General features: G+C 32.2%; 53 protein-coding genes and 5 pseudogenes (2 of these 58 only partly in view). 40 read left to right on the forward strand and 18 right to left on the reverse strand.

From position 1 onward, the window contains the following. Positions 1-6 carry the beginning of a group II intron reverse transcriptase/maturase gene (ltrA, locus tag DK405_RS08165; RefSeq protein WP_197709772.1) on the reverse strand. 1,218 nt of this gene lie to the left of the window's left edge, so 6 of the gene's 1,224 nt are visible here — the first part of the coding sequence; its start codon is at positions 4-6; its stop codon lies off the left edge, out of view. A 681-nt stretch (positions 7-687) separates the two neighbouring features. On the opposite strand from ltrA (DK405_RS08165), the gene DK405_RS14325 reads away from it, so the two are divergent. The 5 genes and pseudogenes from DK405_RS14325 to DK405_RS08185 all read left to right on the forward strand — a co-directional run bounded on the left by DK405_RS14325 (position 688) and on the right by DK405_RS08185 (position 5,208). Continuing rightward, positions 688-2,049 carry an ATP-dependent DNA helicase gene (locus DK405_RS14325; RefSeq protein ID WP_231967735.1) on the forward strand — a complete coding sequence of 454 codons (1,362 nt, stop codon included), beginning with the start codon at positions 688-690 and terminating at the stop codon, positions 2,047-2,049. 14 nt (positions 2,050-2,063) lie between these two features. Continuing rightward, the gene (locus DK405_RS14330) at positions 2,064-2,900 is read left to right on the forward strand and encodes a conjugal transfer protein TraA (protein ID WP_162562993.1); all 837 of its coding nucleotides are present in this window, start codon (positions 2,064-2,066) and stop codon (positions 2,898-2,900) included. A 136-nt stretch (positions 2,901-3,036) separates the two neighbouring features. Then, a complete protein-coding gene (locus DK405_RS08175) occupies positions 3,037-3,606 on the forward strand; it encodes a hypothetical protein (RefSeq protein WP_045913065.1) in 570 nt (189 codons plus the stop codon). A gap of 460 nt (positions 3,607-4,066) precedes the next feature. Further along, the gene (locus DK405_RS14335; RefSeq protein WP_231967736.1) at positions 4,067-4,234 is read left to right on the forward strand and encodes a hypothetical protein; all 168 of its coding nucleotides are present in this window, start codon (positions 4,067-4,069) and stop codon (positions 4,232-4,234) included. Positions 4,235-4,384: 150 nt separating this feature from the next. Further along, positions 4,385-5,208 (forward strand): annotated as a pseudogene (locus DK405_RS08185) (IS5 family transposase). 18 nt (positions 5,209-5,226) lie between these two features. Here DK405_RS08185 and DK405_RS08190 read toward each other — a convergent pair. After that, positions 5,227-5,457, reverse strand: a pseudogene (locus DK405_RS08190) (transposase); the annotation flags it as partial. Positions 5,458-5,632: 175 nt separating this feature from the next. On the opposite strand from DK405_RS08190, the gene DK405_RS14340 reads away from it, so the two are divergent. From DK405_RS14340 to DK405_RS08285, 19 genes are all read left to right on the forward strand, one after another. Further along, a complete protein-coding gene (locus DK405_RS14340; RefSeq protein WP_231967737.1) occupies positions 5,633-7,072 on the forward strand; it encodes a hypothetical protein in 1,440 nt (479 codons plus the stop codon). A gap of 418 nt (positions 7,073-7,490) precedes the next feature. Beyond that, positions 7,491-8,720, forward strand: a complete 1,230-nt coding sequence (locus DK405_RS08205) for a tyrosine-type recombinase/integrase (protein ID WP_064612755.1) — start codon at positions 7,491-7,493, stop codon at positions 8,718-8,720. Between the two features lie 129 nt (positions 8,721-8,849). After that, entirely contained in the window at positions 8,850-9,185 is a 336-nt protein-coding gene (locus DK405_RS08210) for a hypothetical protein (protein WP_045918854.1), read from the forward strand. Beyond that, complete coding sequence (locus DK405_RS08215; protein ID WP_045912835.1) at positions 9,185-9,736, forward strand: TraE/TraK family type IV conjugative transfer system protein; 552 nt, start codon at positions 9,185-9,187, stop codon at positions 9,734-9,736. The genes DK405_RS08210 and DK405_RS08215 overlap by 1 nt, the downstream gene beginning before the upstream one ends. Continuing rightward, positions 9,733-10,221, forward strand: a complete 489-nt coding sequence (locus DK405_RS08220; protein ID WP_064613303.1) for a hypothetical protein — start codon at positions 9,733-9,735, stop codon at positions 10,219-10,221. The genes DK405_RS08215 and DK405_RS08220 overlap by 4 nt, the downstream gene beginning before the upstream one ends. A 406-nt stretch (positions 10,222-10,627) precedes the next feature. Then, entirely contained in the window at positions 10,628-10,963 is a 336-nt protein-coding gene (locus DK405_RS08225) for a hypothetical protein (protein WP_081420583.1), read from the forward strand. 38 nt (positions 10,964-11,001) lie between these two features. Beyond that, positions 11,002-12,321, forward strand: coding sequence for a TraB/VirB10 family protein (locus DK405_RS08230; RefSeq protein WP_109510580.1), 1,320 nt, complete (start codon positions 11,002-11,004; stop codon positions 12,319-12,321). Further along, on the forward strand, positions 12,321-12,650 hold the full coding sequence (locus tag DK405_RS08235) for a hypothetical protein (RefSeq protein ID WP_064612735.1): 330 nt from the start codon (positions 12,321-12,323) through the stop codon (positions 12,648-12,650). The genes DK405_RS08230 and DK405_RS08235 overlap by 1 nt, the downstream gene beginning before the upstream one ends. Beyond that, complete coding sequence (locus DK405_RS08240; RefSeq protein ID WP_410522058.1) at positions 12,562-15,123, forward strand: TraC family protein; 2,562 nt, start codon at positions 12,562-12,564, stop codon at positions 15,121-15,123. Before DK405_RS08235 ends, DK405_RS08240 begins: the two co-directional genes overlap by 89 nt. Then, positions 15,120-15,779, forward strand: a complete 660-nt coding sequence (locus DK405_RS08245; RefSeq protein ID WP_109510660.1) for a conjugal transfer protein — start codon at positions 15,120-15,122, stop codon at positions 15,777-15,779. The genes DK405_RS08240 and DK405_RS08245 overlap by 4 nt, the downstream gene beginning before the upstream one ends. A 90-nt stretch (positions 15,780-15,869) precedes the next feature. Then, positions 15,870-16,043: a hypothetical protein gene (locus DK405_RS13110; protein ID WP_174190469.1), complete on the forward strand. Its 174-nt coding sequence runs from the start codon at positions 15,870-15,872 to the stop codon at positions 16,041-16,043. Then, the gene (traU, locus tag DK405_RS08250; RefSeq protein ID WP_174197563.1) at positions 16,044-17,021 is read left to right on the forward strand and encodes a conjugal transfer pilus assembly protein TraU; all 978 of its coding nucleotides are present in this window, start codon (positions 16,044-16,046) and stop codon (positions 17,019-17,021) included. It abuts the gene before it with no gap. Positions 17,022-17,043: 22 nt separating this feature from the next. Beyond that, positions 17,044-17,427 (forward strand): type-F conjugative transfer system pilin assembly protein TrbC, encoded by a 384-nt coding sequence (gene trbC, locus DK405_RS08255; protein ID WP_045912829.1) that lies wholly within the window; start codon positions 17,044-17,046, stop codon positions 17,425-17,427. Then, positions 17,424-19,115: a conjugal transfer protein TraN gene (traN, locus tag DK405_RS08260; RefSeq protein WP_109510661.1), complete on the forward strand. Its 1,692-nt coding sequence runs from the start codon at positions 17,424-17,426 to the stop codon at positions 19,113-19,115. Before trbC ends, traN begins: the two co-directional genes overlap by 4 nt. Further along, positions 19,112-19,810 carry a conjugal transfer protein TraF gene (locus tag DK405_RS08265; RefSeq protein ID WP_064613397.1) on the forward strand — a complete coding sequence of 233 codons (699 nt, stop codon included), beginning with the start codon at positions 19,112-19,114 and terminating at the stop codon, positions 19,808-19,810. Before traN ends, DK405_RS08265 begins: the two co-directional genes overlap by 4 nt. Next, entirely contained in the window at positions 19,807-21,108 is a 1,302-nt protein-coding gene (locus tag DK405_RS08270; RefSeq protein WP_064613395.1) for a conjugal transfer protein TraH, read from the forward strand. The genes DK405_RS08265 and DK405_RS08270 overlap by 4 nt, the downstream gene beginning before the upstream one ends. Beyond that, the gene (locus DK405_RS08275; protein ID WP_081420700.1) at positions 21,108-23,744 is read left to right on the forward strand and encodes a conjugal transfer protein TraG; all 2,637 of its coding nucleotides are present in this window, start codon (positions 21,108-21,110) and stop codon (positions 23,742-23,744) included. The genes DK405_RS08270 and DK405_RS08275 overlap by 1 nt, the downstream gene beginning before the upstream one ends. 12 nt (positions 23,745-23,756) lie before the next feature. Then, a complete protein-coding gene (locus tag DK405_RS08280; RefSeq protein ID WP_064613393.1) occupies positions 23,757-24,896 on the forward strand; it encodes a tetratricopeptide repeat protein in 1,140 nt (379 codons plus the stop codon). A gap of 5 nt (positions 24,897-24,901) precedes the next feature. Further along, positions 24,902-26,656 carry a type IV secretion system DNA-binding domain-containing protein gene (locus tag DK405_RS08285; RefSeq protein WP_064613391.1) on the forward strand — a complete coding sequence of 585 codons (1,755 nt, stop codon included), beginning with the start codon at positions 24,902-24,904 and terminating at the stop codon, positions 26,654-26,656. A 9-nt stretch (positions 26,657-26,665) separates the two neighbouring features. On the opposite strand, the gene DK405_RS08290 is transcribed toward DK405_RS08285, so the two are convergent. The 5 genes and pseudogenes from DK405_RS08290 to DK405_RS16225 all read right to left on the reverse strand — a co-directional run. Next, entirely contained in the window at positions 26,666-27,637 is a 972-nt protein-coding gene (locus tag DK405_RS08290; protein WP_064613389.1) for an Rpn family recombination-promoting nuclease/putative transposase, read from the reverse strand. 51 nt (positions 27,638-27,688) lie between these two features. Further along, a complete protein-coding gene (locus DK405_RS15835; RefSeq protein WP_064613387.1) occupies positions 27,689-28,240 on the reverse strand; it encodes a hypothetical protein in 552 nt (183 codons plus the stop codon). Positions 28,241-28,253: 13 nt separating this feature from the next. Next, on the reverse strand, positions 28,254-30,359 hold the full coding sequence (locus tag DK405_RS15840; RefSeq protein ID WP_410522041.1) for a toprim domain-containing protein: 2,106 nt from the start codon (positions 30,357-30,359) through the stop codon (positions 28,254-28,256). Positions 30,360-30,622: 263 nt separating this feature from the next. Further along, entirely contained in the window at positions 30,623-31,420 is a 798-nt protein-coding gene (locus tag DK405_RS16220; RefSeq protein WP_458693004.1) for a conjugal transfer protein TraA, read from the reverse strand. A 483-nt stretch (positions 31,421-31,903) separates the two neighbouring features. Further along, positions 31,904-33,424 (reverse strand): annotated as a pseudogene (locus DK405_RS16225) (AAA family ATPase); the annotation flags it as partial. 339 nt (positions 33,425-33,763) lie between these two features. On the opposite strand from DK405_RS16225, the gene DK405_RS15100 reads away from it, so the two are divergent. The 6 genes and pseudogenes from DK405_RS15100 to DK405_RS08325 form a co-directional block, all read left to right on the forward strand. Beyond that, on the forward strand, positions 33,764-33,889 hold the full coding sequence (locus DK405_RS15100) for a hypothetical protein (protein ID WP_269459331.1): 126 nt from the start codon (positions 33,764-33,766) through the stop codon (positions 33,887-33,889). Between the two features lie 235 nt (positions 33,890-34,124). Then, positions 34,125-35,840, forward strand: a complete 1,716-nt coding sequence (ltrA, locus tag DK405_RS08310; RefSeq protein ID WP_109510571.1) for a group II intron reverse transcriptase/maturase — start codon at positions 34,125-34,127, stop codon at positions 35,838-35,840. Positions 35,841-36,050: 210 nt separating this feature from the next. Beyond that, positions 36,051-36,506 carry a conjugal transfer protein TraD gene (locus DK405_RS08315; protein ID WP_064613088.1) on the forward strand — a complete coding sequence of 152 codons (456 nt, stop codon included), beginning with the start codon at positions 36,051-36,053 and terminating at the stop codon, positions 36,504-36,506. 83 nt (positions 36,507-36,589) lie between these two features. Further along, the gene (locus tag DK405_RS12855) at positions 36,590-36,733 is read left to right on the forward strand and encodes a hypothetical protein (RefSeq protein ID WP_162562879.1); all 144 of its coding nucleotides are present in this window, start codon (positions 36,590-36,592) and stop codon (positions 36,731-36,733) included. A 96-nt stretch (positions 36,734-36,829) separates the two neighbouring features. Further along, entirely contained in the window at positions 36,830-38,032 is a 1,203-nt protein-coding gene (locus DK405_RS08320) for a tetratricopeptide repeat protein (protein ID WP_064613090.1), read from the forward strand. 38 nt (positions 38,033-38,070) lie between these two features. Next, positions 38,071-38,157 (forward strand): annotated as a pseudogene (locus DK405_RS08325) (conjugal transfer protein TraD); the annotation flags it as partial. Between the two features lie 67 nt (positions 38,158-38,224). Here the strand turns inward: DK405_RS08325 and DK405_RS08330 are convergent. From DK405_RS08330 to DK405_RS14350, 4 genes are all read right to left on the reverse strand, one after another. After that, on the reverse strand, positions 38,225-39,199 hold the full coding sequence (locus DK405_RS08330) for an Rpn family recombination-promoting nuclease/putative transposase (protein ID WP_109510663.1): 975 nt from the start codon (positions 39,197-39,199) through the stop codon (positions 38,225-38,227). Positions 39,200-39,317: 118 nt separating this feature from the next. After that, positions 39,318-39,896 carry an HD domain-containing protein gene (locus DK405_RS08335; protein ID WP_045915533.1) on the reverse strand — a complete coding sequence of 193 codons (579 nt, stop codon included), beginning with the start codon at positions 39,894-39,896 and terminating at the stop codon, positions 39,318-39,320. A gap of 100 nt (positions 39,897-39,996) precedes the next feature. Then, on the reverse strand, positions 39,997-40,854 hold the full coding sequence (locus tag DK405_RS14345) for a sensor histidine kinase (protein WP_064613094.1): 858 nt from the start codon (positions 40,852-40,854) through the stop codon (positions 39,997-39,999). Between the two features lie 21 nt (positions 40,855-40,875). After that, on the reverse strand, positions 40,876-41,604 hold the full coding sequence (locus tag DK405_RS14350; protein WP_109510664.1) for a sensor histidine kinase: 729 nt from the start codon (positions 41,602-41,604) through the stop codon (positions 40,876-40,878). A 366-nt stretch (positions 41,605-41,970) separates the two neighbouring features. Between DK405_RS14350 and DK405_RS08350 the strand changes: the two genes are divergently transcribed. After that, positions 41,971-42,780, forward strand: a complete 810-nt coding sequence (locus DK405_RS08350) for a DNA adenine methylase (protein ID WP_109510665.1) — start codon at positions 41,971-41,973, stop codon at positions 42,778-42,780. A gap of 3 nt (positions 42,781-42,783) precedes the next feature. Here the strand turns inward: DK405_RS08350 and DK405_RS08355 are convergent, their stop codons facing one another. From DK405_RS08355 to DK405_RS08375, 5 genes are all read right to left on the reverse strand, one after another. Next, a complete protein-coding gene (locus DK405_RS08355; protein WP_064613122.1) occupies positions 42,784-43,290 on the reverse strand; it encodes a hypothetical protein in 507 nt (168 codons plus the stop codon). 46 nt (positions 43,291-43,336) lie between these two features. Further along, positions 43,337-43,981 (reverse strand): ankyrin repeat domain-containing protein, encoded by a 645-nt coding sequence (locus DK405_RS08360; protein WP_064613120.1) that lies wholly within the window; start codon positions 43,979-43,981, stop codon positions 43,337-43,339. 34 nt (positions 43,982-44,015) lie between these two features. Then, positions 44,016-44,588 (reverse strand): HD domain-containing protein, encoded by a 573-nt coding sequence (locus DK405_RS08365; RefSeq protein WP_064613118.1) that lies wholly within the window; start codon positions 44,586-44,588, stop codon positions 44,016-44,018. 233 nt (positions 44,589-44,821) lie between these two features. Then, positions 44,822-46,264 carry a replicative DNA helicase gene (locus tag DK405_RS08370; RefSeq protein WP_064613116.1) on the reverse strand — a complete coding sequence of 481 codons (1,443 nt, stop codon included), beginning with the start codon at positions 46,262-46,264 and terminating at the stop codon, positions 44,822-44,824. A gap of 8 nt (positions 46,265-46,272) precedes the next feature. Continuing rightward, positions 46,273-47,013 (reverse strand): DnaA N-terminal domain-containing protein, encoded by a 741-nt coding sequence (locus DK405_RS08375; RefSeq protein WP_231967738.1) that lies wholly within the window; start codon positions 47,011-47,013, stop codon positions 46,273-46,275. Positions 47,014-47,489: 476 nt separating this feature from the next. Here DK405_RS08375 and DK405_RS08380 point away from each other — a divergent pair, with 476 nt between their 5' ends. The 5 genes from DK405_RS08380 to DK405_RS08400 all read left to right on the forward strand — a co-directional run bounded on the left by DK405_RS08380 (position 47,490) and on the right by DK405_RS08400 (position 52,722). Next, a complete protein-coding gene (locus tag DK405_RS08380; protein WP_064613114.1) occupies positions 47,490-49,190 on the forward strand; it encodes a DnaA N-terminal domain-containing protein in 1,701 nt (566 codons plus the stop codon). 8 nt (positions 49,191-49,198) lie between these two features. Then, complete coding sequence (locus DK405_RS08385) at positions 49,199-50,635, forward strand: replicative DNA helicase (protein ID WP_064613112.1); 1,437 nt, start codon at positions 49,199-49,201, stop codon at positions 50,633-50,635. Positions 50,636-50,868: 233 nt separating this feature from the next. After that, positions 50,869-51,444 (forward strand): HD domain-containing protein, encoded by a 576-nt coding sequence (locus tag DK405_RS08390; RefSeq protein WP_064613111.1) that lies wholly within the window; start codon positions 50,869-50,871, stop codon positions 51,442-51,444. Between the two features lie 37 nt (positions 51,445-51,481). Beyond that, complete coding sequence (locus tag DK405_RS08395; protein WP_064613109.1) at positions 51,482-52,126, forward strand: ankyrin repeat domain-containing protein; 645 nt, start codon at positions 51,482-51,484, stop codon at positions 52,124-52,126. Positions 52,127-52,173: 47 nt separating this feature from the next. Beyond that, entirely contained in the window at positions 52,174-52,722 is a 549-nt protein-coding gene (locus DK405_RS08400) for a hypothetical protein (protein ID WP_064613107.1), read from the forward strand. 3 nt (positions 52,723-52,725) lie between these two features. Here DK405_RS08400 and DK405_RS08405 read toward each other — a convergent pair whose 3' ends face one another. Continuing rightward, on the reverse strand, positions 52,726-53,535 hold the full coding sequence (locus tag DK405_RS08405; RefSeq protein ID WP_045917205.1) for a DNA adenine methylase: 810 nt from the start codon (positions 53,533-53,535) through the stop codon (positions 52,726-52,728). 373 nt (positions 53,536-53,908) lie between these two features. Between DK405_RS08405 and DK405_RS08410 the strand changes: the two genes are divergently transcribed. From DK405_RS08410 to DK405_RS08425, 4 genes are all read left to right on the forward strand, one after another. Next, positions 53,909-54,637, forward strand: coding sequence for a sensor histidine kinase (locus DK405_RS08410; RefSeq protein WP_109510667.1), 729 nt, complete (start codon positions 53,909-53,911; stop codon positions 54,635-54,637). 21 nt (positions 54,638-54,658) lie between these two features. After that, entirely contained in the window at positions 54,659-55,516 is an 858-nt protein-coding gene (locus tag DK405_RS08415) for a sensor histidine kinase (protein ID WP_064613094.1), read from the forward strand. 100 nt (positions 55,517-55,616) lie between these two features. Further along, positions 55,617-56,201, forward strand: a complete 585-nt coding sequence (locus tag DK405_RS08420; protein WP_064612908.1) for an HD domain-containing protein — start codon at positions 55,617-55,619, stop codon at positions 56,199-56,201. Between the two features lie 105 nt (positions 56,202-56,306). Then, on the forward strand, positions 56,307-57,389 hold the full coding sequence (locus DK405_RS08425; protein WP_109510668.1) for an Rpn family recombination-promoting nuclease/putative transposase: 1,083 nt from the start codon (positions 56,307-56,309) through the stop codon (positions 57,387-57,389). Between the two features lie 67 nt (positions 57,390-57,456). Here DK405_RS08425 and DK405_RS08430 read toward each other — a convergent pair. Next, a pseudogene (locus DK405_RS08430) lies at positions 57,457-57,671 on the reverse strand (conjugal transfer protein TraD) (it continues 241 nt past the right edge of the window).

A 57,671-nucleotide genomic window follows, 5' to 3' on the forward strand; every position in this document is an offset into this window, starting at 1 on the left:
TTGCATTCACTTTTCCAATTAATTCATAATCTTGTTTACCTATTTAGGGTAAATCACCAGTCTTAAGTTAGCATCATTTCTGATTAGCATATAAATGCCTATACACTCAGTTATTGATTCCTGTAGTCTTTCGACTTAGTGTCATTTGCTTTCTAAGACCTCTCTTACCTACTATCAGTTGCCTAATAATAGGCTTACCATGTTTCACTCATCAGAGATACGTTAAGTTGGCTATCTTCTTTATACCGAGGAGCTGGCATTTTTAAAAAAAAAGGCTGCGTATTCCTTCTTACAGCTAAGCTTTTCAGCTTTATCCCTATAACAGATTTTATCTTGAGTATCTGCTTTCACATTTACGATATTTCCATACGAAGATTCACTTTCGTTTAACCAATTTTAACTTTACCTTACCCCTATTTCCCATCCAGATTAGTACTTTAGTTAGGCTTTCTATCGCGCTTAGTACAAGACCGTTGCCAATCTCGCACTGCAATAGCGGTAACTAAGGTTTAAATGCAACCTTGCTACATCTGTAGTCTCTGTTTGAGCGACCTCATGTCGCACTACGCAATACGTAAACTTGAAAGTTTACTGCTAAAAAATGAGTACTCATTAACCGATTGAATGTTAAAAAAAAAGAAGTTTGTGCTAGCAAAATCAAAAAAACCATGCTAACTTAAAACTCAGGTGAGAATTGGTATTGAGATGGCGATACAGTTTGCAAGGATTGAATTTTTACGTAGAAGTGAAGGAGGTGATAGTTGTCGTAAGGCAGCGTATAATGCAAGAACTATTGTTAAAAATGAGCAGACAAAAATAAGGTATAACTTCTTTACTAAGCAGGATGTTGAAAAAGCAGTAAAAGATATACCAGATCTAATAGCAAGAGAGCAGTTAGTTCAGAAAGTGCTTAGTTCAAATAGAATACTAGAATTATATCATGATGATGGTGAAAGTAGCAAATATTTTACGACAATTGAGGTTCGAAATGAGGAGACGAGAATAATCAGAATAGCTAATAAAATCAATAATCAGGTTTATTACAACGATATTTACAATCTTAAAAGTGATATCGAAGGTCTAGCAAATGTTAGTGAGGAACAGAAACAAGCGCTAAGGCATATTTTGCTTAGCACTAGTGGAGTTAGAGTCTTAAGAGGAAGAGCTGGTACAGGAAAATCTTATGTTTTAATAAAAGCGCATAAGCTCGCAACAAATCGCGGACAAAAAGTTATTGGTCTTGCTCCTACTCATAAGGCAGTATCAGAGCTGAAGAGCAAAGGTTATACTGAGGTCTATACAGTAAAGGGATTTTTGTATAATCGAAAAAAAATTTTTATGAAAGGCAGCTTAATAGTAGTAGATGAAGCTGGAATGGTAGGTACTAAAGCTTATGCAGAGCTGTTTAGAGTAGTTAGAAACAATAATTGTCAACTGATACTTGCTGGAGATGAAAAGCAGTTAGCTTCAATAGAAAGAGGCGGAATGTTTGAGATGCTGAGTAATAATTTCGGTTCACATGTTTTAATAGATATTCGCAGACAAAGTGAAAACTGGAGCAGAGAAGCAGCAACAAAGTTTGCTGAGAGTAATATTTTAAGCGGTATAACCTTACTGAGACAAAATAAATGTGTTAAGTTTGATAATACATTACAGGATTCAATTAGTAAGTTGATTTATGATTGGAGTCTAAGCAAGTTTAAGCTACATGAAAAATTGGTAATTACAGTACGTAATAAAGATGTCGACATTCTTAATTCAAGTATTAGATCTTTGTTAAAAGCAAATGGTACGCTACAAGGCACAGAATATAGGCGTTCAATAGCTGGAAGGAAAGAGTCCTATATGGCAGGAGATAGAATCGTATTTCAAAAAAGCGATAAGGATTTACAAATACAAAACAGTGAATTTGCAACTTTAACTTCTGTTAATAAAAATGAATTTGTAGCTAAGACAGATGCAGGAAAAGAGGTGAGTTTTGATTCGGTAAAATACAATTTAAACATGGCTATGCAAGTACTGTTTATAAGGCTCAGGGAGCTTCTATAAAAGATGTATACGTTTTGCATAATGGAATAAGTAATATAAGCAGCTCATACGTAGCTATGACAAGGCATATAGAGAAGTTGCAGCTATATTGCAATAAGAAAGCTACTGTAAGCATTAACAGTTTAATAAATCAGCTCAGCAGACCAAATGATAAATCAGCTAGCATAACTCTAAAAACTGCTCATGATTTGGAGAAAGAACGGACAAAGACAACTGTTTTTAGTAAAGTTTTTAGTAAAGTTGAAAACTGGTTTAAGTCTATAATCAATGATATCAATGATAGATCTCATGTGAATGAAGAATATTATCATTTTACCGCTAAACCAGAGCAAGAAGCTAAAGTAGAAAAAGTCCAGCAAGAGAATAGCATAAAGCAATGCACCACCAAAGATATTTCTACTCCATTGTTTATGCAAATCAAAGAACAAAGACAATATGATTATGATGTAACCATTCTGTCAGCAGAAGGAAAAACGATATCAAGTTTTCAGGAAGCTGGCATTGATAGCAGAATGGTATATAGCTCAAATGTAAATAATTTGAAGTACTATCAACCATTTCAAGGAGAAAAGATTCTTATAGCTGCAAATAATTATAAACAGAATAAAGAATATGTAAGCACTATAAACGAGGCTGCAAAAGTACTGACAAGCAAAGGAGCAATCACTAGCATCGTAGTTCCTTCAGAAGGTGAAGATTTTAACGAAATGCTAAAAAATAAAGGAGCCACAGCTGTTAAGGAGCTTATGATACCTGAAATCATGAAGTTAATTAATACTCAGAACGTAAAAACAGAGTCTGAACAAGTGGTGAAAACTGATATAGCTCCAAAAATTGACCTTAGACGGTAGTGCTGAAGATTAAAAATTTACTACCATATTACCTTTTTGGTATTGTAATGCAATTTAAGTTCACTGAATTTATTTCTCATATTATGAGTTATAATATGTATTGACAGTTGCAATAAATCAATATATTAACTTTAAGATGGAAACAATAAATGTAACGGAGTTATTTATGGAAAATTCAGATATTATAAGTAGTACTGTAGCAGACATGACTAGCACTGTCACAGATATGACTAGCGCTGTCACAGACATGACTAGCACTGTCACAGATATGACTAGCGCTGTCACAGACATAAGTAGTACTATAAGTAGTACTATAAGTAGTATTATAAGTAGTACTATCAATAGTATTATAAGTAGTACTATAAGTGATGAAATGATTGGTAATAATAGCCAATCTCAAGAAAGCGAAGGTTATTATTCACAGTTAGGAACATGTCTAGCTGTTGGATTTACAATATGCACGTTGGGTGCCGTGTGTGGATTAGCATACTTATACAAGAAAAGAACTAAACCATTAGAAGATAAATCAAGTAAAAATTATGAGCCTTCAGATCTAAATTGCGTTAAGGTAGACATTCCACTTCAAGAAAATGAGATTAAAGTGGATGTTAGCTATGAGGATAATGGTAACAATGAGTCTCATATTCCTTCTAATGATCTAGATAATAATTTACTTGGAGTTAATGTAACCGAACACTTATCTTAATAATATACCCTCTGCGAAACAAAGAAATAACCATCAAATTTGTTTCGCACGGTTGGGGTCTATGTATGTTTTTGCTTCTATGTGATGCTCTAAACAAGGAAAATTTTCTAAAATACAGTATAAAGATTTCAACAGCTAAGTTTCACCTTTCGCATTTAGCAATAAAATTGTAATCCAAACTGTAAAAAGCGATGCGAAGATATAGGCAAAACGATTATTATTCAAACAGCCAAGAAGAACTATGAGAATTAAAGGATCAAATAGCTAGTAGAAAGGTAGTAATTTATTATCTCTGCTTCAAAGAGAAAGAGGATACAGCTTTTTTGAGGCAAAGGAATATTTGAAAAGCATCGTTGGAATGTCTAACGTTAGACAACAGTATCAGAGACATGCTAGCACTAACGATTCACAGCAATACACTCAACAACCTGAAAGTGTTAAAATTGCAAATGTTTAAAACTTGTATGAACTATCAAGCAAAATACATGGTTATGAGGTAGATACAAGCCCAAGCGCAGAAGTTGAAATAGTAAAAAAGTATCTTGAAAATCGTGGTATTACTTTTGACAAAAGCACTGCAAGTTCAGACTTAAAAGAAAGTATACTGTTTGATGCTGATGATGTATAGTCATTTACAATGAAGTTTGCGTATAAAATATCATGTTGGTAAATCTTATGATGCTATTATCGCTTTTTCTATACTCAAACTTCATTAGACTTCTTTCGAAACTAGAGAATGATGTAGAATGGTGTTATAAAAATCTAATTTGAAGTAATAATGAAATTAGATCAGATTAAAGAGTTAAAGGATGAAAAATTTCGTTGATTAACAGGAGTAAGGAAGAGGACATTTTCAAAGATGGTGGATATTTTGAGGAAAGCTGATGGTCTTAAGAAATCAAAAGGTGGACGTAAAAATAAGCTCAATTTGGAGGAACAGTTGCTGATGGTGTTAGAATACCTTAGAGAATACCGTACTTATTTCCATATAGGTCAGAACTATGGAATTAGTGAAAGTTCAGCATATAAAGCTGTAAAATGGGTAGAAGACAGCCTAGTTAAACACCAAAACTTTGCTCTTCCAGGCCGTAAAGCTTTAATGAAGAGTGATATGAATTATGAAGTAGTCTTGATTGATGATACTGAGAGTCCTATAGAAAGACCTAAAAAAAACAAAAATTCTATTATTCAGGAAAGAAGAAAAGGCATACACTAAAAACTCAAATAGTGGTAGATAAGAAAACGCGCCAAGTAATATGTACAGATTTTTCTAACGGTAAAAAACATGACTTTAGATTATTTAAGAAATCCAAAATTCTTATCCATCCTAAGGTAAAAGTGATTACTGATACAGGATATCAAGGCATACAAAAAATTCACAATAATTCTGAATTACCAAAGAAAAAAAGCAAGAAAAATCCTTTAACTAAAAATGATAAAAAGAATAATCATAGGTTAGCAGTAGCAAGAGTTGTGAATGAAAACGTTATTGGTATGCTAAAACGCTCCAAAATTATTGCTGACAAATATCGAAATAGAAGTAAAAGATTCTCTCTTAGATTTAATTTGATCTCTGGCATTTATAATTTTGAACTACCTTAACCAGTTTCGAAAGAGGCCTAATAACTTCTTATCTTGTATGTCCAATAAATATGTTTTCATATCTTTACGAAGATTAGTAAATAAACGTAGACCATTGGAGAAGAGTTGATGAAATAACTCTTCAGATATGTAAGCTTTATCACCAAACAATTTACCAGATAAGCCTTTAGAAAAAAACGAAGATACAGATAGGTCGCTTTTATTGCTTTTAGTAATTTTAACTGACATTATTTCGCCTTTATTATTGATTTAAAGATGTTCTATAGGAAAAATTAGTCTTCTAAGGCAGATAGTATAAGTATGAAGATTTATATAGGTTTGGCATAATGATTTTTGTCAACCTTTTGAACAAAAATTTGATGGTAATTTGTAAAAAAATTATTTTCTAAAACACCTACTATAGCTGTATTTTTGGAGATGAAAAATGCGACCTGTAGTATTCGATTTTTTAACTAATAGTTGTAATATTATTAAAAAAAATAGTAACAATAATGACACAATATTTTATAACTTTATTGGAAATATCATTCCACCAGAATGGAGAAAGCTAACTGGAGATAATGGAAAAGCATTAAGTAAAACATCTAAACAGCTTTTATCATTCATAGTATTTAGACTACATATCTATTACAACAAAGATATAGATGAATTACAGGAAAGTTATCAGCTTTATGAAGATAAGCTGAATGTTGGTCAAAGAAGAGTTAGGCAATGCTTAGTAGAATTAAGAGATGCAGGTTTTATTGAAATTGAAAATAGGACAATCATTAAAGACAATCTTAAGTTACGTAATGTCCCTTGCATAAAAATTCTGAAAAATTTTCAGCACTATAGCGAAAAAGGAAAAGAAGAAAATATAGCCTTACCAGAAAAAAAATTTCGTCCCAACCTGAAAGAAATTTCAGGTCAACCTGAAACTTTTTTCAGGGACATATATAGATATATAAAAAAATCTAAAATATCTAGATCTACTGAAGGTGAGTTAGTAGAGAATAAAAAAAATGAAAATGAAGAACAAAATTTTCAAAATGTTGATGATTTTGAAAATGATATACGAACTTCAACTAAAAATTGTAATCAAGACATTGAATCACTAATAACAAAAATTCTCAAGTCTTCGAATGGTAAAAAAGAATGGTTCAAAAGGTACAGGCTAGAAGAGTTTTACCCACTAACACCAGAAGATGCAGTTGCACTGCAACACAAGTCTGATAGAGGTTTCAACATATACTTTATCAACAAATTGCTATTAAAGCTAGCAGATCAATATTCGAATTATCATTTTGGCTGTAAGGCATCAGTTCTAAACTATATGGCAAAAGCGTTAGCGAATGAATTACGAACTACTGATCAGGCAAATAGAGACAACTGTGGATTTGATAACGAATTTAATAAGGAAAAATATCTTACTCAAATTGAAACAAGCGCAAATCTTAGTAAGGAAAGTCAGTTGAAGCATAAAATTGCTGGTTCTTTTGAAGCAGCTATGGCTTATCAAATTTTGACTTCTTGTAGTTTTGGGCCAGCGGTTCGAACTAGGTTTTTTGTTAAGTTGCTTAAAAATATCACACTAACAGAATGTGATGAATCAAAGATATTACAAGCTGTACAAGATGTATATGGATACGAAATTCAAGAATTGCAAGTTACACCATTTGAGCAACCTACAACTGTTTCACAGAAACAAATCAATGAAGAAGAGTATCTCTTGAATCTCAGTAAACAACTGGGCTCTAACTCGACTTGGTACAAAGTACGAGAATCTTTAGTTACATGTTATGGTCAAGCTATCGATAAATCATGGTTTAGCAAATTAGAAGTTATAAATGAAGATAGTGTTAACAATAAGATATTCTATAGGTAAAGGTGCAAAGACATATCAAATATAAGGAAGAAGAAAAGTTAATTTTTATTAACTTCTACACTTTATAGAACCTACTATTAACTTGTGTTAATTTTTATTAATATTTTTAATCAAGCTTCAACCTTAACTATAAACATATTTGCAATATTTGTCAATATAACAAAAAAATTAAAGCAAAAGGTTGACAAAAGGTTGACAGAAAATTTAGGAAATTGGTGATCAGTTTTCAATCTAGAGGTTAATCTAATGATCAAAAAATATATACAACCTGGGATTGATAAGTGATTTTCAAGTTATATGTATTATGAACAAATTAGTATAAAAAATTTGATATCAAAAAAAGCATAATTTATATCAGATGTTCAATAAAACGTAATATATATTAATAATATCAACATTAATATTATGTGGGGTAATTATGCCTTCAATATCATCATCATCAAAGTTTACAAAGCGGTCATTAAATAAAATTAAAATTCCTAAGGGAGAAACATTATTAATTATCCACCATCCATATATAAGAGGACTTAAACTGAAAATCTCATGTACAGTCTGTGGAGGAAAAGTAAGAAAAACATGGATTTTAGAACAAAAATATAAAAACCAGAGTTTAAAAATAAGGATAGGAGAATTTCCATATGTATCTATTAAAGAAGCTATAAAAAAAGCAATAGAATTAAAGACATTAATGGCGAACGGAATAGATCCGAGAGAAGTAAAACGTCAACAACAGATAGAAGAAAATGAGAATCGTATAAAAGAAAGACAAGAGATTACATTCAAAGAGCTGTGTTATAAGTATATTGAAGAGTATAGCAAAATATATACTACAAACTGGAAAGAGTATGCTGACAGAGTACATACTCATGCACAAGCATTATATGAAAAAAAGATAAGTAAGATTCGAATGAGTGATATTCAACAAATATTCAATGATATCAGCAAAAAGGGAAAATATGCCACAGCAAATCTAATACTACTAACCTTACGCACTATATTTAATAAGGCAATAAAATGGGGATTAATAGAAAACAATCCTACTCTAGGGATAGAGAAGCATAAAATGCAAGCAAGAGAGAGACGTCTAAGTTACGATGAAATGAGTAGACTTTTACCCGTATTATGCGGAAAAGCAACTCCATTGATAAGAGATTTTGCATTACTAGCGTTATATACTGGAGCTAGAAAAACTAATGTATTAGAGATGGAATGGGACAATATAGATTTTGAAAGAAAAATATGGCATATACCAAAAACTAAGAACGGAAAGGCGCAAAATATACCATTAACAGATGAGGCAATGGAAATATTGCAAGCAAGGAAATTCACATCTGAAAGTAAATGGGTACTACCAAGTGCTAGCGCAAGCGGACACTTAGAGCGGCCAAATAACTCATGGCATAGGGTTTGTAAAAAGGCAGGCATAAAAAATTTAAGGATACACGATCTAAGAAGGACGTTGGCAAGTTGTATGTCAGATGCAGGTGCAAGTCAGAAAACAATTAGCACAGCATTGAATCATATGAATTCAAACTCAACAATGCATTATACTATAGCTTGTATGGAGTTAGTGCGACAGTATATGTCTAAGGCTACAAAAATAATTAGGGAATGTGCTGAAAATTATAATATTTATAATACTATCTGACTGATATAAACGTTGTGGTAAGAATAGTGCGACTTCATGTCGCACATGCATGCATGTATGTAAACTAATTATTGCAGGTAAAATCTATGTTTGAAGATATTTAGCTAATTTAAACATTATAGTAGTAGAATGAGAAATCTCATGCTACAATTGGGGCTAAAGGTGATTATGCAAAATCAAAAATTATGTTGGGCATTATCGAGGCCATTGAAGTATATGGGTTTGAGCATTGATGAATGGGGAGTAGTGCTAGCTGGAGTAGCTCCAGGAATTGTACTACTAAACAGCAGGCATGCTAAATTAGGCCTAGCATTTATGGTTGGAGGAATTGCTCTATGTTATTGCTTTAAGAAATTTAAGAAGGTATCGGAGAATTTTTTGCTAAAAAGTTTTTTAGTAGCTAAAGGTTTATTGCCAGCTCCATTAGGATATTCAAGATTGCTGGGCAAAAAAGTTGGCAAATAATGAATCATCTCTTTAAGCAAAATGCTATACAAGAGCTGGTTAAATATAATAAATGCTTACTTTCAGTAACTATATTGCTAGCTGCAGCTAATATAATTGCGATAATGGCTGCAATTACCAAAGAAGAAAAGTGGTTATTAATTCCAGCAATGGAGCCTGATCGTAAAATGATGGTTTCATCAAAAAATTACCATGAAACCTATTTAAAGGAATGGGCAATTTATGTGACGAAACTCTTATTTACTACTTCTCCAAATGAGGTAGAAAGACAAATAGCAGACATGAAAGTGGCATCTAGTAATACTGAATCTTTAAATAAATTTTTTCATGATCATTTGCAATTTGTTAAAGGCTCAAATGTATCTTCAGTCTTTTTTCCAAAAAAGATTGAAGTGATAAAGGATGGAGTATTAATTAGTGGAACGCTTCGTTATTGGTTTAGCGATAGTAAAGATATAGCTGTCGATAAGACTTACCTTTTGACTTACAAGCAAACTCCTAATTACCTTTTATTGTTGACTGGTGTTAAAGAGAATGGAATAAAAAAATGAGTATTAGATTTTTGAGATTTATCATATGGTTTATTGCTTTGGTAAACGTTAATAATATATATGCAGTAGAATATGAGTTAGAAGCTGACAATTTACTAAAGCTTGAGATTTCTGATAGTGGGCCAACAAGAATTAATCTTAAAGATGAAAAAATTAATGATATTTTTATGTATCCTCAAAATGCAGCTGAAGTTGTAGTTCATGAGTCTGGATTTTTGTTTATTGTTCCACGAGAAGAAGGAAACAAGGTTTATTTAACAGTAATAGGAGAATACAAAACAATTCAGGATTTAATGTTAACTTTTACTCCAAAAACTCCAAGCCCTATAATGCTTGTTAATGCTGCTACAAAAATAGAGGAAAAGGATAATTCAAAACAAAACAATAACAATTTGTTCAGTAATGACCTTAATACAAAAGAATTAACAGCGAAACCTTCTAAAAAACAAAGTAGAAATACTAAGAAAAAAATAAAACTGGCTTAAAGTGCTAGTTTTTACTTCAAAGACTTAAAGTTCTACAAAGATTATTAATTAAAACCGCTTCAAAGTAAAATTTCACTGGTATGGAATTAACTAGCATTAGGAGAATAATGCAAAATTTACTAATAAGCAATAACAATGTTCATATGCAATTTGTTAAAGGCTCAAATGTGTCTTCACCAATTTGTTCAGTAATGATGTTAATACAAAAGAATTAACAGCAAAACCTTCTAAAAAACAAAGTAGAAATACTAAGGAAAAATAAAACTGGCTTAAAATGCTAGTTTTTACTTCAAAGCCTTAAAGTTCTGGTAGGGTATCTGAAACTCTCTTCAAAGTAAAATTTCATTCAACGTGGAATTCACTAGCACTAGGAGAATAATGCAAAATTTACTAATAAGCAATAAAAATGTTCATATATCAAAAATCTCGACTAAATATGCTAAACCCTACATTTGGAATACAGTGGAATAATGTAGTTGTAGGGCTGTTAATTATTATAATTACTGCTTGTGTTTTTTCTTTTGAGCCAGCATTAGCTGATACTCTTGAAGGGCAGCTTAATAAAATAGACGGACTTTTTAGTGGAAAACTAAAAACAATAGGTATATCAAGTGCAACTATTCTATCATCGATTTGGGCTGTAGCAAGAGGCAATATAAAGCTTGCCGGAGTAATGGTAGCAATTGGTGTTATTTTAGGCTTTTACCTAGATTGGATTGCCGGTGGTATGAAAATTAATTGATAAGGTAGAAACATTAACATTCAAAAAGCGGAGGAATAGTGGAACAGGACAATTCAGACAATAATAATACAAAAGAAGAAGATTTAGAGCTAAATGATAAACCAAAGGCTGAATCTGTTAGGCCTAATAGCAAGTTATCAGAATTAACAAATATCATTCGTAGAAAGCCAGTAATTGCCTTAACTTTTATAAGCATCACAATAATGGTTGTTTCATATTTTTTATCTGAAAGTGGTAAAACGAAAGAATCTATAATTTTTATTGAAAATCGTGAGTCAAGAGAAGCGATTTCTGGAATAGAACAAGCTGTAGATTTGAGAGCAAAATGGACAGAAGAAATACTTAATGAAGTCAAAACATTAAAAGATAGATTTGAAAGTGTAATAGACAGCAGATATTTAGAAATTACAGCCCAAATTAATAATTTTAACCAAAAACTTGAGATATTGGAGAATCAGCCTAAGCAGAGTCTATATAATAATGATAGTGATGAATTTAGTTCTGATCTTAATCATCATATTTCAAATTCACCACATGATAACAAAACAGAGCAAGCTCCTGTACAATCATTTGTCAATCTTAGGAGAGCTGAATCTGAGCAAAAAAAAAATGTTGAGAACTATGTTACTAGCGGTAGTTCTGCTAGAGCTGTGCTACTTACTGGAGTCGTTGTAGGTACTGGAACAAACAGCTCTTCATCACCAGAACCAATTGTTCTGCAGTTGCTTGATACAGCAATTCTTTATAATAAATATAAAACTGATCAAATCAAAAATGCAATTTTAATTGGATCCTGTAACGGAGAGATGTCCTCAGAGAGAGCTAAATGTCGCATCGAAACTCTTTCAGTAGTCAATAACCAAGGAGATATTATCGAAAAAAAGGTGGAAGGCTGGTTGATAGGCGAAGACGGACGTTCTGGAATTAAAGGAATCGTGGTAGATAAATCGTCTAACATAGCAAGCATGGCTGCATTAAATGGAGTATTTAGCAGTATAGCTAAGTTTCTGCAATCTAAGGCTATTAAACCTGATATGCTACCAACTTTAAACCTAGTAGCTGGAGGCCAACAACAAGAGTTTCAGATTGGAGATGCGCTTCAGTCTGGAGCTTACGCTGGAGCTAGCAATGCTTTTGATAAGCTAGCTGATTTTGCTATAAAACGAGCTGATTCTATGAGCCCAGTCGTTCTTATTGCGTCAGGTAGAGTCATCGATGTTGTATTTAAAAAAGGTTTTGACTTATGTGAGCCCAAGAAGAAGCCACATAATTTAACTTATTCACAATCAACTAACAATGAAAAAGTTAATTTGCATAATAAATTCGATCAATCACAAAAGTTAGAGGAGCATTTATAATGAAGTTTTTATTATTGCTATTGGGCTGTATGAGCTTAACCAGCTTCTTTTACAGAAGTACTTTTGATTGTAAAATTCCTAAAGGGCTAAAATGTAAGTCTTTATATGAAATAAAGAATATGGTTGCTCAAGGCGCTTTTGATATTGATAATCTTGAGAAAGTTGAAACATCAAAAACTAAATCAAAAAGACGTTGTATTCTATGCTACAGGCAAGCTAAAGCAGTTCAAGGCCTAGATGTTGTTAACAAGTCGCCGAAAAAACCAAAAAAATATCTTATTAATTTATTTAAATCAAAACAGAGTCAAGGTGAACGCAAGCATACATAAGGATTTTGATCGAGAAAGATTTTCTAAACACTTTGTCTATGAATCATATGATGATGAGACTCAGCTATTCTTTAATCGTGGTTCAATAGGTTTTGTATTGCTTGCATGGCCATTAGTTGGAGCTAGTGTTTCTGCTCAAAATGAAATTGCTGAATTTCTGAAAAGCGATGAAAATTTACCTGCTGAAAGTAGCCTGCAAGTCTTGATGCTTGGTAGTAATAATATAGAGAATTTTTTAAGCAACTGGCAGTCATATCGTAAAGGAGAGATATTTATTGAGTTAGCAAATAAAAGAACAGAATTTTTACGTGATCAAGCTCAAAAAGTAGGTTCTATAAAGGATGTAGTATTGTTAATTTCAGTTACTATACCTAATTTAAATGCAAATATCGATGATATGATTCGCAGACGAGATGCTTTAAAAGATACGTTTAGGTCAATTGGATTAAGCACTGAAAATGTGAATGCGCAGCAATTATTAAAGTTCCTGAGAGTAATATTTGGCTGGCCTGAAGAAGAACATTCAAATATTAACCAGTATGAAATATTGTCTGAACAAATTTTAAGTGGAGATTTCTCGTTATTTGAGAATGATGATTGTATAAATGTAAATGATGATCAAATATTTATCAGCCTAGAAGCTCGCAAAAGACCTGCAGAATGGAAATTATCTGCCATGGATCTGTTTTTAGGCAATGAAATGCGTCGTGATGAATATATAAAATCAAATTTCCTGATTCATTTTGGTCTGCAAATTTTACCAAATCAAGCGATGGAAAGGACTGCAGCCATAACTAAAAGAGAAGCGCTAGAAAGAAATATTAATGCAGGAATGAGTAAATTTTTTCCTGATATACAACAAGAAGCTGCTGATTTAGCCGGTGTAGTGGCTGCTCTGCAGAGTGGTGATAGAGTAGTTAATATTCACTTCAACGTTATTATGTTTGATAAAACAAAAAAGGCTAAGCAATCTGCATCAGCCTTTTGTTCGATGTTAAGACGCAGTGGATGGTATTTTGTTCCATGTAAATATGATCATGTAGCTGTGTTACTAGCTGCCCTACCAATGCAATTAGTTGAACAAGGCCCAAAAGGTGTATTGGGTCAAAATAAAACATCAGGAGTTGGAGTAGCGCTTTCTAGCTTAGGTCGAGGCATAAAAACTGTTTCTGTAGAGAGCAAAGTATTATTGCCAATAATCGGTGAATGGAAAGGTGATTTAAGTTCTCCAGGCATGTTGCTAGCTGGAAGACGAGGACAAATAATGTATTGGTCTCCTTTTGGTGGAGCTTTATTACCTGCATTAAATAAGCATGGAGTAGCTCCAAATGAGAACTTTAACCTTTGTATAGCTGGAGTTCCAGGCTCTGGAAAATCTGTTTTTATGCAAGAATTAATGCTATCTGTTCTAGGAGTTGGTGGTAAAGTTTTTGTTCTTGATTATGGAAGATCATTTAAGCGTACATGCTTGATTCTAGGTGGTAGATACATAGAATTCGACATGAAAAACCCTGTATCAATTAATCCATTTTCAGAGGTGCCAGAGGATGACAGCGCAAAGTCTATAGAGGCTAGATCGGATTTTTTATCTAACTTTCCATCCATTTTAGCTACTATGGCTGCTCCACAGTATGGAACAAGCGATTTACAACAACCAATGCTACAGAGGGCTTTGATATCAGTCTGGCAAAAAAAGGGAGCTAAAGCTGAAATCACGGATATTGCAGACTGGTTATCAAATAGAGAAGAATCATATGCTAAAGAGCTTGGAAATATGCTCTTTCCTTTTACTAAAGATGGTCAACATGGAAGATTTTTTAGCGGTAAGGCGCAATTATCTCTAAACTCTGATATTGTGGTAATTGAAACTGATCATCTACGCTCTGTACCAGAGCTATTAGCTGTGATTGTACAGATTATGATTGTTCATATTAATCAAACAATGGTTAAGGGAGATAGAAGTAGACCATTTTTAATTATGATAGATGAAGCTTGGAAGCTATTAGCTGGAAAGCGTTCAGGAGAGTTTATTGAAGAAGCAGGTCGAATAGCTCGAAAATATAATGGATCGATTGCTTTAGCAACTCAGCAACTCACGGATTACTTTCGTCAAGAGGGTTCTGCGTCTGAAAAGGCGTTTGAGAACTCATCGCATAAGATAATTTTGAAGCAAAATTCGGAATCATTTAAGGCTATGCGAGCTAATCCTAAGCTTGCAGGCTTTGTTGATGAGGATTGGAAACTAAATTTACTGCAATCTGTACATTCAAATCCTCCGTATTATAGTGAAATAGCTATTTACAGCCCTAATGTTTCAGGTGTTGTAGGCAGATTAATGATTGATCCATTTACTCTACTGTTAACTTCAACAAATGCTAGAGATTATCAAGCAATAGAAGATCACATGGCTAAAGGTATGAATGTCAGCGAGGCAATTAATTATGTGATAAGAGAACGGAAAATAATTCCATGAAGCACGGAGCAGTAATTAGTATAGGTACATTCTTTGCTTTATTTGCCGTTGCTTATCAAGTAAGCGATATAAGAGCCAATTTATTAAATGCTGATATAGGTGTTGAAATTAAGGATTATGGGACTAGAGGGCATGTTTTTCCAATCATTGAGGAATCATTACTGGAGGTGATTATGGCTAAACTTAATGCTGCATCAAAAAGTGGATTGTTGAACCAAATGCAGCTGGAATTTCAGGAAAAAGTTAGGCAAAAAATCATGAGACCAGTTCCAGTAAAAAATTTGAGTAAAGCTACTGAAAATAAAACGCGAATATATGATTCTACCTACGTTCAAAAGGATGACATTAAGACAAAAAATGGTATAATAATAGTAAAGGGAGGAACTAAAATAAATCCTTTAGAGATAATAAATTGGGGTGAACCACTAATATTAATTGATGGAGATGATGAAGATCAGGTTGCTTGGGCAAAATCAAGACCAGGAAAGATAGTGTTAGTTAATGGAAATCCTATTGAACTTAGCAATCTATTAGGCCGGCACGTATTCTTCGATCAATTGGGTTTTTTGAGTATGAAGTTTAAAATACAAGCTGTGCCAGCCATAATAGAGCAAGAAAACACTGTGCTTAAAATTAGCGAAGTAAGCACCTATTAAAAGCATATAACGCACGTTGGAAGTTACATAATATGCTGTAAGCAGTATAACTCAATATACTATTAGATTCAACTTAAAAGAAGGTTTTATATGAAAAGTTGGAAATTACAGCAATTAGAACAAGATCTAGTTAAAATAGTTAATAATACGCTACGAGGTGAAATACAAGAGATAGTAAATCCAGGTGGTGAAACTTTATATTTAATTCCAGGAAATAGATATCCAAAACTTCTTCGTAAAATTTCATCAATGCAAGCAAAGTGAGTGAAGGAACTGGTAATTTTGTTAGCGATAGTAATGTCTATAACAGCTAATAACTGTTATGCAGCTGCTGGGTGTGTTGGAAGATTTGTAAATCCTATAACAGATGTATGTTGGAAGTGCTTGTTTCCAATTACTATAGCTGGATTTAAGGTAGTAAGCAGTTCAATGCCTGATACTAATGCTTCTGGTAGACTTATATGTCTTTGTCCTAAGCCAGGGATTCCAGTGCCTATACCTGGTATTCCGGTAGGATTTTGGGAGCCAGTACGCCTTGTAGACGTTACAAAGTCACCAATGTGTATGGTAAGTCTTGGAGGTTTGTCATTTGGAACTGCTACTCAAAAAGGCATGAAAGATGAAGCTGAAGGAAGTGCTTTTTACCACATTCATTGGTATGTCTATCCCGTGATTTACTGGCTGGAAATTTTGCTTGATTTTATTTGTCTGGAAATGGCTGCAGTCGATATAGCATATTTAACAGAGTTTGATCCATTATGGAGTGATGATGCTAAATCTGCGATTTTAAATCCAGAAACGTTGTTGTTTCAAAATGTAGCTGCTTATCAAGCATGTATAGCTGATTGCATGAGTTGTAGCGCTGGTTTATTAGCAAGTGATTATGCTTTTTGGTGTGCTGGATGTCAAGGAATGCTTTACCCTTTTACTGGAACTGCTGCTGCTCATAATGGTGGAGTTGGAACATCTGTATTAATGGTAAGTAAATTTATGGCTAAGATGCATAGGCAGCTGATGTTATGGGGATATTATGGTTATAAAGGCCTATGTGGCAAGTATCCTATGCCTATCATAAAGAAAAGTCAGTATCGACTACAAATGACTTATCCGATTCCAGAAACTAAATCCTGTAAGAGCATAGGTCAAACAGAAGCTATATGGCAAGCTGGCAGAGAATTTCCAGTTAATGGTGAAGATTTTGGTTACTTAATTTGGCGAAAAAGAGATTGTTGTTTGCTTTGATTTATAAAGCTTGGAGAAGAATATGGTTATACGAGTAATGATGTTGATGGTTTTATTATTTGTTAATAATGCTAATGCTTTTTTTTTGGACAAGCAAAAAACTTTTATTTTTGTCTCATTTTCAATGAGTGATGAGGCTTTAAAAAGCTATTTTGCTGAATCTCAAAAGTCTGGAGCTCGATTAGTTATGCGTGGGTTAATTAATAACTCATTTACACAAACAAAGAATAAAACTATGGAGCTTGATATTAGCTTCGATATAGATCCTAGCTTGTTTGAGAAATATAAGGTTGATGTTGTACCAGTGATAGTAATAGATGATGAAAAAAGAGGATTAACCAAGAAATTAACTGGCCATATTCCTTTAGCAACAGCATTAGAAATTATGAATGAGAATACTCCATGAAGCAACTTATAGTACTAGTTTTGATAATATTGAACATCAATTGTTGTTTAGCTTCAATGCAAAGCAGTTATAATGAAGCTAGCAACTATAATGTAAATCTTGGAAATTCTTCAAATACACAAGAATTATTTCATCAAGGTAGTAATGTCAATTATCCTAATAATGATGAGGATTTAACCTATCATGGCCGTAATCAGCTTAGTACAGAAAGTGGGGCAATGTTATTTCAAGCTGAAAACAGTAAAAACAATGCCTTAACTCAACATAATATCAACGATCAAAATTATATGATAGCTAATTCAATGAGAATTGAATCTGATCCTTTAAGTGCACTTGATAGCAGTAACTTCGTAACTCAGACAAGTACAACTAATACTGAAATTATTCAAAGTTGTACTGAAGGCAGTAAGTTCAATATTGAACTTATTCGAGAATTAAATGTTGAGTGCAGATTAGAGAATGTATGGCTTCCATGGCAAAACCGGCAAATGGAATTTGCAACAGAAAAAATAAAGGAGAATCATAGTAATTGGCTTAAGAGTCGTAGCGATGTCTATGATGAATCAGGTGCGCAAATATACTGCCTAGTAGATGATCCCGAAGCAATTGAAAGACAAATGAAATGGGCTATTGTTAATAGGCTCGGTGTACCTACACAGCATATTGGTAGAAATTTTTTATTAGAAGTAAATGAAAAAATATGTATACTTCACTATGACTACAGAGATAAGACTCAAGAACTAAGGAAAGTAGCAGAATATTGGAAAGTTTTAAACCCTGAACTTGAGCAATTAACAGAAAGTAACGAATGCTATGAGGTCAATAGAATCAACTATGATGGTGGTGATAGAGTATTTTTTGACAAGTTTAAAGTCAATCGTCCATATTGGAAACAAAAGATTGTTTTTTCTTGTACTAGCGATCCAAAAGATGGTTGCAAACACCTTAAAATACAAAATTGTGAATTAAAAAACAGCACTTGCCAAAAATCGGTAGCAAATATTTGTTTACTCTGGCAGCACGATTATAGCTGTTCAACTGAGAAGCAAACAATGCTACACTCATCATTGCGTAATAACTCAATCTTTTGTTTAGGAGGCAATTGCAATACTCCAACTATTATACCAAACAGGGATATAGCTAAAGTAGCTCATATAGCGATGCTAAATCAGATGAGCAAAGACATTAAAACAAATCCCGTTTCTGTATTTTCAGGTAAACATCGAAAATGCAAAAAAGATGTATTTAGTTTTTTGAATTGCTGCTCTTCAATGACTGGCTGGGGGCGTGATATAGGCTTATCGCAATGTAAATCTAAGGAACAAGAATTAGCTCTATATAGAAAAAAAGGTTATTGCTACTATATCGGTACCTACTGTTCTTCAAGAATTCCGATATTAGGTATTTGCTTAGCTAGAAAGTCTACTTATTGCTGCTTTCAGTCAAAACTTGCTAGAATTTTTCAGGAAGAAGCAAGAAAACAGCTAAAAATAGACTTTGGAACACCTGAATGTCCAAATTGTAGAGGCCTTACTGTTAAGGAATTACAAAAAGTTGATTTCACTAAAATCAATATGGACGAACTATTTGGTGATATACTCACTAAGGCTCAAAACAGCATGAACAAAGACATTATTGCAGGCATCAAAGATAAAGTTCATCGTATGCAACAAAGTCAGTCTAAATGAGCAGATTATTAATGTTTATGATATTAATTAGTCATTTATCCACTGTTGATGCTTCACCAACAGGATTTCTATGGTATAATGATAAACATGATCATGAGCTTAATAACTCTAGTTCTAAGTTGATGAGTTGGACTCATGATCATAGAATCGAGGAATTAAAGGAGCAATTTAATCGAGCTCAGCGTATAGCGCTTGATAATCCAACGCTCGAAAATGTAATTACAGCCCAAAGATTGCAGAAGCAAATCATGGAGAAGGCTCATAAGTTTGCTACTATGTGGCAACTAGCTACTCTACTTGATTATCAACTGATTAATGCTAATGAGCCTGCTAATAGCTTACATAGAAAGCTGTATCAAGAAAAATCAGAACAAGAAAACGACTTAAAACTCAAAAACATTGCTAAAAACTGGGGATTAATTTTGCAAGTTAAACAAGATTGCTTGCTATGTAAAGCCTTTATTCCTATTGTTCAGAGCTTTGCTAATAAATATGCATTTCAGTTGCTAGCTGTCAGTAAGAATAATGAGTTACTAAATAAATTAAATCCTAAGCATGTTGTGCCTGTATTATATCTAGTAGCTAGCGATGGTAAAAAAATATATGCAGTAGCTAGAAGCATAATCTCTGAAGATAAAATTATCGACAATATTCTAGCAATCGATAGATATTATCATAAATTGGAGACCGCATGAGCATTAGAATCAGAGTTTATGTCATTACAATGCTATTATTGCTACAAGCTCCAGTATCACTGGCTTGGAATATCGAAAACGTATTTCAAGGAATGAGTGTTAATGTTACTAGATCTGGATCATATCAAGATCAAGCGGCTGGATATTATGCAGCTGGCGGATTATCTGCCAGAACAAGCCAAACATCATTTCAGCCATTTGCTATAACTCCACCATCTTTAAACATGAGCTGTAGCGGTATTGACGCCTATCTTGGTAGTTTCTCTGTTATTTCTGGAGAAGAATTAGTTCAACTAATGAAGAATATTGGTTCTCAAGCTAAAGTTTATGCATTTTCATTAGGATTAAAAACATTTGCTCCACAGATTGAGAACGCTCTCAAAGACTTACGTAATCTAGCAATGGAGATGAATCAATTTGCCAAAGGAGATTGTGAATTAACAAAAGCATTATTTGCTACAGCTTTACCAAGAAACTGGGCTATGAGAGAAGCTGTTTGCCGTGATATACAGTCACAAAGTGGATTTGATTATTTTGCAGCTGGTAAAAAATGTCGTAATGATTTAGCCCAAAAACAATCTCTGCGACAAGCACAAAACAAGGATCCAGAGTTAATGCTGGATGATTATAACATCTTCACTAAAGCAGCAGCAAAGGTTGGAATACCATCAAATATGCATGATTCAATCATGTCTATGACTGGCACTATCGTGGTTACAAACAATAATGTACACTTTTATGACTCATTAGCTCAGGATGAAAAAAGTTGGATTAGTCATTTAAAAGGCGGAGAATCAGCCTCGATTTACAGTTGTGATAATGTTAGTTGCTTGCATCCAAGCTTGCGACGAAATATCACAATATTGCCAGAGAAATCTTATGCAGGTAAAGCTAAACAACAATTGACTAATCTAAAAATTAAGTTTGATAAGAATTCTGAATTCATTGACTCTGAAATAGCCTTTTTATCTTCGATTGGAGATATATTTCCGATTTATGATTATATTACATTAGAAGCTATTTCTGGAGTCACAATTTTAGATAGCTCATCAGAATTAATAGCTAGCTATACATTAGTTCAGCATTTGAAGGAAGTAATCACCGAAATACGTAGAGCCGTTACTTCACTAGGTGCTAAGCAAGTTTCGAATGAACATTTAGAAAGATATTTGAAGGAATTGAATCGGGTACAACTTTTTGCAAATGAGAAATGGACTAGCCTACAAACAGATGCAAGTCGAATAGATAAAAGGGCTAGATTAATAGAGCAGCATTTAATAGCGAAGGAGAAAAGTTAATGGATTACGTAATATACACATTTGGTGGTGGAGACTTATTGTGGCATGTGTTTAACGGCATAGGCAGAGTCTTTGCTTCAAATAGCGAATACTTCACTCCAGTAGGCCACTTAGCCTTGACTATTGGCGGCATATGGGCTGCTACTAGGGCTATTTTTAGAGGAAATATCGGCATCTTTGCTATGGAGTGGTTCTTTCCATCGATATTTATTTTTACGCTGTTATTTGCCCCCAAAGCTACTGTTTGGCTGAAGGATGAGGTATCAATGAGTGCACCAGTAAAAGTTGATAATATTCCGATAGGTATTGCAATGTTTGCTTCTCTTTCCTCGCAAACGAGTTACTTTGTGTCCAAAATGTTGGAAAATCATCTTTTACCTGCTTATGAAGGACTATCAAGCAGAAAAACTGGTATTATGTTTGGAGCAAAGGCTGTAGCTAAGATTCGAGATGTGCAAATACATGATCCAGTAACTTTAACTAATACTAAGGAATTTCTTAGACAATGCTTTATGAAGCCTTACATCATAGGTAATATCTTAGGTAAAAAAGCTGCTGCTCAACAAACTAATGATATCATAGGATTTATCGAGCAGAATATACCTAATAATTTCGGTATTTATTATCGCGAACCTAGTAATTTAGGTATTAGTTTCAAGACATGTAGGCAAGCTACTCCATTAATTAAAGCAGCAATTCATAAAGAATTAAATGAAGGGCTTTTAACAAACTTTGCAGCTGCGATTGGAGTTCAATCTGATCAGTCACACATGTTAAGTCAAAGACTAAAAGTCATGACTGGCGACACACTAAAATATTTACAGAGAGAGCAACAAGATATTCATGAATGGATGAAGCAAGCTATGCTACTTAATGCTAATCGTGAGTCATATGATGACTGGCGTGAGAAGTTTTCATTATCACGAATTTATCCTAATCTGGTGAGTATGCATGCAATCAGAGGGCTATTTCAACAGTCGTTTTCGTATCTAGTAGCTGGAGAAATTGCTGCTCACATGATGCCTATTTTACAATCTGTTTTTTTTGCAGTAGTAGTTTCAATGATCTTTATTGTATTTCCAATGGCCTTACTGCCTGGCGGCTACAACATATTAAAAACATGGATTTTGTTAATAATATGGGTCAGCAGCTGGCCAGTATTTTTTACAATAATCCATTGTCTAGGAATGATCAGCTTATCCAGTAAATCTGGAGCTTTCGGTAGTGATTATGGGCTGAATATGCTATCGCAAGGAAGCTTTGCAGAGATGATTTTATATAGCTATGCTACATTTCAAATGCTTGCGTCATCAATACCAATGCTTTCTTGGGCAGTGATAAAAGCTTGCGCTCATGCTACAGCTAACTTAGCCAGCCAGTTCTCTCCTATACAAGTTGCTAGCAGCTTAGGAAGTAATATAGTCGACAATAACTTGAGTATGGATAATTACAGCATAGGCAATAGAACTATTTCTCAACAAAACCTAGCTCCTTCATTACATATGGCTGCTATTATCAATGATGGTAGTATAACAGTCACTACAACGTATGATGGTCGAGAAATTATAAATAAAAACGTAGATTTATTATTAGATAACTACCGCTCTTCTGCACTGCTACAATCTGGATATCAAAACCAGTTTGTGCGTTCACAGAGCAATCTTGATTCACTGACAAAAAGAGAGTCCGATCTTATTTCAACAGGAAACTCCATTACCATGGAAATAGGCAAAAGGTTAACTCATGATGAAGCTCTGTCTATAGGCCTAACTGAGAGTGAATACCAAGCTCTGCAGAAGGTTGGTTCTAGTAGCATTGCTACTACTGAGCATACAGGTAGTAGCCACAGTAAAAGTAGTGGTACTCATGCAGAAGTAGGTGGTAGTATGTTTAATGTTAGCGGTAAAGTTTCAGGAGGGATTATTAATGAAAATAACCAAGGGCAATCAGCTAACCAACAGCAGTCATATAATGAAGCAGTATCCAAAATTCAAAGTGCAGTTAAAGAAGGAAGATTTAGTAGTACAAATAGTGAGGTGGAGTCATTAAGTAAAAATCTTAATGCTAACATTTCTGAGCAACAATCTGTTGGGCAAGAAATAGCTAAAACTAAACAAGAAATGGAGCAACTGACTCATAGTATGAACTATGTATTCCAAAACTCTGCCACTATTGATCGTAACATTAATGAACTTGTATTAAATGAAATTATTGCTCAAAATCCTGAAATAAGAAGCAAGGAGCAAGCAGCTAGATGGATAATAAACCACTCGGCTGAAGCAGAAAAAATTGCTTTTGAGGTTGCTAAAATCAACAATGAAGTACCTAAAAATTTGAATGATCATATTAATGATGGTAACTTTTCTACTAAACGAGATATACAAAATACTTTTGAGAAAAATGTTGAACAATTACAAGCTAAGGTCAGTAACATTCATAATAACAGCAATATAATGCATGTACAAAATATAAAACAAACTTTTATTGATAATGAAAAAGTAGAGAATCTTGATCGAATTTCTGATAGTATTAAGGATAAGACTAAAGAAATACAGGATGAATTTAATAATACTTCTAATTCAGCAGTTATTTTAACTGGCAAACAAGCAGTAAAAAATTTAAATGGTAATAAATGATTAGTAATTAATATGAAAAACGCGTGTAAAAAATTAGCCATTATTTTATCATTAATATTATTAAATACAGCAGCTGTTGCAGCAGAGCAAAGCATACAACAAGATTTAATTCAAGATAGAGCTGTACTAGCTAAGGAGTATTTTAATATTGGTAGTTCTTTCTTGAGATTAAAAAAATATTATGAAGCAATAGAAAATTTTAATATAGCTATTAAGTACGATCCAAGTTATGCGACAGCATATAATAGCAAAGGAATGGCTTTGCACTATTTAAGCAAATATCACGAAGCTATTAAAAATTATAATATAGCTATTAAATACAAACCTGATTTTGTAGAAGCTTATAATAACAAAGCTGTATCTCATAGAAAACTTGGAAAAAATGAAGAAGCAGTAATACTTTGTAATCTCGCAATTAAATATAAACCCGACTATGCAGAAGCTTATATTAATAAAGGAGCTTCTTTAAACGACTTAGGGCAGTATGAAGAAGCAATGGAAAACTTTGATATAGCTATTAAATATAGTCCGAGTAATGCAACGGCTTATTATAACAAAGGCATAGCGTTAATGTATTTAATGCAACTTCAGGATGCTATTGAAAACTATAATCTTGCCATTAAATATAAGGCAGATTACTCAGAAGCATATAATAATAAAGGGCTAGTACAGATATTTTTGGGTCAATTTTCAGAATCGATAAAAAATTTTAACTTAGCTATTAAGTATGATTCTAATGATGCAACAGCATACCATAACAAAGGTTATGTGCTAAGTATGTTAAAAAGATATCCAGAAGCAATAAAAAGCTGCAATCTAGCAATTAAATACAATCCGAATTGTGCAGAGGCTTACTACCGTAGAGGAATGATTTTTGAAAAATTAGGTAAACATCAAGATGCGATTAAAAATTATGATATAGCTGCTAAATATAATCCTAATTTTGCTGAAAACTATCTTGAAAAAGGAATATCATTAGTAAGTTTAGGACAGTACTCAAAGGCTAAGGAGAATTTTAACTTAGCTATTAAATATAATCCTAATATCATTGCAGAATACGAAGCAATGTTTAAAAAGTTAACAGAATTCGAGAATTTAACTATTGCAAAAGACTATGAGCAAAAACTACAGATATTGAAAAAATACTCTTGAGATAGATGAATTTTCAGAATCAAGGAAATTTCACAAGAGGATCGCAGTTATTTGCTCATAAGTTAAGAATGTTTGGGCAAGGTAGTACCAACGTTTTTATAATTGGATTAGGATTATCGATATTCTGGATTATATGTCGATTATATCAAAAAGTTTGTCTGAGCAGTTTGTATTATTTTGTAATTGAAAGATATGTGCAGCTTAAGCTAGCAATTGGTGAGCATTTTTATGATATCGATCAAATAGGCATTAAGTTTTATAGTTTAAGGTTTAAAAAATGGATGCACCTCAATGCTCAAGACTTTTTGCATGAGTTTTATACAGGCCAACATGGATTTAAAATACAGCAATTATGGGAATTCTTAATCAATTCAGCATTGTTAGAAGGATTAATTGTTTTTACTATTGGTGTGATAATCTCAATTGTTTTCTTTACAGCTCAAGGTAAAAAAACGATTATTAAGGCCAAAATTAGAGGTGCTGATTTTGTAGGATACAAATGCTTAGCCAAAATGCTAAAAAGCGCTAAAAAGGCCTCGAAAATCCGTTTTGGAGGCTTACCATTAGTAAAGAATAGTGAAAGATTACACATTCTGATTACTGGAACAACAGGTACCGGTAAAACTAATATGCTTAACGAACTGCTACCACAAATTCGATTACATAAGGATCGAGCAATAATTGTAGACACTACTGGAGCTTTTACTGATAGATTTTTTGACCCTAAATGTGATAAGCTGCTTAATCCTTTTGAAAAAAATAGTGAACAATGGTTGCCTTGGAATGATTGTTTTGAAGCAGCTGATTTTCATGATATAGCGAGTAGTTTTAGTAATTATACTCCTAAACTTGATGACTTTTTTGCTAAAAATGCTGAATTAGTCTTGTCTGAAGCATTGAAGCTATATAAGGATGATAAAGATATCATAAAACTAATTCATACAATCATTTACTCTGATAATAGACAATTTGCAAAAGCTTTTAGAAGCACTGCCGTATCAGGTATTATAAGCGAAAGCGCGCTCGAAACTTCTGCAGGAATTCAGTCTACGCTTGGAAAGAATATTACTTCGCTACAATATTTAAAGCCTGGAGGTAGTTTTAGCATAAAAGAATGGTTTAGTAATTCAAATGAAACTAGCTGGCTATTTATCACAGCTAACCCAAATCAAAGAGCTACTTTATGCCCACTTATTTCAGCCTGGATAAGCATAGCTATCAAGGCTTTGATGTGTAGAAATCCTAATCATGATAACAAAAACATGTGGTTTATACTTGATGAACTGCCAGCTCTACAAAAAGTTTCGTCTTTACCAGTTGCTTTAGCTGAAAGTAGAAAGTATGGAGGCTGCTTTGTTGCTGGATTGCAGAACATTCATCAATTAGAAGCAATATATGGGGCTGCTGAATGTGCTTCTATGCTGGATTTGTTTAATAGTAAATTTATTTTTCGAGTTAGCGATCAGGTTACAGCCTATAAATCAGCATTAACACTAGGTGAGCAAGAGATAATTGAAACTCAAGAGAACTTGTCATATGGATCAAATACTATGCGAGATGGGGTAAATATGAATAATGTTGAGCGTAAAAAGATTTTAGTTATGCCATCTGAAATTATGAACCTACCAGACCTTACATGTTATGTAAAGCTTGCTGGTAACTTTCCTATCACAAAACTAACTATGCAGCTACAAAACTTAAATACAGCTTTTGTTTGTGAATATAAATTGCTCAAAAAACTTAAGTTAGTAGAGTATTAATTCGAAAAATTAATACTCTATGTTATTTTTTAAATTAATCACTTCTTCTTTTGACAATCCGGTATTTTCAGAAATAAATTCAACTGAAAAGCCAGCTTTTAATAAGTTCATTGCAAGCTCTTGTGCAGCTTCAGCTCTGCCTTCAGCTCTGCCTTCAGCTCTGCCTTCAGCTCTGCCTTCAGCTCTGCCTTTAGTTTCACCAATCTCTATACCTTCATCAATATATTTTGCAGCAATAGTTCTCATAATATTACTTTTTTCTTCTTCAGATAAATACTTAGCCAGAACCTGCTCTAATTCTGGTTGCTGACTCTCTAGTAATTTAGTATCAGTATACCATAAAAATGATCGTAGGTAAATATAGCCTTTTTCTTTGTCAAGTATTAAAACATGTTTGAACTTTATTAGAAACTCTTCCCAAAGCTTTAACATATCTCGTTGATGAATGTGCTTTAGCATATATTCGAGCATTCCGATATGCTTTTTCCTAACAATTTCATCATTCGACATACTTTGCAAATCGACTAATTGATAGTCAGAAGTCATTAATTGCTTAGCTATCATTGAATCGGTAAATAAATCCCACAAATTCCTAGGTGCGTTGTAGACCTCTTTGCCGTTGTAGATCACTAAATTATACACTAATGGTAATTTAGTTTTTTCTTTCTTATGCCTTTCGCACAATAACAATGTGTATCTCCATAACCGCAGAGCTGTCCAATAATCGACGGTTGATTGAGCTTCAATTAATATATAAATAAAAGCATTGCCATGCTTTTTGGTTGCAACTCTATAGACGATATCGCTGTATTTTTTCTTTAACGATTCTTCTATATAACTCTCTTGCTCTACTTTTATTTGTGATAAATCTATTAAACTCTTGAAATCGCTTGGTAAATAATACTCTAGAAATTCTTGTGCAGCTACTGGATCGCTCATGATTGTCTTTGCCAATGAATCATGCTTTAATTTTTTTGTCATATTTTTTCACTCTATAGTTTTTTAAATAAAAAATGCTGTGTCATACTCTGCCTAGTGTTTCGGACATAATCTTTGTTGTATATTAGTTTGTATTGATTCAATTTTTTCATTAAGTTTTCTTATTTCAGGGCTGATAATATTTCTAACAGCATATAATCCTTGAGTTTTTAATACATTATTGAAGTCATTTTTGACTGTACAGACTACTGCTTCCTTATCCTCTAGAACTTTTTCAGCTTTTTCAGTATTTACGTCATTTTTAACTGCTAGAATGATCTTTTCTTTTGGGCTAGGATTATAGTTTTGCAAATTTTCGGCTTCAATTGCACATAAGATTTTGCCTTCGACTCCAGCTTGTTGAATGGTTAACGCTGTTTCAATATCCTTTGTAATGATTGTTACAGGTGAGTATTTTGAATTCTGTTGAGCAATTTCAGCAAATGACCCACTAATTGTACCAACAGATTTTTCAGCTACATCAGCTTTATTACATGTTTTTGAATTCAGAGCTAATATCTTAGCTCCAGTAATTTCATCTTTGTCATTTTTAACAAAAATAGTGAGTGCAGGCCAGGATTTTTGAGTCTCTTCATCAAAAACCATATTTGCCCTTAAATTATGAATTATTAAAGATTTTTGAACTATAAATTCCTGTATGGTTTTCTGAATATTTATTAACTACTATCGTTTCCACCTTAGCTTCCTCTTCTTGTTTAAAGTAGTATAGAGATGACGATTTATTATACAATTCTTTAACATTCGTAATATCATTTTGTTTTGCTATACTATTATTTTCTGTTTGAGTAAGTTTGGTTGTTTCAACTGCCTTAGTCAGTTTAGTAATTTCAGGTTCTATAATGTCTCTAATTGACTGGTCTCCACAACTTTGCAGCAGATTATTAAAATCACCATTTTCTGGTGGTTTGACTATACAAGTTATCGCTCCCTTCATTTCTAACATTTTTGCAGCTTTAATTACAGTATTATAAGTTATAGGATTTTTGCTATCATTATCTGCTGCAATGATGATTTTTTCACCAGGAAATGGTGAATAATTTCTCAAATTCGAAATTCCTGCACTAGCAATGATATTACCTTTAATGCCTGATTGCTGCAAGCTCAATGCTGTTTCAGCGCCTTCTGCTATAATTGTTATATTAGGGTCATTCGCATTTCGCTTTGCGATTGTTATGAACGATCCGCTGATTTTGCCGAAAGATCTTCTGTTAATTAAAATATTCGCCTTATCTCCTGCCGAATTTAGATATACGGCCTGTACTCCGGTAATTTCCCCTTTTGAATTTCTTGCAAATGCTGTAAATGCTGGATAATTTTCTCTCGTTTGAGTATCAAACAGTATACTTCCTTTTAAGTCTGAACTTGCGGTGCTTTTGTCAAAAGTAATACCACGATTTTCAAGATACTTTTTTACTATTTCAACTTCTGCGCTTGGGCTCGTATCTATCTCATAACCATGTATTCTGCTTGATCGTTCATACAAGTTTTGAACTTTTGCGATTTTAACACTTTCAGATTGTTGAGTGTATTGTTGAGAATCGTCAGTCTTAGGCGGTCTCTGATACCGTTGACTAATATTAGACATTCCAACCATACTTTTCAAATATTCCTTTGCCTCAAAAAAGCTGTATCCTCTTTCTCTTTGAGCCAGGGATAATAAATCACCCTTTTGTCCTGTACTAAAGTCATACCATTTTCCAGCGTACTTGCCCTCGGTGGTTACTTGTATTTTGCCAGTGTCTCCCCAACGTAATTTTCCGTATGTAGATAGGCGCTTATTTGGATCTCCAAGAATATCACGAGCTATAGTGTCAGCTCTATAAGCTATTGCATCCTTCAATTTTTGTAGGTCTTCCTCGCTATTTGAATAATAATCGTTTTTTCTATAGTTTTGAGCAGATTGATATTGCCTTACTTCATTTGCTTGAACATCATTATTCTCCTCTTTTGAATTGATAGAGTCTGTCTTAGCTGTGCTAAGCTGCTCTATTAGGTTAGCAACATTTTTTGTAGCTTGCACATTGTAGTACAGCCGTACTTGCTCTGCATTCCCTATCATGCTTATGTTAGAACTTTCTATTCCTACACCATTATTATGAAGAACATATACATCTTTTTTGACAGCTGTTTGTGGGTTACAAACTGTTGTAGCATATCCATGTTTAAAGCTTATTTTATTCAAATCAAAGCTTACCTCGTTTCCTGTATCTGTCTTAGCTACAAACTTATTTTCATCAATTGATACTAGAGTTGCAAATTCACTGTTTTGTATTTGTAAATCCTTATCGTTTGTTTGAAAGATAATTCGGTCTCCAGCCATGTAGTTAGCATATTTTTTTGATTCAGCTCCTGAAATTAAAATGCTGTATTCTGTACCTTTTAGATCACCATTTTCCTTCATGTAGTTTCTGATGTTTTGATTAATATTTTCAGCTTCTTTATGGTCAGCAATTATCAAACGATCCTGCAGCTCAAATTTACTATTCTTCCAATCATTGATTAATTGGTTTATTGATTCTTTTAGAGTGTTATCAGCTCTCAAGCTATTATTATCACTAAGTAGCACTATGCCATCAGCAATATCACCATTTGTCAGCTTTACAGCCACGTTGTGGTTCCAGCTGTTAGCCTTAGAATTTTCTATCTCTGTTTTTGAATTATGAATGTTATTGAAATTATTTGAATCATTGATTTTGTCAGTCATATAAAACCTCACCTTCGCATCACTAAATTGTTTTGTGGTATAAATATTTGATATTTTTACCGTTTGAATTATAATTTTATTGCTAAGTGATTATTGAGATAGTTTTCTAACAGATGCAGATCTTCAAAATTCCAGCGCTTCCAATATTCTCTTAGCAAGGCATAATGCGAATTACAAAAATCGCTTTCGGTTATCATTTTTTATCTTATTTTGTAATTCGCCCTGTGAATGAATAGCTTACATTCAATTTCAAATCTTCAGCACTACCGTCTAAGTCCAATTTTTTGAGCTATGTCAGTTTTCACCACTTGTTCAGACTCTGTTTTTACGTTCTGAGTATTAATTAACTTCATGATTTCAGGTATCATAAGCCCCTTAACAGCTATTGCTCCTTTATTTTTTAGCATTTCGTTAAAATCTTCACCTTCTGAATGAATTACGATGCTAGTAATTGCTCCTTTGCTTGTCAGTACTTTTGCAGCCTCGTTTATAGTGCTTACATATTCTTTATTTTGTTTATCATTATTTGCAGCTATAAGAATCTTTTCTCCTTGAAATGGCTGATAATACTTTAAATTATTTACATTTGAGCTATATACCATTCTGCTATCAATGCCAGCTTCCTGAAAACTTGATATCGTTTTTCCTTCTGCTGACAGAATGGTTACATCATAATCATATTGTCTTTGTTCTTTGATCTGCATAAATAATGGAGTAGAAATATCTTTGAGCTGGACTTTTTCTACTTTAGCTTCTTCCTCTGGTTTGGCGGTAAAATGATAATATTCTTTATTCACATGAGATCTATCATTGATATCATTGATTATAGACTTAAACCAGTTTTCAATTTTACTAAAAACAGTTGTCTTTGTCCGTTCTTTCTCCAAATCATGAGCAGTTTTCAGAGTTATGCTAGCTGATTTCTCATTTGGTCTGCTGAGCTGATTTATTAAACTGTTAATGCTTCCAGTAGCTTCATTATTGCAATATAACTTTAAGCTCTTTATATGCCTTGTCATAGCTACGTATGAGCTGCTTATATTACTTACTCCATTATGCAAAACGTATACATCTTTTATAGAAGCTCCCTGGACCTTATAAACAGTACTTGCATAGCCATGTTTAAATTGTATTTCACTAGGATCAAAACTCACTTCTTTTCCTGTGTCTGTCTTAGCTATAAATTTATTTTTACTAACCGAAGTTAAAGTTGCAAATTCACTATTTTGTATTTGTAAATCCTTATAGCTTTTTTGAAATACGATTCTATCTCCTGCCATATATGACTTTTTCCTTCCATCAATAGAACGCTCATATTCTGTGCCTTTTAGCGTACCATTTGCTTTTAACAAAGACCTAATACTTGAATTAAGAATGTCGACATCTTTATTACGTACTGTAATTACCAGTTTTTCATGTGGTTTAAATTTGCTTAGACTCCAGTTGTATATTAACTTACTCATTGAGTCCTGCAACGTATTATCAAACCTAACGCAGTTATTTTGCCTCAGTAAGGTTATACCGCTTAAAATATTACTCTCAGCAAACTCCATTGCTGCTTCTCTGCTCCAGTTTTCACTTTGTCTTCGAATATTTACTAAAACATGTGAACCAAAAATATTACTCAGAATCTCAAACATTCCGCCTCTTTCTATTGAAGCTAGCTGTTTTTCATCTCCAGCAAGTATCAGTTGACAATTATTGTTTCTAACTACTCTAAACAGCTCTGCATAAGCTTTAGTACCTACCATTCCAGCTTCATCTACTACTATTAAGCTGTCTTGCATAAAAATTTTTTTTCGATTATATAAAAATCCTTTTACTGTATAGACCTCTGTATAACCTTTGCTCCTCAGCTCTGATACTGCCTTATGAGTAGGAGCAAGACCAATAACTTTTTGTCCACGATTTGTTGCGAGCTTATGCGCTTTTGCTAAAACATAAGATTTTCCTGTACCAGCTCTTCCTCTCAAGACTCTAACTCCACTAGTGCTAAGCAAAATATGCCTTAGCGCTTGTTTCTGTTCCTCACTAACATTTGCTAGACCTTCGATATCACTTTTAAGATTGTAAATGTTGTTGTAATAAACCTGATCATTGATTTTATTAGCTATTCTGATTATTCTCGTCTCCTCATTTCGAACCTCAATTGTCGTAAAATATTTGCTACTTTCACCATCATCATGATATAATTCTAGTATTCTATTTGAACTAAGCACTTTCTGAACTAACTGTTCTCTTGCTGTTGGATCTGGTATATCTTTTACTGCTTTTTCAACATCCTCCTTAGTAAAAATAGATTTGTAATGTGTTATAGAATCTGTTATTACGTCAGCATCATTAATAATCTTCAAATGAGCCTCTTTACGTAACTCATTTTCATTTAATACTTCATTAATTAAATTCCTAATTCTACGAGGTCCAATATGCTTTCCAGGCACTTCGCTTGTCTCGTCAACTCTATATGGCAAGCCTAATTCAGCGAAATATGCATTAGTTTCTTCTTTTGCTATTTCATGAATCATCTTGTGATCTTTAATAACAACCTTTTTGCCATTAACTGTTATGATTTTTGGGTTTAAATCTACTGCTCTATCTCCTAAACCAGTTCCATCTTTTCTAAATCTTCTCATAGTGAGCAATATATGTGCATGCCAGTTTTTATCTCCTATTTGAGGCTTATGAATGTCTATCTGTACTCCAAGACCATTTTGCACCCATTCCATTGCATCAACTATTCGATGAGTTAGTTCTATTCTATGCTCTAAATTTAGCTCCTTCTCATCTGGCAACGCTATTACGATATCCTTCAACAACTGGCTGTTTGGGTCTTTTGCGGTTCGTTCTACCTCATTCATTAATGTTTGAATATTCTTGAAGTCTTGATTTACATAATCAGGTATCAGCACTGTATGATATACGTTATCTTTCTTACGAGAGAAGTTATACTTTATACCTGTCTTCTCGTTTTCAACAATAGTTCTTGCATTATACGCTGCCTTACGACAACTATCACCTCCTTTACTTCTAGTTAAAAATTCAATCCTTGTAAACTGTATAGCCATCTCAATACCAATTCTCACCTGAGTTTTAAGTTAGCATGGTTTTTTTGATTTTGCTAGCATAAACTTCTTTTTTTTTAACATTCAATCGGTTAATGAGTACTCATTTTTTAGCAGCAATCTTTATAGATTGCATATTGCGTAGTGCGACATGAGGTCGCTCAAACAGAGACTACAGAAATGTAGCAAGGTTGCATTTAAACCTTAGTTACCGCTATTGCGGTGCGAGATTGGTAACGGTCTTGTACTAAGCGCGATAGAAAGCCTAACTAAAGTACTAATCTGGATGGGAAATAGGGGCAAGGTAAAGTTAAAATTGGTTAAACGAAAGTGAATCTTCGTATGGAAAATATCGTCAATGCAGAAGCAGATACTCCAGATAAATTCTGTTATAAGGATAAAGCTGAAAAGCTTAGCTGTAAGAAGGAATACGCAGCCTTCTTTAAAAATGCCAGCTCCTCGGTATAAAGAAGATAACCAACTTAACGTCTCTCTGATGAGTGAAACATGGTAAGCCTATTATTAGGCAACTGATAGTAGGTAAGAGAGGTCTTAGAAAGCAAATGACACTAAGTCGAAAGACTACAGAAATTAATAACTGAGTGTATAGGCATTTATATGCTAATCAGAAATGATGCTAACTTAAGACTGGTGATTTACCCTAAATAGGTAAACAAGATTATGAATTAATTGGAAAAGTTGGATGCTAAACGCAAATGTAACAATTGAGACTAAAGATAATTTCAAGAAAATCTATTGGCATTCAATAGACTGGAAAGAAATTATACAAAAGGTTAATAATCTTCGTAGACGTATTTATAGGGCATCTGCAAATGGTAATATGAAGTTAGTACGTAACTTACAAAGATTGATGTTAAAATCAAGAGCAAATAGGTTACTTGCTATAAGACGTGTTACTCAAATCAACAAAGGACGAAAAAGTCCTGGAATTGATAAAATAGTTGTTAAGACAGATAAAGAAAGGAGTCTGTTGATGGAAAAGTTAGCAGATAATAATCTATCATCTGTAAAACCGATTAAGCGTGTATACATACCAAAAAGTAATGGCGAATCTAGACCTTTAGGCTTGCCAACTATTTTGGATAGGTGTAGACAGGCTGTTGTAAAATCAGCACTTGAACCATATTGGGAAGCTAAGTTTGAAGGTTGCAGCTATGGCTTTAGACCTGGACGTAGCGCTCACGATGCAATACAGAGAATATCTGGTATTATTCGACATGGAACCAATAGAAATTGGATATTAGATGCTGATATTAAAGGAGCATTTGATAATATTGATCATAATTTTCTTTTGAAAATTATAGGAAATTTCCCTGCTCGTAATTGGATTCAAGCATGGCTTAAATCTGGTGTAATGCAGGATTATCAAATTATCAAAACAACAGCTGGTACTCCACAAGGTGGATTAATTTCTCCATTACTTTTAAACATAACTCTTCATGGAATGAGTGATATACTTAATATTATCTATAATAAGTATGATCACCTATATTCTAAATCCGAATATGCTTTAGTGAGATACGCTGATGATTTTGTCGTTTGCGCTAAGTCAGAAAGCTCATGTATCAGAGCCAAAAGTATTATTAATGATTGGTTAAGTATTAGAGGCTTAGAATTGTCAAAGGAAAAAACCAGGATACTTCATATTAATGAAGGTTTTGATTTCCTTGGATTTAATATTCGACAATATAAAACCAATAGTACAAGAAGAGGTGTAGCTCTACTAGTTAAACCGTCTAAAGACTCTATAAAGTCGTTTAAAAAACGAATGTCAATAGAATGGAAAAAAAGTTTCTCATGGAATATTGATAGAATAATTGATAATCTAAATTCTAAAATATTTGGATGGTGCAGTTATTTCAACAAAGTTGTGTCCAAGAAAATTTTTTCCAATTTAGACTGTTGGATGTGGATTCGACAAGCAAGATTTGCATGTAGAAAACATCCTAAAAAATCCTGGGAATGGCTTAAGAAAAAGTATTGGGGTCGCATTAAAGGCAGAAATGATAATTGGGTCTTTATGAATAAAGATCTATATCTATGGAAATTACAATGGACAACGATTAAACGACATATTCTTGTTAAAGGTAAATCTTCTCCTGATAATTCAAAACTTAGAGAATATTGGCATAAACGTCAGGCTGATAGCCCTAAGTATTTGTTTAAATCTAGGCAGATTCTTTGGCGTAGACAAAAGGGTAAATGTCTTGTTTGTTTTGATTTAATAGATAATGGTGAAAGTGTTCATGTACATCATATAACACCTATAAGATGTGGTGGCACTGACCATATTAACAATTTGTGCTTATTGCATGAAAACTGCCATCGACAAGTACACAGTAATCGCGGACAACTTATTGCAGCTGTTTGTAAATTGCTTGAGCCGTATGCGGAGTAATTCGCTTGTACGGTTCTTTGGGAGGAAAAGCGCTTCTGCGCTTACCTACCCGCTTAAGCTTATTCTTTAATGAAGCTTCTAACCTTGAATTCACGTTTTTTTGACTATAATTATTTGATGTTGGTTTGGTAGGCGCGGTTTTTTTTTCTTTACTGGAATTGTATTTTGATATATTCTTGCCTGATTTTTTTATCTTTCTGAATTACTAACATGGCAAATCTTATGCAGCAAAAAATTACTCTTCAGCAAAAAAAGGCTAGACTAATCATGGATGAGGTTAACCTTAAAATTAAAGAACGTAAAATGCGTACTCGACGTCTTATCGAAATGGGTGGATTAGTTGCTAAAGCTAAGCTTGATCACTTACCAACAAATACTTTATTTGGTGCAATTGTTTCACTAAAAGAAACTTTAACACAACATCCAAATGTTCAGGATCATTGGACTACAATAGGTAAAGATATTTTTGATAAAGAACAGCAAAATAAAGCTGCTGTGATTTTAAAATTCACCTCTGAACCAGATGAAAACACTAAGCGCCACATTCGCCTTCATGGCTTAAAATGGAATAGCTTTCGTCAAGAATGGTGCGGCCATGTTAAGGACATTGAGGCCTTAAAGAATGGCCTTCTCAATGTTCAGTATAAACTTGAGCTTGTATCTTAGATAATAGTTCAAACTATATGCACAGCTAGCAATATTAGTACTGATAGAAAATATAGAGTAAGAATTTTAGAATAACATAACTGATGGTAATAATAAAAAAAATAAAGAATTTTGATGAAATTTATGATAGTGTTAAAAATAAGGCTGTAAAAAAGAAAATTTGTAACAGCACATTTGATTTAGCAATTATCACAGCTAATCAAAAATTTAAAGGGGAATTTTTATAAATCATATAAAATATATGACAGTATTATTAATACAGTTACATCTGTTGCATCAAAATAATCTGCTCATATAACAGTATTTAATTTTAGGGTAAAGATATGCTAGCAGACAAATATTTTAATAAAGGAAATTCATTTCTTAAGTTGGGAAAATATCAAAAAGCAATTAAAAATTATGATGTAGCTATTAAGTGTAATCCAGATTGTATAGAAGCTTATATTAATAAAGGAATTGCTTTAAAGGAATTGGGACAATATCAAAAGGCAATTGAAATTTTTGATACTACTATTCGATATAAACCAGATTTGGCAGAAGCTTATTATGCTAAAGGAATAACTTTTCAAGAGTTAGGTCAATATCAAGAAGCAATAAAGAATTTTGATACTGCTATTCAATACAATCCAAATGATGCAGACTTTTATATGAGTAAAGGAATTGTTTTAAAGGAATTAGGACAACATCAGGAAGCAATAAAGAATTTTGATACTGCTATTCGATACAGACCAGATGATGCAGAGGCTTATGTTAATAAAGGAATATCTTTAGACGAATTAGGACAATATCAGGAAGCAATTAAAAATTATGATCAAGCTATTCAATATGATTCAACTAATCTAGGTATTTATATTAATAGAGGAGTTTCTTTATGCGAACTTGGACACCATCAAGAGGCAATAAAAAATTATGATGTAGCTATTAAGTATAAACCAGATTTGGTAGAAGCTTATGTTAATAAAGGAGAGTCTTTGAAGGCATTAGGGCACCATCAAGAGGCGATTAAAAATTATGATATAGCTATTAAGTATAAACCAGATTTGGTAGAAGCTTATATTAATAAAGGAATTGCTTTGAATGAATTAGGGCACCATCAAGAGGCAATTAAAAATTATGATATAGCTATTAAGTATAAACCAGATTTTGCACTAGCTTATCATGCTAAAGGAAATGCTTTGAAAAATCTTGAAAAGCTACTAGAAGCAATTGAAAATTATGATCAAGCTATTCGATATAGACCAAATTATGCAGACGCTTACAATAGTAAAGGAGCTGCTTTATGTACACTTAAACAATATCAAGAGGCAATAGAGAATTTTGATTTGGCTATTAAGTATAAACCAGATGTTTCATACACTTACAATAATAAAGGAATTGCTTTGAATGAATTGGGGCGACATCAAGAAGCAATGGAAAGTTATAACCTGGCTATCAAATATGATCCTGATAATGTGTACGCATACCAGTTAGCAAATGAACTTGCAAAAAAAATTAAAAAAAGCAATCTCCGCATCATAACTGATTAATTTTTAGAATCAAGGTACAGAGTCGCATGTTCATAAGTCAAGAATGGTGCGGCCATGTTAAGGACATTGAGGCCTTAAAGAATGGCGTTCTTAATGTTCAGTATAGTATAGAACTTGTAGTGTGATATAAAGCATCTAATAGAAGTAGCATACAACACATCAAAAGTAAGATTTTGTGTTGTATATTTCTTATTATTTTACACTATTTTTTAAATTTAATACTTCTTGTATTGATAGATCCGTATATTTAGCAATTGTCTCAACTGATAATTTAGATTTCAATAATTTTATTGCAAAAGCTTTTTTTGCTTTAGCTTCACCGAGCTTTATGCCTTCAGCTTTACCTTCAGCTTTACCTTCAGCTTTACCTTCAGCTTTACCTTCAGCTTTACCTTTAGCCTCACCGAGCTTTATGCCTTCAGCTTTAGCGCGTTCGAGTTTATAATCTTCGACTGCTTTATTATCCCATATACGCTTTAACTCTTGTTCATAGGTTATTAGTTCATCTTCACTCCAATTAAACTGATCTAATGCCTCATACGCTCTTTTTATTATTAAATCTTCACCTATTATTTTATTATATCCATCTAATGTTGTTTCTTTTGCATGTTTAAAAAAATAGCACCACTTCTCTGTTATATCACTTAACTCTTCCACTCTATCTTTTTTAAATTTTGGTAATTCTATAAAGGTAAATGAAAAGTCCTTTAGATCATGCTCATATGTCTTTTTATCCAATATTACATGCCTTGATATATAGTCTTCTTTATTTGGAAACAATTTATAATCTGCTATAGCTATAAATATAACTTCCTTTAGGTCTGAGTATTTTCCTTCTTTTCCTCTATTTGGTTGCCTGCCATATGCTTTTGCTGCATAATACTGTGCTCTTTTTTCAAATCCTTGTGTAGGATCTACTTGCATTTCTATTATATATTGCGCACCGTTTTTATCTTTACACAAAACATCTACTATTGATTCTTTTTTAGACGCTATGTCTGCATCTAATATCGTTCCTAAAAACTCTACTTCTGTTATTGCTCTATTTCCTTCAAACAATAATATATCGTTCAGAAAATGTATTAGTATGTCCTTGTTTTTTTCTGATCCAAATATCTTTTTAAATGCTACATCATTCTTTGGATCTAGAAATCTTGATAAATGCATATGTTTTTCATATTTTCTATTCTTTTTAAATTATACAACAAAATAACTTATATGAACATTCTCTTATTGAATTTTAATTTCTGCAATTCACTACATTAACCACCTATTAAACTTTAGCTTATTTGGTAGTATAAAGCTCACAGTATTTATTTAGCTCTATAGCAATTTCTTGTAGTTTAAGATATTCAGCAAGAGGTATAAATTCTTGCTGCGTTTCTAGTATGATTTCTTGTCTTTTTTCATAAGGTTTTATTGATACAGTCTGAATATTATGGAATCGGTCGAAAAGCTTAATTAATAATAGTTCTGTTTTATTTTGTCTATAAAATGTTTGAATCATTTCTCTAGAACTGATTTTTTTATTATCCTTAATCCTGGTGAGATCTGAAACCTGTTCTGCAATATTATGACCAAATTCTTGACCTATTTTTTCTTTAGTTAGTGTTGTGTCTTCGATGGTATCATGTAGTATTGCTGTAATAATCGTATCTGTTTCAAAGCTGTAGTATGCAACCATATAAGCTACTTCTAATGGATGTGTGTAGTATAGTTCTCCTGTATCTCTCTTTTGCTGACCATGATATTTTTTAGCATAAAATATTGCTTTTTCAACTTTATCAAGATCAATTTTAGTGTCAAATCTTACGTTGGTTTCAAACAGCTTATTTAGTAAGCTTTCGCTATAAAAGTCTATCATTTTTCATCTCTAAATAATCTTTAATAAATTATACAATAAATTAAACTTTTTATATACTTCAATCCCAGATAAAAACTGGGAAAGAAGCGAATTAATTTGATTAAAAAAGTTGTACTGGAATATTGCAAGTAATGGTTGTAAACTTGTCTTTTTCGCTTTCTATTTCCATTTCTCCATTAAGTTGATTAATAAGGTAATTTACAAACCATAATCCTGATTCCAGCATTAGCGGATAGTCTCGTACCAATTCAAAATCAGCTAATTTAGCTTTTATATTCCCTAATTTTTCTTTTGAAATACCGCTTCCTGTATCGTGTATTCTAAATTGTAGTATGTTATCGCTTTTTATATAATTTTTTACAGTAAACAAATGAACTGTAATTATAACCTGGCAGCTGTGATTAAATCTAATGACGCTTCCTATTAATTGACTTAATATAGCCTGTAAATGATCACTATTTCCAATCACAATATCCTTCATTTTGTACTGAAAATTGTAATTGATTTTTATATCTTTCTCTTTTGCAATGTCTTCTAGTCGCCTAACGGCATTCTTTACTAGCTTTTGTATGCTAAATTTTTTTAAACATAAATTTTCATTCTCAATTTCGCTTCTAAGCGTGTAAACTACATCATTACAGTACTCTTGAAGATTTGTTGATCGATTTAATATTGTTTTCAGCTTATCTTTATTTTCCGAATCATTTAACATGATCTCGCTTGCTAGCCTTGCAATTTCACTCGTTGCAATATTAAATCTATATTTAATCTCCTGTATTAAATCTGTACAATATTCTTTCAATGATTCAGCTACCTCGACCTGATACTTCGCTTTTCTTAGCTTTGTTATTATTTCCATATATTCATCGATATTCTCACTCTCTCCATTCACCAACTTAATTGGTATTGGAGGAATTTGTACCATCCATTGGTTAATTGTTTTCTTCTTTTCTTTCATAGCATTCTCCTAAAGAATAATTCAAACTATTGTTGGTACATCAAATGAAAAAGTTACATAATTATTGCGCTCTTTCACTCGTAGATTTCCTTTCATCTGATGTGTAAGATGTTTTATAAATGCTAATCCTTCTCCTAGTTCTTGATACATTACCAAATTCGTATTCTCTAGTTCAGCATTTATTCTTTCTAATTTTTCTTTAGAAGTGCTTAGTCCTATGTTTTGTACTATAAATTGTAATATTTCTGAATTCTGATTGATGTTGACAATAATCTTGCTATTCTTGCTACTATTTATAACCGCACTACCAATTAACTGGCTTATTACTGCTTTTATTCTGAAACTGTCTCCAATCAGAATCGGCTTTATGTCATTTTGAACATTTAGATTTATATTCTCATTTTCAAAATGTTCCCTCATTCTGATAACGGTATTATTTATTAGCGATTCTATGTTAAATGTTTCAATTCTTACATTCGTTGATGCTATGTATTGTCTAAATAAAAAAATCATTCCATTTAGAGAAGCTATTATATTTACTTTTTTTCTGTCGTAGTTATTTACTATTAGCCTAAAATATTGTATCCACTCTATGCAATTTATGCTTACTTGCTCAGATTCCTCTAGCTGAAAGTATAGTTTTTGCAATTCAGCGTCTATCTGTTTTATTGTTGTGCTATTAATTCCCTCTGTAGATAATTTTTCGGTTAATTTATTGATTTTATTTTGACCTTCGTCTTGAATAGGCATAGAATTCCCCTACTGTTTTTGTTTAAAAAATGGTTTCTGAAGATTAATTCCAAAAGTTCAACCCTTTGTTTTATTTAATCTTCAGATCATTATCATCAAAGTTTTGAAACCTAGATAATATAAGGTATAGAGTAGCATTATATTTTTTACCAGTCTATTAAAATCTTTTAATTTACAGGCTAAATTTTTGCATAATAATCTAATGTTGATGCGAAATTATCACATTCCTTGCTTATGGTTATAATAAATCTTATTCAAAAAGGATGCATAAAGAGCCTTGTAAGCGTTATTATTACTAGCACTACAAGCTGTTTTCTGGTATAATCTCAATAGAGATTCAACTAACATAAATTAATTAAACTTCATGTGTCAGTAGCTGTTGCTAATAAGTCTAAGCCTTTCCTTCATTGGATTGGTAGTAAACGAAGAATTGTTAATAAATTAATAGAACATCTTCCTCAAGGTCCACACTATAATTACTATGAACCATTTCTTGGTGGAGGTGCTTTATTTTTTCAAGTTAGGCATCTTTTTAAACAATGTTTTTTGTCTGACATCAATCTTGATTTAATTACTAGCTATAATGCTGTTAAAAATAATCCTAATGAGGTCAATAGATTACTGAGTTTATATCACAAACATCATTCGAAGGATTATTATTATAAAGTTAAAAACAAATATAGTAATAATCCGAATGAAATTACCGCAAAATTTATATATCTTAATAAATACTCTTTTAGGGGAATTTATAGAGTCTACAAAAATGGACAATCTGCTCAAACATTTTCTGGTGAATGCTACATTAAACTCCACATTGCATCTAGAATAAACCAATGCAGCAACCTTTTACATGGTGTATCAATTTATGCTACAGATTTTTCATTTATAGAGCCTCAACAAAATGACTTTGTTTATTTCGATCCTCCTTACCATAAATCTGGAGAACGGTTCTATACTAGACTTCCATTTGATGAAAAAGATCAAATTAGATTACGGGATTTTGTCAAAGAATTAACAAATAAAGGTGTTAAGATTATGATCTCAAATAATAATACTGCCTTTATTAGAGACTTATACAAAGATTTTAATATCAATACCGTTACAGTTGTATACTCAATCAATGAACAACGCAATCCTGTTAATGAGCTAATCATTACTAACTATAAAACTTGCTAGTTATTAAATGTGAACCCGCAATCCAAATCGTATATGAATAGGAAGTGGTCTATAGTTAGCAATTGTGCTACATTCAATGTCTAAATATATATCTCTTAATAAGTTTATTGTTGTACCAACTCCCAAGTCTATACCAGTACCGCTATCACTATTGAAAGCTGATACTAGGCCACCTGTAACAAAAATTGATGCTTTGTTACCTTCAATTATATTGTAATAATAATTTCCTTGAATAAAGTTATCTCTACAGTTGTGATGACACATAAATCCTAATCTTACATCCATTCTGTGCCGATCTAATCTATAACCAATTCCAGCTTCTAATGTATCGTAGCTAGTAGCAATACCAGTTGAAAATTTTATATAGAATTGTTGTGAAGTATCAATACCACCTTTAGAGGCATTGAAGTTTACATTATTATTCGCTGTACATATCGATGGTGAAGATAATACAACGAATGCTAATATAACAGCATAACCCGGTTGTAAAAGTAATTTCAAAACATTCATATTAACTTCTCTTTTTAATATTAACATATTAGCTATCTGTTGAAACCTAATACCATGGGACTGATTGTTCCATTAGAAAGTTGAATACATCTGCATTACCGCTTTTAGCAGCATAATCTATAGTAGTCATGCCGTTATCATCTTTTGCATCAATATCTGCTCCATAATCAATCAAAAGCTGTATAATATCTATGATTTTATTACGAACAGCAATATGTAGTAGCGTTTCTCCTTCATCATATTTTTTATTAATACCAGTAGAATTATGTTTTAGCATAATTGCTAAAGGTTCTACACATTTGCATTCAACAGCATCAGATAAAGGTGTATTACCTTGATTATTCTCGATATTTACATCAGCATTATATTTTAGCAGTAATGCTATATGATCATTGCAATAGGTAGGATATTTTTCGAAAAATTCATAATATACTTGAATTGTTTCAACAACAAGATGTAAAGCAGTGTGCCCATCATTATCTTGTGCGTTTACGTTAGCTTCATTGTTCAACAAAATCTTAGCAATAGGTAGATTCTTATATTTCAAAGCAACAGATAAAGCAGTAGTGCCATCTTTATATTTTGAATTGACAAGTGTAATATCCTTATTAATAAGCTGCTTCACTTTTTTAATATCACCATCTTGAATAGCGCTATGTAAGGTATACTTAGTCTTAGATTTTAATATCATATATTTAATCCTTTCATTCTCAATTATTTACTCATTAGCTAGCATGAAGTTTACAATATTCGCTTAAGCGTTCTCCAATCTCTGGTAGTTTAAGGTATTCAGCAAGAGCTATAAATTCTTGCTGAGTTTCAAATATTATTTCTTGCCTTTTGTGAGGAGGTTTGATGAATATAGTTGTAATATTATGGAATCTATCAAAAAGCTTGATCAGTAATAGTTCTGTTTTATTTTGGCTGCGTAATATTTGTATCATTTCCATAGCACTGATTTTCTTATTATTCCTAACCCTTGTGAGATCTGAAACATGTTCTGCAATATTAGCACCAAATTCGTACCTTATTCTTTCTTTAGTTACTTTTGTGTCTTCAAGTGTATCATGTAGTATTGCAGTAATAATTGTATCTGTTTCAAAGCTGTGGTCTGATACCATGTGAGCTACTTTCAATGGATGTGTGTAGTAGAGTTCTGTATCTCTCTTTTGCTGACCATGATATTTTTTAGCATATTTTATTGCTCTTTCAACTTTATCAAGATCAATTTTGGTGTTAAATCTTATGTTGGTTCTGAACAGCTTATTTATTAAGCTCTCACTATAAAAATCTATCATTGGCCACCTCCAAATGGTTATTAATAAATTATACCATAATTTAAACTTTTTGTATACTCCAATCCCAGATAAAAACTGGAAAAGAAGCAAATTAAATTATAAAATTTTGGATTCAGTTATCACGATGCCAAAAACCAATCTTGAGTTGCATATCTTTGGTGTTAATGAGTAAAATTTTGCTGTAATTTTTTTTTGGACAAGCATTTTTTCATTTATGCATAATCTAGTGTTTATTAACCTTGATGAGAGTTTTTAACAATATTGCCAAATTTAGAATACCTATTATCATAGTGTAAGTTTACTGTACCAACTGGCCCATTACGGTGTTTAGCAACAATTATTTCAGCAGTGTTATAACATTTATTTTGTTTGATGAACCATTCTTCGTATTCCATAGAATCTGGATGCGGTTCTGATCTAGATAAATAATACTCTTCTCTATATATAAGCATTACAATATCGGCGTCCTGTTCAATTGAGCCTGATTCTCTTAGATCTGAGAGAATAGGCTTTTTATCTGTCCTTTGTTCTACAGCTCTAGACAATTGAGATAATGCAATGACTGGAATATTGAGCTCTTTAGCAAGAGCTTTTAAGCTCTGACTAATTTCAGAAATTTCCTGCACTCGATTATACTGACTCCCTCTGGAATCAATTTTTATTAGCTGTAAATAATCAATAAATAATATTGCTAAATTATGTGTACGTTTAAGTCTACGAGCTCGAGATCTAATTGCAGATATTGAGATTGCCGGAGCATCATCTATAAAAAAATTCCACTTTTGTATTTCGTCTTGTACAGTCTTTAACTTATCAATATCTTGTTCACCTATTTTACCGTTAAATAATGCAGAGCTATTAATTTCTGATTCTATAGAAAGAATTCGAGTAGAGATTTGCTGAGATGACATTTCTAAAGAAAAGAATCCAACTGATGGCACTACATTATCTTTAGTATTTTTTTGAGTAAGAAAATATTTACAAGCATTTATTGCTAGGTTAACTCCTAAAGCAGTTTTACCCATTGAAGGTCTGCCAGCTAATATTATTAGATCAGAATTTTTAAATCCTCCAAGCTTTGAATCAAGGTCAAGTAGTCCACTACTAATACCGTTAATAGAGTTTTTATTTTTAATAGCAGATGAAATTGATGTCCATGATTCTTCAATTGAAGTTTGTAATTTTGTAAATCCTTTACTTAAAGTTCCTCTTGAACCTAGATCATATAATTGAGATTCAGCAGTTTCGATCTGAGTTATAGCTAAATCTGCTAAAGTAGAAGAATATGCATTTGTTACTATTTTTTCTCCAATTTCAATTAAATAACGCCGCAGCGCAAGATCATATACTATTTTGCCGTACTCATTAACATTAACTATACTTAATGCTAAAGTTGTAAGTTTAGCTAGATAATCTACTCCACCTATTTCATCAAATGTGGGTTCATTGCTTAGCATATTTTTGAGCGAAATTACAGTAGCACTAATTCCTTTACTAATAATGAGATTAATTGACTTGTATATTTTGCCATGTAATGGTTCATAAAAATGTTCCGGCAGTAAAAATTCGTTAATGTTATATAGCACACGATTGTTAATCAGAATTGCCCCAAGTATCATTTGCTCCGCCTGAATATTACTTGGAGCAATCTTTGCAATAGTTAAATCTTTTTCCATATCACCCTTTAAATTTTATTAAAATTACTAAACTTAACTAACTCAAAAGAAAATCCTTGAGCTTTAAAAGCGTGCGCAAGATTTTCCATATGGTTGCTTGTGATGTAACTATCAGCAAATCCTGTTTTAGCTTTAATGAATATTTTTTTACTAACATTATCTTCATTTATAATGTTCAATTCGCTAAAGTATTTTTTATCAATAGTTTGACCATAACTTTTAATCAAAGATTCTCGTACTTTGTACCAAGTTGAGTTAGAGCCCAATTGTTTACTGAGATTCAAGAGATACTCTTCTTCATTGATTTGTTTCTGTGAAACAGTTTTGAGTTGCTCAAATGGTGTAACTTGCAATTCTTGAATTTCGTATCCATATACATCTTGTACAGCTTGTAATATCTTTGATCTATCACATTCTGTTAGTGTGATATTTTTAAGCAACTTAACAAAAAACCTAGTTCGAACCGCTGGCCCAAAACTACAAGAAGTCAAAATTTGATAAGCCATAGCTGCTTCAAAAGAACCAGCAATTTTATGCTTCAACTGACTTTCCTTACTAAGATTTGCGCTTGTTTCAATTTGAGTAAGATATTTTTCCTTATTAAATTCGTTATCAAATCCACAGTTGTCTCTATTTGCCTGATCAGTAGTTCGTAATTCATTTGCTAACGCTTGTGCTATATAGTTTAGAACTGATGCCTTACAGCCAAAATGATAATTTGAATATCGATCTGCTAGCTTTAATAGCAATTTGTTGATAAAGTATATGTTAAAGCCTCTATCAGACTTATGTTGCAGTGTAACTACATCTTCTGGTGTTAGTGGGTAAAAGTCTTCTAGCCTGTACCTTTTGAACCATTCTTTTTTACCATTCGAAGACTTGAGAATCTTTGTTATTAGTGATTTAATGTCTTGATTGCAATTTTTAGTTGAAGTTCGTATATCATTTTCAAAATCATCAACATTTTGAAAATTTTGTTCTTCATTTTCATTTTTTTTATTCTCTACTAACTCACCTTCAGTAGATCTAGATCTTTTAGTTCTAGATCTAAGCTTGATAGTAACTTGCTTAGATATCAGAATCTATCAAGCTTAGAAGCAATTAAATTTTCTGTGTAAAATATCGTGTTCTGTGTATGTTCAGTATTTGAATTGCGTTTCTAGAGTAAAATTTGCTCTAAAACTCCTGCTATATCTGATATTTTGGAGTAAATATTGTGCAGTGTATGAGACGAATTTTTTCAACTAATGTTTGCAAAAGTATTACTAATAATAGTGTTAATAATACAATAATTTTTTATAAATTTGTTGGAAATTTTCCACCAGAAGAATGGAAATGGTTAACAGATGCTGATGGAAAAGCTTTAGGAAAAACTGAAAAGCAGTTGCTAGCAGTAATAGTTCGTCAACTACAAGTATATAATAATAAAAATATAGAAGAAATACAGGAAAATTACAACTTTTTTACAGAATTATTAGGAGTTGGACAGCCTAGAGTTAGGCAGTGTTTATCTAAATTACAAAAAGCTGGTTTTATTAAATATGAAAATAGAACTATAACTAAAGGTAAATATAAGCTGAATCATATTCTATGCATAAAACTTGTTAGAAATTTTCAACAGGTCAGTAACTTTGAAAAAGAAAAAACTGTTACACAAACTGAAAAAATTTTTCCTCTATACCCGAAAAAAATTTCGGGTGAACACGAAAAAAATTTCGGGTCCATATATAGATATAATAATAAAAAAATAATAAATGATAGATCTAGATTTATTGAAGATAAGTTAGTAGAGAATGATCAAAATAAAAATGAAGATCAACAGCAAAATTTGAAGTTTAAATATACGGAATCTGATGATTTTATAGAAATTGAGTTAGTAGGAAATGAAAAAGAAGATCAACATCAACAACAGAATTTGAATTTCTATGAGCTTAGTGATTTTAGCAATAAAAAGCCATCAAACAAGGATTATGAGCAAAATAGTGAGTTAGCAACTCCAGCTATTACTAAAGATTCAGAGGTTGAAAAGAATGAATGCTATCCCAAAAGAAAAAGACTAGCAGATTATTATCCACTAACACCAGAAGATGCAGTTATACTACAACGTATGTCTAGTAGAAGCTTCAACATATACTTCATAAATCAATTACTGTTGAAGTTATCAAATAAATATCCAAACCGTCATTTTGCAAATAAGACAGCAGTGCTAAACTATATGGCAAAAGCGTTAGCAAATGAATTACTAACTACTGAGCAGGCTAATAGCGGAAATTTTGGATTTAATGATGTAGGAAGATTTAAAGAACAGTATCTAGCAAACATTGAATCTAGTACAGATCGTAGTATGAAGGCTCAGTTGAAGCGTAAAATAGCTGGAGTCTTTGAAGCAGATATGGCTTATCAAATTTTGACATCTTGTGATTTTGGAGCAGCGGTTAAAAACAAATATTACATCAAGTTGATTAAGAATATTACACTGTCAGATCATATTAAATTCAAGATACTACAGGAGGTACAAGCTGTGTATGGCAACGATATTGAGCAGTTACAAGTTATACCATTTGACGAATCAAAACAAGTTACCAATAGCATAACTGAGTATCAAAAAACAACAGTTTTACAGCAACAAATAAGTGATGAAGATCACCTTTCAGAACTTAGTAAAGAGCTAGGCTCCAACTCAGTTTGGTACAAAGTACGAGAATCTTTGATTAAAAGTTACGGTCAAGCTATCGATAAATCATGGTTTAGCAAATTAGAAGTTATAAATGAAGATAATGTTAATAAAAAAATATTCATTAAAGCAAAAACAGAATTTGAAGACAGTTACATCAGAGAGAACTATCTGAAAGATCTTGAGCCCGCTTTTAAAGCTCAAGGATTTTCTTTTGAGTTAGTTAAGTTTAGTAATTTTAATAAAATTTAAAGGGTGATATGGAAAAAGATCTTGCAAAGATTGCTCCAAGTAATATTCAGGCAGAGCAAATGATACTTGGTGCAATTCTGATTAACAATCGTGCGCTATATAACATTAACGAATTTTTACTGCCGGAACATTTTTATGAACCATTACATGGTAAAATATACAAGTCAATTAATCTCATTATTAGTAAAGGAATTAGCGCTACTGTAATTTCGCTCAAAAATATGCTAGGCAATGAACTCGCATTTGAGGAAATAGGTGGAGTGGATTATCTAGCTAAACTTACAACGTTAGCATTAAGTATAGTTAATGTTAATGAGTACGGCAAAATAGTATATGATCTTGCGCTGAGGCGTTATTTAATTGAAATTGGAGAAAAAATAGTAACAAATGCATATTCTTCTACTTTAGCAGATTTAGCTATAACTCAGATCGAAACTGCTGAATCTCAATTATATGATCTAGGTTCAAGAGGAACTTTAAGTAAAGGATTTACAAAATTACAAACTTCAATTGAAGAATCATGGACATCAATTTCATCTGCTATTAAAAATAAAAACTCTATTAACGGTATTAGTAGTGGACTACTTGACCTTGATTCAAAGCTTGGAGGATTTAAAAATTCTGACCTAATAATATTAGCTGGCAGGCCATCAATGGGTAAAACTGCTTTAGGAGTTAACTTAGCAATAAATGCTTGTAAATATTTTCTTACTCAAAAAAATACTAAAGATAATGTAGTGCCATCAGTTGGATTCTTTTCTTTAGAAATGTCATCTCAGCAAATCTCTACTCGAATTCTTTCTATAGAATCAGAAATTAATAGCTCTGCATTATTTAACGGTAAAATAGATGAACAAGATGTTGATAAGTTAAAGACTGTACAAGACCAAATACAAAAGTGGAATTTTTTTATAGATGATGCTCCAGCAATCTCGATATCTGCAATTAGATCTCGAGCTCGTAGACTTAAACGTACTCATAATTTAGCAATATTATTTATTGATTATTTACAGCTAATAAAAATTGATTCCAGAGGAAGTCAGTATAATCGAGTACAGGAGATTTCTGAAATTACTCAGAGCTTAAAAGCTCTTGCTAAAGAGCTCAATATTTCAATCATTGCGTTATCTCAATTGTCTAGAGCTGTAGAACAAAGGACAGATAAAAAGCCTATTCTCTCAGATCTACGAGAATCAGGTTCAATTGAACAGGATGCAGATATTGTAATGCTCATATATCGGGACGAATATTATCTATCTAGATCAGAACCAGATCCAGGTACTCGAGAACACATAGAATGGAAAGCTAGACAAAATAAATGTTATAACACTGCTGAAATAATTGTTGCTAAACACCGTAATGGTCCGGTTGGTACAGTGAAGTTGCACTATAATAGTAGGTATTCTAAATTTGGCAATATTGTTAAAAACTATCAGCAAGCTTAATAAACACTAGATTATGCATAAATGAAAAAATGCTTGTCCAAAAAAAAATTACAGCAAAATTTTACTCATTAACACCAGAGATATGCAACTTAAGATTAATTTTAGCATCGTGATAACTGAATTCAAAAAAATTATAATTTAATTTGCTTCTTTTCCAGTTTTTATCTGGGATTGGAGTATACAAAAAGTTTAAATTATGGTATAATTTATTAATAACTATTTAGAGGTGGACAATGATAGATTTTTATAGTGAGAGCTTAATAAATAAGCTGTTCAGAACCAACATAAGATTTAACACCAAAATTGATCTTGATAGAGTTGAAAAAGCAATACTTTACGCTAAAAAATATCATGGCCAGCAAAAGAGAGATACTGGAGGACTATACTATACACATCCATTGAAAGTAGCGTACATGGTATCAGACTACAGCTCTGAAACAGATACAATTATTACTGCAATACTACATGATACACTTGAAGACACAAAACTAACTAAAGAAAGAATAAGGTACGAATTTGGCGCTAATATTGCAGAACAGGTTTCAGACCTTACCAGAGTTAGGGATAATAAGAAAATCAGTGCTATGGAAATGATACAAATATTACGCAGCCAAAATAAAACAGAACTATTACTGATCAAACTTTTTGATAGATTCCATAATATTACAACTATATTCATCAAACCTCCTCACAAAAGGCAAGAAATAATATTTGAAACTCAGCAAGAATTTATAGCTCTTGCTGAATACCTTAAACTACCAGAGATTGGAGAACGCTTAAGCGAATATTGTAAACTTCATGCTAGTTAAAATGTAGTAAATAATTGAGAATGAAAGGATTAAATATATGATATTAAAATCTAAGACTAAGTATACCTTACATAGCGCTATTCAAGATGGTGATATTAAAAAAGTGAAGCAGCTTATTAATAAGGATATTACACTTGTCAATTCAAAATATAAAGATGGCACTACTGCTTTATCTGTAGCTTTGAAATATAAGAATCTACCTATTGCCGAGATTTTACTAAGCAATGGAGCTAACGTAAACGCACAAGATAATGATGGGCACACTGCTTTACATCTCGTTGTTGACACAATTCAAGTATATTATGAATTTTTCGAAAAATATCCTACCTATTGCAATGATCATATAGCATTACTGCTAAAATATAATGCTGATGTAAATATCGAGAATAATCAAGGTAATACACCTTTATCTGATGCTGTTGAATGCAAATGTGTAGAACCTTTAGCAATTATGCTAAAACATAATTCTACTGGTATTAATAAAAAATATGATGAAGGAGAAACACTACTACATATTGCTGTTCGTAATGATATCGTAGATGTTATACAGCTTTTGATTGATTATGGAGCAGATATTGATGCAAAAGATGATAACGGCATGACTACTATAGATTATGCTGCTAAAAGCGGTAATACAGATGTATTCAACTTTCTAACTGAACAATCGGTCCCATGGTATTAGGTTTCAACAGATAGCTAATATGTTAATGCTAATAAAGAGAAGTTAATATGAATGTTTTGAAATCACTTTTACAACCGTGTTATGCTGTTATATTAGCATTCGTTGTATTATCTTCACCATCGATATGTACAGCGAATAATAATGTAAACTTCAATGCTTTCAAAGATAGTATTGATACTTCACAATTCTATATAAAATTTTCAACTGGTATTGCTGCTAGCTACGATACATTAGAAGCTGGAATTGGTTATAGATTAAATCGGCACAGAATGGATGTAAGATTAGGATTTATGTGTCATCACAACTGTAGAGATAACTTTATTCAAGGAAATTATTATTACAATATAATTGAAGGTAACAAAGCATCAATTGTTGTTACAGGTGGCCTAGTATCAGCTTTCAATAGTGATAGCGATACTGGTATAGACTTAGGAGTTGGAACAGCAATAAACTTATCAAGAGATACATATTTAGACGGAGTTGGTACAACAATAAACTTAGCAAGAGATACATATTTAGACATTGAATGTAGCACAATAGCTAACTATACACCACTTCCTATTTATATACGATTTGGATTGCGGGTTCACATTTAATAACTAGCAAGTTTTATAGTTAGTAATGATTAGCTCATTAACAGGATTGCGTTGTTCATTGATTGAGTATACGACTGTAACGGTATTGATATTAAAATCTTTGTATAAGTCTCTAATAAAGGCAGTATTATTATTTGAGATCATAATCTTAACACCTTTATTTGTTAATTCTTGGACAAAATCCCGTAATCTAATTTGATCTTTTTCATCAAATGGAAGTCTAGTGTAGAACCTTTCTCCAGATTTATGATAAGGAGGATCGAAATAAACGAAGTCACCTTTTTTAGGTTCTATAAATGAAAAATCTGTAGCATAAATTGATACACCATGTAGAAGGCTGCTGCATTGGTTTATTCTAGATGCAATATGGAGTTTAATGTAGCATTCACCAGAAAATGTTTGAGCAGATTGTCCATTTTTGTAGACTCTATAAATTCCCCTAAAAGAGTATTTATTAAGATATATAAATTTTGCGGTAATCTCATTCGGATTATTACTATATTTGTTTTTAACTTTATAATAATAATCCTTCGAATGATGTTTGTGATATAAACTCAGTAATCTATTGACCTCATTAGGATTATTTTTAACAGCATTATAGCTAGTAATTAAATCAAGATTGATGTCAGACAAAAAACATTGTTTAAAAAGATGCCTAACTTGAAAAAATAAAGCACCGCCACCAAGGAATGGTTCATAGTAATTATAGTGTGGACCTTGAGGAAGATGTTCTATTAATTTATTAACAATTCTTCGTTTACTACCAATCCAATGAAGAAAAGGCTTAGACTTATTAGCAACAGCTACTGACACATGAAGTTTAATTAATTTCTGTTAGTTGAATCTCTATTGAGATTATACCAGAAAACAGCTTGTAATGCTAGTAATAATAACGCTTACAAGACTTTTTATGTATCCTTTTTGAATAAGATTTATTATTGATTATAACCATAAGTAAGGAATGTAATAATTTTACATCAGCATTAGATTATTATGCAAAAATTTAACCTAAAAATTAAAAGATTTTAATAGACTAATAAAAATTATAATGCTACTCTATACCTTATATTATCTAGGTTTCAAAACTTTGATGATAATGATCTGAAGATTAAATAAAACAAAGGGTTGAACTTTTGAAATTAATCTTCAGAAACCATTTTTTAAACAAAAATAGTAGGGGAATTCTATGCCTATTCAAGACGAAGGTCAAAATAAAATCAATAAATTAACCGAAAAATTATCTACAGAGGGAATTAATAGCACAACAATAAAACAGATAGACGCTGAATTGCAAAAACTATACTTTCAGCTAGAGGAATCTGAGCAAGTAAGCATAAATTGCATAGAGTGGATACAATATTTTAGGCTAATAGTAAATAACTACGACAGAAAAAAAGTAAATATAATAGCTTCTCTAAATGGAATGATTTTTTTATTTAGACAATACATAGCATCAACGAATGTAAGGATTGAAACATTTAACATAGAATCGCTAATAAATAATTCTGTTATCAGAATGAGGAAAAATTTTGAGAATGAGAATATAAATCTAAATGTTCAAAATGACATAAAGCCGATTCTGATTGGAGACAGTTTCAGAATAAAAGCAGTAATAAGCCAGTTAATTGGTAGTGCGGTTATAAATAGTAGCAAGAATAGCAAGATTATTGTCAACGTCAATCAGAATTCAGAAATATTACAATTTACAGTACAAAACATAGGACTAAGCACTTCTAAAGAAAAATTAGAAAGAATAAATGCTGAACTAGAGAATACGAATTTGGTAATGTATCAAGAACTAGGAGAAGGATTAGCATTTATAAAACATCTTACACATCAGATGAAAGGAAATCTACGAGTGAAAGAGCGCAATAATTATGTAACTTTTTCATTTGATGTACCAACAATAGTTTGAATTATTCTTTAGGAGAATGCTATGAAAGAAAAGAAGAAAACAATTAACCAATGGATGGTACAAATTCCTCCAATACCAATTAAGTTGGTGAATGGAGAGAGTGAGAATATCGATGAATATATGGAAATAATAACAAAGCTAAGAAAAGCGAAGTATCAGGTCGAGGTAGCTGAATCATTGAAAGAATATTGTACAGATTTAATACAGGAGATTAAATATAGATTTAATATTGCAACGAGTGAAATTGCAAGGCTAGCAAGCGAGATCATGTTAAATGATTCGGAAAATAAAGATAAGCTGAAAACAATATTAAATCGATCAACAAATCTTCAAGAGTACTGTAATGATGTAGTTTACACGCTTAGAAGCGAAATTGAGAATGAAAATTTATGTTTAAAAAAATTTAGCATACAAAAGCTAGTAAAGAATGCCGTTAGGCGACTAGAAGACATTGCAAAAGAGAAAGATATAAAAATCAATTACAATTTTCAGTACAAAATGAAGGATATTGTGATTGGAAATAGTGATCATTTACAGGCTATATTAAGTCAATTAATAGGAAGCGTCATTAGATTTAATCACAGCTGCCAGGTTATAATTACAGTTCATTTGTTTACTGTAAAAAATTATATAAAAAGCGATAACATACTACAATTTAGAATACACGATACAGGAAGCGGTATTTCAAAAGAAAAATTAGGGAATATAAAAGCTAAATTAGCTGATTTTGAATTGGTACGAGACTATCCGCTAATGCTGGAATCAGGATTATGGTTTGTAAATTACCTTATTAATCAACTTAATGGAGAAATGGAAATAGAAAGCGAAAAAGACAAGTTTACAACCATTACTTGCAATATTCCAGTACAACTTTTTTAATCAAATTAATTCGCTTCTTTCCCAGTTTTTATCTGGGATTGAAGTATATAAAAAGTTTAATTTATTGTATAATTTATTAAAGATTATTTAGAGATGAAAAATGATAGACTTTTATAGCGAAAGCTTACTAAATAAGCTGTTTGAAACCAACGTAAGATTTGACACTAAAATTGATCTTGATAAAGTTGAAAAAGCAATATTTTATGCTAAAAAATATCATGGTCAGCAAAAGAGAGATACAGGAGAACTATACTACACACATCCATTAGAAGTAGCTTATATGGTTGCATACTACAGCTTTGAAACAGATACGATTATTACAGCAATACTACATGATACTATCGAAGACACAACACTAACCAAAGAAAAGATTGTTAAGGTATTCGGTAGAAAAATTGCGGAACAGGTTTCAGATCTCACCAGGATTAAGGATAATAAAAAAATTAGTTCTAGAGAGATGATTCAAACATTATATAACCGAAATAAAACAGAACTATTATTAATTAAGCTTTTCGACCGATTCCATAATATTCAGACCGTATCAATAAAACCTTATGAAAAAAGACAAGAAATCATACTAGAAACGCAGCAAGAATTTATACCTCTTGCTAAGTACCTTAATCTACCAGAAATTGCTATAGAGCTAAATAAATACTGTGAGCTTTATGTTAAAACTAAAGTTTAATAGGTGGTTAATGTAGTGAATTGCAGAAATTAAAATTCAATAAGAGAATGTTCATGTAAGTTATTTTGTTGTATAATTAAAAAAGGTAGAAAAAATGAAAAACATATGCATTTATCAAGATTTCTAGATCCAAAGAATGATGTAGCATTTAAAAAGATATTTGGATCAGAAAAAAACAAGGACATACTAATACATTTTCTGAACGATATATTGTTGTTTGAAGGAAATAGAAAAATAATAGAAGTAGAGTTTTTAGGAACGATATTAGATGCAGACATAGCGTCCAAAAAAGAATCAATAGTAGATGTTTTGTGTAAAGATAAAAACGGTGCGCAATATATAATAGAAATGCAAGTAGATCCTACACAAGGATTTGAAAAAAGAGCACAGTATTATGCAGCAAAAGCATATGGCAGGCAACCAAATAGAGGAAAAGAAGGAAAATACTCAGACCTAAAGGAAGTTATATTTATAGCAATAGCAGATTATAAATTGTTTCCAAATAAAGAAGACTATATATCAAGGCATGTAATATTGGATAAAAAGACATATGAGCATGATCTAAAGGACTTTTCATTTACCTTTATAGAATTACCAAAATTTAAAAAAGATAAAGTGGAAGAGTTGAATAATATAACAGAGAAGTGGTGCTATTTTTTTAAACATGCAAAAGAAACAACATTAGATGGATATAATAAAATAATAGGCGAAGATTTAATAATAAAAAGAGCGTATGAGGCATTAGATCAGTTTAATTGGAGTGAAGACGAACTAATAACCTATGAACAAGAGTTAAAGCGTATATGGGATAATAAAGCAGTCGAAGATTATAAACTCGAACGCGCTAAAGCTGAAGGCATAAAGCTCGGTGAGGCTAAAGGTAAAGCTGAAGGTAAAGCTGAAGGTAAAGCTGAAGGCATAAAGCTCGGTGAAGCTAAAGGTAAAGCTGAAGGTAAAGCTGAAGGTAAAGCTGAAGGCATAAAGCTCGGTGAAGCTAAAGGTAAAGCTGAAGGTAAAGCTGAAGGTAAAGCTGAAGGCATAAAGCTCGGTGAAGCTAAAGGTAAAGCTGAAGCAAAAAAAGATTTTGCAATAAAATTATTGAAATCTGAATTATCAGTTGAGACAATTGCTGAATATACGGATTTATCAATACAAGAAGTATTAAATTTAAAAAATAGTGTAAAATAATAAGAAATATACAACACAAAATCTTACTTTTGATGTGTTGTATGCTACTTCTATTAGATGCTTTATATCACACTACAAGCTCTAGTTTGTACTGAACATTGAGAAGGCCATTCTTTAAGGCCTCAATGTCCTTAACATGGCCGCACCATTCTTGACGAAAACTGTTTCATTTTAAGCCATGAAGGCGAATGTGGCGCTTAGTGTTTTCGTCTGGTTCAGAGGCAAATTTTAAAATCACAGCCGCTTTATTTTGCTGCTCTTTATCAAAAATATCTTTACCTA

Source organism: Orientia tsutsugamushi (assembly GCF_900327275.1).
Lineage (GTDB): Bacteria > Pseudomonadota > Alphaproteobacteria > Rickettsiales > Rickettsiaceae > Orientia > Orientia tsutsugamushi.

What these genes read in the sequence shown, in the direction of transcription:
- DK405_RS08175 (WP_045913065.1), top strand. Translation starts at nt 3,037, where the DNA reads ATGGAAACAATAAATGTAACGGAGTTATTTATGGAAAATTCAGATATT.
- DK405_RS14340 (WP_231967737.1), top strand. Translation starts at nt 5,633, where the DNA reads ATGCGACCTGTAGTATTCGATTTTTTAACTAATAGTTGTAATATTATT.
- DK405_RS08205 (WP_064612755.1), top strand. Translation starts at nt 7,491, where the DNA reads ATGCCTTCAATATCATCATCATCAAAGTTTACAAAGCGGTCATTAAAT.
- DK405_RS08210 (WP_045918854.1), top strand. Translation starts at nt 8,850, where the DNA reads ATGAGAAATCTCATGCTACAATTGGGGCTAAAGGTGATTATGCAAAAT.
- DK405_RS08215 (WP_045912835.1), top strand. Translation starts at nt 9,185, where the DNA reads ATGAATCATCTCTTTAAGCAAAATGCTATACAAGAGCTGGTTAAATAT.
- DK405_RS08220 (WP_064613303.1), top strand. Translation starts at nt 9,733, where the DNA reads ATGAGTATTAGATTTTTGAGATTTATCATATGGTTTATTGCTTTGGTA.
- DK405_RS08225 (WP_081420583.1), top strand. Translation starts at nt 10,628, where the DNA reads ATGTTCATATATCAAAAATCTCGACTAAATATGCTAAACCCTACATTT.
- DK405_RS08235 (WP_064612735.1), top strand. Translation starts at nt 12,321, where the DNA reads ATGAAGTTTTTATTATTGCTATTGGGCTGTATGAGCTTAACCAGCTTC.
- DK405_RS08245 (WP_109510660.1), top strand. Translation starts at nt 15,120, where the DNA reads ATGAAGCACGGAGCAGTAATTAGTATAGGTACATTCTTTGCTTTATTT.
- DK405_RS13110 (WP_174190469.1), top strand. Translation starts at nt 15,870, where the DNA reads ATGAAAAGTTGGAAATTACAGCAATTAGAACAAGATCTAGTTAAAATA.
- trbC (WP_045912829.1), top strand. Translation starts at nt 17,044, where the DNA reads ATGGTTATACGAGTAATGATGTTGATGGTTTTATTATTTGTTAATAAT.
- traN (WP_109510661.1), top strand. Translation starts at nt 17,424, where the DNA reads ATGAAGCAACTTATAGTACTAGTTTTGATAATATTGAACATCAATTGT.
- DK405_RS08265 (WP_064613397.1), top strand. Translation starts at nt 19,112, where the DNA reads ATGAGCAGATTATTAATGTTTATGATATTAATTAGTCATTTATCCACT.
- DK405_RS08270 (WP_064613395.1), top strand. Translation starts at nt 19,807, where the DNA reads ATGAGCATTAGAATCAGAGTTTATGTCATTACAATGCTATTATTGCTA.
- DK405_RS08275 (WP_081420700.1), top strand. Translation starts at nt 21,108, where the DNA reads ATGGATTACGTAATATACACATTTGGTGGTGGAGACTTATTGTGGCAT.
- DK405_RS08280 (WP_064613393.1), top strand. Translation starts at nt 23,757, where the DNA reads ATGAAAAACGCGTGTAAAAAATTAGCCATTATTTTATCATTAATATTA.
- DK405_RS08285 (WP_064613391.1), top strand. Translation starts at nt 24,902, where the DNA reads ATGAATTTTCAGAATCAAGGAAATTTCACAAGAGGATCGCAGTTATTT.
- DK405_RS08290 (WP_064613389.1), bottom strand. Translation starts at nt 27,637, where the DNA reads ATGACAAAAAAATTAAAGCATGATTCATTGGCAAAGACAATCATGAGC.
- DK405_RS15835 (WP_064613387.1), bottom strand. Translation starts at nt 28,240, where the DNA reads ATGGTTTTTGATGAAGAGACTCAAAAATCCTGGCCTGCACTCACTATT.
- DK405_RS15840 (WP_410522041.1), bottom strand. Translation starts at nt 30,359, where the DNA reads ATGACTGACAAAATCAATGATTCAAATAATTTCAATAACATTCATAAT.
- DK405_RS15100 (WP_269459331.1), top strand. Translation starts at nt 33,764, where the DNA reads ATGGAAAATATCGTCAATGCAGAAGCAGATACTCCAGATAAATTCTGT.
- ltrA (WP_109510571.1), top strand. Translation starts at nt 34,125, where the DNA reads ATGCTAAACGCAAATGTAACAATTGAGACTAAAGATAATTTCAAGAAA.
- DK405_RS08315 (WP_064613088.1), top strand. Translation starts at nt 36,051, where the DNA reads ATGGCAAATCTTATGCAGCAAAAAATTACTCTTCAGCAAAAAAAGGCT.
- DK405_RS12855 (WP_162562879.1), top strand. Translation starts at nt 36,590, where the DNA reads ATGGTAATAATAAAAAAAATAAAGAATTTTGATGAAATTTATGATAGT.
- DK405_RS08320 (WP_064613090.1), top strand. Translation starts at nt 36,830, where the DNA reads ATGCTAGCAGACAAATATTTTAATAAAGGAAATTCATTTCTTAAGTTG.
- DK405_RS08330 (WP_109510663.1), bottom strand. Translation starts at nt 39,199, where the DNA reads ATGCATTTATCAAGATTTCTAGATCCAAAGAATGATGTAGCATTTAAA.
- DK405_RS08335 (WP_045915533.1), bottom strand. Translation starts at nt 39,896, where the DNA reads ATGATAGACTTTTATAGCGAAAGCTTACTAAATAAGCTGTTTGAAACC.
- DK405_RS14345 (WP_064613094.1), bottom strand. Translation starts at nt 40,854, where the DNA reads ATGAAAGAAAAGAAGAAAACAATTAACCAATGGATGGTACAAATTCCT.
- DK405_RS14350 (WP_109510664.1), bottom strand. Translation starts at nt 41,604, where the DNA reads ATGCCTATTCAAGACGAAGGTCAAAATAAAATCAATAAATTAACCGAA.
- DK405_RS08355 (WP_064613122.1), bottom strand. Translation starts at nt 43,290, where the DNA reads ATGAATGTTTTGAAATTACTTTTACAACCGGGTTATGCTGTTATATTA.
- DK405_RS08360 (WP_064613120.1), bottom strand. Translation starts at nt 43,981, where the DNA reads ATGATATTAAAATCTAAGACTAAGTATACCTTACATAGCGCTATTCAA.
- DK405_RS08365 (WP_064613118.1), bottom strand. Translation starts at nt 44,588, where the DNA reads ATGATAGATTTTTATAGTGAGAGCTTAATAAATAAGCTGTTCAGAACC.
- DK405_RS08370 (WP_064613116.1), bottom strand. Translation starts at nt 46,264, where the DNA reads ATGGAAAAAGATTTAACTATTGCAAAGATTGCTCCAAGTAATATTCAG.
- DK405_RS08380 (WP_064613114.1), top strand. Translation starts at nt 47,490, where the DNA reads ATGAGACGAATTTTTTCAACTAATGTTTGCAAAAGTATTACTAATAAT.
- DK405_RS08385 (WP_064613112.1), top strand. Translation starts at nt 49,199, where the DNA reads ATGGAAAAAGATCTTGCAAAGATTGCTCCAAGTAATATTCAGGCAGAG.
- DK405_RS08390 (WP_064613111.1), top strand. Translation starts at nt 50,869, where the DNA reads ATGATAGATTTTTATAGTGAGAGCTTAATAAATAAGCTGTTCAGAACC.
- DK405_RS08395 (WP_064613109.1), top strand. Translation starts at nt 51,482, where the DNA reads ATGATATTAAAATCTAAGACTAAGTATACCTTACATAGCGCTATTCAA.
- DK405_RS08400 (WP_064613107.1), top strand. Translation starts at nt 52,174, where the DNA reads ATGAATGTTTTGAAATCACTTTTACAACCGTGTTATGCTGTTATATTA.
- DK405_RS08410 (WP_109510667.1), top strand. Translation starts at nt 53,909, where the DNA reads ATGCCTATTCAAGACGAAGGTCAAAATAAAATCAATAAATTAACCGAA.
- DK405_RS08415 (WP_064613094.1), top strand. Translation starts at nt 54,659, where the DNA reads ATGAAAGAAAAGAAGAAAACAATTAACCAATGGATGGTACAAATTCCT.
- DK405_RS08420 (WP_064612908.1), top strand. Translation starts at nt 55,617, where the DNA reads ATGATAGACTTTTATAGCGAAAGCTTACTAAATAAGCTGTTTGAAACC.
- DK405_RS08425 (WP_109510668.1), top strand. Translation starts at nt 56,307, where the DNA reads ATGCATTTATCAAGATTTCTAGATCCAAAGAATGATGTAGCATTTAAA.